The sequence below is a fragment of the Kitasatospora sp. NPDC048298 genome (genome assembly GCF_043201465.1).
GTDB lineage: Bacteria > Actinomycetota > Actinomycetes > Streptomycetales > Streptomycetaceae > Kitasatospora.
This window is the reverse complement of sequence record NZ_JBICYZ010000054.1, coordinates 1-56,334: the sequence shown is the minus strand read 5'-3', so window position 1 is coordinate 56,334 and position 56,334 is coordinate 1. Positions and strand designations below refer to the sequence as shown.

Here is a 56,334-nt window from a genome sequence, read left to right as displayed (position 1 = left end):
TCAGCGAGACCGGGATCATCTTCAGGTTGGCCCACCCGAAGGGGATGCCGATGATCGACAGGAACAGCGGGATGCTCGTGATCAGGTGCCCGAGAGCCAGCCACCAGCCGGCGAACACCAGCCAGATGACGTTCCCCACGCAGGACGCCGGCCCCGCGTCGGGCCGCTCCACCGCCGTCCGCCCGAACGGCCACAGGATGAACCCGGCCAGCCGGAACGACGCGATGCCGAACGGGATCGTGATGATGAGTACGCAGCAGATGATTCCGGCGAGCACGTAGGCAAGAGCCATCCAAATGCCGCAGAAAATCAGCCAGATGACATTGAGGATGAACCTTATTGCACTCATGCTGGATACCTTCTCACGGCTGATGGCGTTGCACTACGACCGTGCCATGCCCGTCGGCGAGCGTGTCCACGCCCTTAGGGGCCGTTCCTCAGGGATCGGTCCGGGTCGCAGCCTCGGGCACGAGTGACTCGCCGGTATTCCTTGACCGGGGTCAAGGGTTCGGAAGTTCGAACTCTGACGTTCCGGCCAGTGTTCTCGCGGGCCGCAGGGCATCTTCGTCCGGTCAGGGTCGGCTGTGCTGTTTCAGGAAGTCGGTCGGGGCGCGTTCGTACGGCGGGCTCCGTATTCCAGACGCCGCGGGCGCCGGGGCGGGCTCCCGGCAGGGCGGAGGCGGTGCCTGGGCTCCCTGGGGGCGGTCGGCTTCTGCGACAATCGACCGGCCGGTGACCAGGACGAAGGGAGGCCCGCGTGGGTACGGACGGGGCGCGGTCGCGGATTCCGCAGCTGCGGCTGGACGAGCTGCTGGAGGAACTCCAGGCCCGGATCGACGCGGCCCGGGGCACCCGGGACCGGGTGCACAGCCTCCTGGAGGCGGTCCTGTCGGTCGGGCGCGAGCTGGACCTGACGCAGGTGCTGCGCAGGATCGTCGAAGCCGCGGCCCTGCTGGTGGACGCCCGGTACGCGGCGCTCGGCGTGATCGGGCCGGACGGCGAGACGCTCTCCGACTTCCTGACCGTGGGGCTGTCGCCGGAGGAGATCGCGAAGATCGGCCCGTACCCGACGGGCCGGGGGCTCCTGGGCGAGCTGATCCGCAACCCCGAGCCGCTGCGCCTGGAGGAGCTGTCGGAGCACCCGGCGTCGTACGGCTGCCCGGCGCACCACCCGGTGATGCGGACCTTCCTCGGTGTCCCGGTCCGGGTGCGCGACGAGGTGTTCGGCAACCTCTACCTGACCGACAGGCGGAGCGGTGAGGAGTTCGACGCCGACGACGAGTCCGTGATCGCCACCCTGGCCGTCGCGGCCGGCGTGGCGATCGACAACGCCCGCCTGTACGAGGAGGCCCAGCGCCAGCAGCGTTGGCTGAGCGCGAGTGCGGAGATCACCCGGAGCCTGCTGTCGGGCAGTTCCCGCTCCGAGGTGACGGAGCTGATCGCGCGGCGGGCCCAGGAGATCACCGGCGCCCGGCTGGCGGACGTGTCGGTACCCGTCCCCGGCACCGACACGGTCCGGGTGGAGCTGGCCCTCGGCGGCGACACGGCTGCCAGGCAGGGCCTGGTGGTGCCGCTGGACGGGACGCTGTCGGGGGAGGCGAGCGCACAGGGCTCTCCGGCGACCACGGTCGACCTGGCGGGTGATCCGCGGCTGTCCGGCGGCCCCCGGCGGTTCGAGGGACTCGGACCGGCGGTGGCGGTCCCCCTGGGCCGGACCGAGGGACCGGGCGAGGGCGTGCTGCTGCTGGCCAGGGAGGCCGGTGAGCCGGCGTTCACCGAGCGGGAGATCGGCCCGCTGCTCGGCTTCGCCGACCAGGCGGCACTGGCGCTGGAGCTGGCGGAGCGGCGTCGGGACGCCGAGCAGCTGGTGCTGCTGGAGGACCGCGACCGGATCGCCCGCGACCTGCACGACCTCGCCATCCAGCGGCTCTTCGCGACCGGGATGACGCTGCAGAGCGCGGCCCGGTTCATCGAACACCCGGGGGCGTCGGACCGGGTGCTCCGTGCGGTCGGCGACCTGGACGACACCATCAAGATCATCCGATCGACGATCTTCGGGCTCCGCGCGCGCGAGGAGCGCGGCGGACAGGGCCTGCGGGCCAGGGCCGTGCGGACGGTCGAACGGGCGCAGGCGGTCCTGGGCTTCCCACCCCGGCTGAGCATGGAGGGCCTGCTGGACACCGACGTCCCGGCGGAGGTCGCGGAACACGTCGTGGCCGTCCTGGGGGAGGCGCTGAGCAACGCCGCCCGGCACGCGAAGGCGAACCGCGTGGAGGTCGCGCTGCACGCCACCGGGCAGCGGGTCGTGCTGACGGTGCAGGACAACGGTGTCGGCGTCCCCGAGCAGGGGCGGCGCAGCGGCCTGCGCAATCTCGCCGAGCGGGCGCACGGCCTCGGGGGCGCGTTCGAGGTGATCAGCCCGACCGAGGGAGGCACCCGGCTGACCTGGTCAGCCCCGGTGGTGTGAGGACCGGCCGGTCACGCCTTGCGGGGCCGGCCGCGCTCGCGGGGTCCCGCGGTGGCGGTCACGCCTCGCAGGGAGGTGAACCGGGCAGGGAACGCCCGGTCACCAGTTCCGGGCGGATGCGGATGGTCACGTGGCCGGCCGCCGGTTCCGCGGGTGTGGGCACGACGGCGGGAACGGGGCGGCCCTCCGGGACGTCGGAGGTGACGGCCGCCCGCCCGAGGACGGTGACGCTCCAGCCGCTGCCGTCGGCCTCGCTGAGTTCGCTCACCTCGAAGGCGACCACCGCGTCGGCGACCGCCCGGGCGATCTCGGAGTCGGCGTCGGCGCGGAACAGGACGCTGCCGTCCGCCCCGATCCGGTGACGGACCGGCATGACGGCCGGCAGCGCACCAACGGTGTAGACCAGTCGGCCGACGGCTGTCCCGCTGAGAAGCCTCAGGCACTGCAGCTCGTCCAGTGGTGTGAATTCGGCGGTCATGGCATCCATGCTCGGCGGGGGCACGTCCTTCCGCGAGGGGCTGATGGTCCCCCCGAAGGCCTCCGGGTGGACCCCGGACACCGGGTGCTTTCGGCCCGGGCGCGGGTGCCGCTCAGGCAGTCCGGCGGATCAGACGGTCCGGCGGGTCAGACGGTCCGGCGGGCCGACTGCGGGTCCTGGCCGGTCAGCACCTGGTTGGCGATGATCGCGGCCTGGACCCGGCGCTCCACACCGAGCTTGGCGAGCAGCCGGGAGATGTGGTTCTTGACGGTCTTCTCGGCGAGGTAGAGCCGCTGGCCGATCTGCCGGTTGGTCAGGCCCTCGCCGACCAGGGCGAGGATCTCCCGCTCGCGGTCGGTGAGCTGTGGGAAGTCGGACGGCTGCTGGGCCACGGCCTCACCGCGCAGCCGGGCCATCAGCCGGGTGGCGGCACCGGGATCGAGCATGGACTGCCCGGAGGCGACCGTGCGGACCGCGGAGACGAGGTCGGTGCCGCTGATCTGCTTGAGGACGTACCCGGCCGCGCCGGCCATGATCGAGTCGAGCAGGGCCTCCTCGTCGTCGAAGGACGTGAGGATCAGGCAGGCCAACTCCGGCATCCGGGAGCGCAGTTCGCGGCAGACGGTCACACCGTCGCCGTCGGGCAGGCGCATGTCCAGGATCGCGACGTCGGGGCGCAGGGCGGGAACACGGGTGAGTGCCTGCGTCATCGTGGAGGCCTCGCCGACCACCGTGAAGCCGGGCTCCGCGTCCAGCAGGTCGTGCACACCCCGCCGGACCACCTCGTGGTCGTCGAGGAGGAACACCTTCACCGGCTCGCCCGCGTCGGCCACCGTGTCGTCCGCCATCACCGCTCCGTGTTCAGCCCGCCCCCAGGGACAGGTCGTACAGATCTCACCGCAGTGTGCGGGACATCGGGGCGCGCCGGTAGGGCCGGACGGCCCTACCGTACGACCCAAGGCGCTGCCGACGGCGGCGGGACCGGGACCCAAGTCGCTGCCGACGGGACCTTCAGCCCTCGGCCCGGCGGGCCGGCGCGCGGCAGTCTGAAGCCCACCCGGAAAGGAACTCCGATGACCCGTCTGCAGAGCCGTCCCGCCACCGACGTCCTGGTGACGACCCGTGGTGAAGTCTCCCTGGCCGCACCCGAATACGCCCGGACCAAGCTGCTCGCCGTACTCGAACGTCTCGACGAGCCGGTCCTCTCCGCCCGGGTGAGGCTCACCCAGGAGCCCAACCACGCCGTGGCCAAGCCGTCGACCGCCCAGGCCACGCTCGACCTGAACGGCCGGCCCGTGCGCGCCCACGTCGCCGCCGCCACCATCCAGGAAGCCGTCGACCTGCTCCAGGACCGCCTGAACGCCAGGATCGCCCGCGTCCGGGCCCACCGGCACCAGCACCGCCACCACGCCGGTCCGTCCGCCGCCGCCGGGCGCGAACACCGGCCGCAGCGCCGGGTGTTGGGTGCCGAGGAGCGCCGCATCGTGCGGCACAAGAGCTACAGCCTCGCGCGTCAGACCACGTGGGCGGCCGTGTTCGAACTGGAGGCGATGGACTACGACTTCCACCTGTACACCGACGCGGTGACGGGCTGCGACAGCATCGTCCACCACGACGGCGAGACGGGGGAGTACCGGATCGCCTCGGCCGGAGCGGCGCCCGAGACCGAGCCGGGCATCTCGGTGAGCACCCACGAGGCGCCCGAACTCACCGTCGCCGCCGCCGTCTCGCGGCTCGACCTCAGCGGCCTGCCCTTCGTCTTCTTCACCAACAGCGAGACCGGGCGCGGCAACGTGCTGTACCACCGGTACGACGGCCACTACGGCGTCATCACTCCCGCGCGGTAGCCGGCGCGAGCCGACCCGGCGGGGCCGTTCCCCGGCCGCCCCGGGTCGGTCCCGCCCCGGGTCGGCCCCGGCCCGATCGCCAACGGCCCGCTACCGAAGCCACGGTGGCGGGCCGTTGCCGTGCGCCCGTGCGCCCGTGCGCCCGCGTGGCGTGCGGCGGCGGTCGCCGGCCGGAAGCCGCAAGCGGGAAGCCGAAAGCCGAAAGCCGGATGCCGCGCCCACCCGGGGGTGGACGCGGCATCCGGGCGTCGCGGGCTCAGCCGAAGGCGGTCTTCAGCGCCTGGAACGCCGTCTTCGGGTCGGACAGGGCGTGGTAGACGGGCGGAATCGGATTCTCGAGGCCGAGCAGCCGGTAGACGGCGTGCATGGCGCCGCGCACCGAGTACTCGACGGTGAAGACCACGTCCTCGGGGATCTCCACGAACTGGCCGAGGAAGGCGAAGTTCCGGGCGTCGTGCGGGATCACCAGCGGCCGGTCGTGGACACCGCGCCGGACGAACTGGCTGGTGATGTAGGGCATCATCACGGTGGTGACCGTGGTGGTGGCGCGCACCTCGTCGGCGACGTCGTCGAAGCCGAGCTGGCCGAGGAGTTCGTCCAGGATCTCCCGGCCGGTGGACTCGGCCATCGCCTTGCCGGTGTGCTCGCCGGGCGTGTCGATGAACAGGCCGTAGCCCCAGAGGGTGAGGACGTCCTCGGGCTGGCCCTCGAAGTGCGGCGGTCGCGGCACCACGACGGACATCAGCCAGGGCGAGTCCTTGAACGTCATCAGCGCACCGGTGCCGGGGGCGTTGCCGGAGAACTCCTCGATCCGCTTCAGCAGGGCCGGGCTGCGCATGGTCAACGTGAAGGACTGCCAGGCGGCTTCGGCGATGTTGCCGTTGAAGACGGCGGGCCGGCCGAAGTCGGGGGCCTTGCGGGAGAGCGTCTCCCACAGGGCCCAGCCGCCGTCGCGCTTGTCGCGGACCAGCTCGGCCACGGTGTCGTCCGAGCCGTAGGCGGCGTCCGCGGTCATCGAGCCGAGGGTGATGAACGCCAGGTCGGGATCAGCGAGTTCGACGGTCTCCGGGCGGCCGTCCCGGTCGAGGTGGAGGCGCTTGGCGCGGCGGATGCCGCGGTCCTCGGTGAAGTCGACGTCCCGCACCGTGACGCCGTGCTCGAAGCGCACCCCGCGCTCGGTCAGCCACCGGATGAGCGGCCGGACGATCGAGTCGTACTGGTTCAGCCGGGTGCGGCGGACGCCGGAGAGGGTGTGGATGCGCGGGAACTCCTGGACGAAGCGCAGGAAGTAGCGCTTGAGCTCGATGGCGCTGTGCCAGTTCTGGAAGGCGAAGGTGGTACGCCACATCGCCCAGAAGTTGGTGGCGAAGAAGTGTTCGGAGAAGAACTCGTCGATCCGCCGGGGGCCGATCACCGACTCGGGCAGGGCCAGCAGGCGGGCGAGTTCGGCCCGGTCACGGGTGTCCAGGCCGAGCTGCGAGGCGTCCAGGATGCGGTGGTCCCGGTCGATCAGGCGCGCCCTGGCGTCGGTGGGCCACTGTTCGTTGAAGGCGAGGATCTCCTGTCGGACCGTCCGGTCCGGGTCGTCCAGGGTGGGGATGGTCTCCAGGAGGTTCCACAGGCAGGTGTAGGCCTCGTCCTCCAGCATCCGCCCGCCGCGCGTCACGTAGCCCTGTTCGGCGGCTCCCCGGCCGTCCAGTGAGCCGCCGGCCAGGGGGAGTTCCTCCAGGACGTGGATGTTCTCACCCGGGAACTCGCCGTCCCGGATCAGGAAGGCCGCTGCGGCGAGGGAGGCGATGCCGCCGCCGACGAGGTAGGCCTTGGTCTCCCGCGAACTGTCGATCATGGTTTCTCCGGATGTGCGGGTCGGCGCCCCTGGGCGCCCTGCGTCGGGTCGGCAGGCTGCCTCCAGCCTTCCGGCACCGGGGCGGTGGCCGCGAGGGCCGGGTGGTCCCGGCCGCCCGGGACCACTGGTCCCGGGCGGCCGGGCCGTGACCACCGAACGTCTCCGGGTCGGCCGCGCGGTACGCTGACGGGTTCCGGAGGCTCGATCCGATCCGATCCGAACCTGTTCCGTCCTTCCGAAGGAGACACCTCTCGTGGCCAGCCCGACCCAGACGCTGGAGTTCCAGGCGGAGACCCGCCAGCTGTTGCAGCTGGTGATCCACTCGATCTACTCGAACAAGGACATCTTCCTGCGCGAGCTGATCTCCAACGCCTCCGACGCCCTCGACAAACTCCGCCTGGAGTCCCTCACCGACAGCGGCCTCGGGGTCGACACCTCCGACCTGCATATCAGGCTGGACGTCGACCGGGATGCCCGTACCCTGACGGTGCGGGACAACGGCATCGGCATGACCCGTGACGACGTCGTCGACCTGATCGGCACCATCGCCAAGTCCGGCACCGCGAGTCTGCTGGCCAAGATCAAGGAGGCCAAGGACGCGGAGGCGGCGCAGAGCCTGATCGGCCAGTTCGGGGTCGGCTTCTACTCGGCGTTCATGGTCGCGGACAAGGTCGCCCTGCACACCCGCCGGGCCGGCACCGAGCAGGGCACCGTGTGGGAGTCCGACGGTGAGGGCACCTACACGATCGCGGAGGCCGGCGATCTGCCGGTCGGCACGTCGGTCACGCTGCACCTCAAGCCCGCGGACGGCGAGGACGGGCTGGGCGACTACCTGGCCGCGTGGAAGATCCGCCAGATCGTCAAGCAGTACTCGGACTTCATCCGCTGGCCCATCCGGATGGCCGCCGAACCCGCGGGCACCGGCGCCGACTTCGGCACCGAGCCGGGCGCCGAGTCGGGCACCGAGGGCGAAGCCGCGGGTGAGCGCCGGGACGAGCTGGAGACGCTGAACTCGATGAAGGCGCTGTGGGCGCGTCCCCGCAGCGAGGTGACCGAGGCCGAGTACAACGACTTCTACCAGCAGATCAGCCATGACTGGCAGGCCCCGGCCGAGACCGTCCACATGCGCGCCGAGGGCACCTTCGAGTACGAGGCGCTGCTGTTCATCCCCTCGCACGCCCCGTTCGACCTGTTCTCCCGCGACACCAAGCGCGGCGTGCAGCTGTACGTCAAGCGGGTGTTCATCATGGACGACTGCGACGCGCTGATGCCGGACTACCTGCGGTTCGTCAAGGGCGTCGTCGATGCCCACGACCTGTCGCTGAACGTCTCCCGCGAGATCCTGCAGCACGACCGCCAGATCACCGCCGTGCGCCGGCGCCTCGTCAAGAAGGTCCTCGGCGCCCTCAAGGACATGCGGTCCGGCAGGTCCGACGCCTACGCCGCGCTGTGGGAGCAGTTCGGCCGGGTCCTCAAGGAGGGCCTGATCGAGGACCGCGACAACACCGACGCGCTGCTGGAACTGGTCCGCGCCGCCTCGACCGACGACGCGGAGAAGACGACCACGCTGCGTGAGTACGTCGAGCGGATGAAGGACGGCCAGGACACCATCTACTACCTGACCGGCGAGAACCGGGCCATGGTGGAGAACTCCCCGCACATGGAGGCCTTCACCGCCAAGGGCTACGAGGTCCTGATCCTCACCGACCCGGTCGACGAGGTCTGGACCGACCAGATCCCCGCCTTCGACGGCCACCGCTTCCAGTCCATCGCCAAGGGTCAGGTCGACCTCGACGGCGACGACGACGGCGACGCCGGCGACGAGGCGAAGGCCGAGAAGGCCCAGCGCGAGCAGGACTTCGCCGCCCTCCTCGGCTGGCTCCAGAACGCCCTGGCCGACCACGTCAAGCAGGTCCGCCTCTCCACCCGCCTGACCACCTCCGCCGCGTGCCTGGTCGGTGACGCGCACGACCTGACCCCCACCCTGGAGAAGATGTACCGGGCCATGGGTCAGGAACTCCCGCCCGTCAAGCGGATCCTGGAACTCAACCCCACCCACCCCCTCGTCACCGCCCTGCGCCAGGCACACGAGGCGAACGCCGACGACCCCGCGCTCGCGGACACCGCCGAACTCGTCCACGGCAGTGCCCTGCTCGCCGAAGGCGGCGACCTGCCCGACCCGGCCCGTTTCACCCGCCTGCTGACCGACCGCCTCACCCACACCCTGTAACCCCCGCCCGGGGTGCGGCCCGCCCACGCCGACCGGTCTGGCCACGCCGACCGGTCCGGTGGGCCGCACCCCGCGCGTGTGGGCCGCAGGCCCGGCGCGGGCCGGTGCGGTGGCTGGGGTAGCGTTCCTCTGTCCACCAACCGGCCCGCCCCGTCGGGCTCTTGAGCGGAAGCCCCGATGATCGAAGCCAGCTACTCGGCAGCCCCTGCCGTCTTACCCGTGTTCGTCGTCCTCGCCCTGCTGTGCTCGGCCGGAACCGCGTGGTGGGCCCGCCGGAGGGGGGTGCCCGTCGCGCCGGCGGTGCTGTGGGGGTTGAGCCTGGCGGGCGAGGTGGCGGTGACGCTGACGCCGACGGCCGCCGGGTACTCGGGGAGCCCGAGTTGCACGATCGGGCCCGGCAACTGGGTCGAGGCGACGGGCCGGCAGGGGCTGATGAACGTCGCGCTCTACGTCCCACTGGCCTTCTTCGGCGGGCTGCTCTTCCGCAGGCCGGTCACCGTGCTGGCCGGCTGTGTGGTGCTGTCGGCCGTCACCGAGGTCACCCAGACCCTGCTCGGGACCGGACGGGCCTGTGACGGCGCGGACTTCGTCGACAACGCGGCCGGTGCGCTGCTGGGGGCGCTCCTCGCCGCCGGCTGGCTGCTGGCGCGGCGGCGCGGGCTTCCCCGGCCGCGCCGGGACCTCGTCCACGGGCTGGCGCTGGGTGCCGTCGGGCTGGCGGCGGTGGGGCTGGTGGTCCACTTCGGCGTCCGGACGTACCGGGACGCGCCGGGCTTCGCCGCTCGGCCGTCCGACGACATCGTGACGGCGCAGCGGGTGGCGGAGGGCCTCTTCGGCCCGCGCACCCTGGTGAGCACCACCACGACGACCGCCGATCCCGGGGTGCTCCAGCAGATCATGGACGTCACCACCGACCGCGGCAGCTTCCGGATCGAGCAGCCCAGCGGCCGTCTGCTCGCCGCCACCGCGGCGGAGCCGTCCGCGGCGGACGCGCCCGCCCTCACCCCGGAGCAGGTCGTCGCCGCCGGTACGGCCTTCGCCGACACCTGGTTCGCCGACCGGATCGCGGGCCTGACCCCGACCGTCACCCCCGCCGGCGGCCCGAACGGCCCTTCCCGGAAGCTCAGTTACCGCAGCGAGGGGGAGGCCTCCGGGCGGCCGCCGGTGCACGTCGAACTGACCGTGGCCGCCGACGGCCGCATCCTCACCGTCACGTCATAGCCCGCCGCAGGCTCGGTCCGGCCGCAGGCCCCGGTCCGGGCGGAGGCTCAGGCTGGCCGCAGGCTCAGGCCGGGCGCGGGAGGTAGGCCAGGCCGTGGGCGCCCGCCTCGGTGAGCTTGGGGACGGTCAGGCGGGAGACCGGGGTGAGGGTGGCCAGGTCGATGACGTCGACGGTGGAGGAGACGACGCAGGAGACGTAGGCGAGGCCGCCGTCCGGGGAGGAGGTGATGGTGAGCGGGAAGAGACCCACCTCGACGGACCCGATCCGGCGGTGGTCGTCGGCCGCGAACACCGTGAGGCGGCCGGGGAGTTGGCGGCCCAGGGCGGAGTCGAGGTCGGGGATCGTCCGGACCTCGCCGGCCAGCAGCAGGCCGGTCGAGGTGAGGTGGACCGGCAGGGCCGGGGACTCCGTCGTGAGGACCTCCTTGACGGCCGCGGCCGGGACGTCGATGACCCGGATGCCCGGGGCCGCGGCGAGGGACGGCGAGAAGTACGGGCCGGCGGCGTAGACCCGGGTGCCGTCGGGGGAGACGGCCAGGCCCTCGCTGCCGGGGACCTCGACCTTGGCGGTCAGAACGCCCCGTTCGAGGTCCACGACCGAGACGAAGGACGCCTCCTTGTTGGTGGCGAAGCCGGTCCGGCCGTCCGGGGAGACGGCGAACCAGTGCGGGCCGGGGGCGTCGGTGTCGATCCGGCCGAGCGGGCGACGGGTCTCGGTGTCGATGACCACGACGCCGCCGGGGCGGTCCCCGTCGCCCTCCACGCTGACGTAGAGGCGGTGCCGGGCGGCGTCCAACGCCAGTCCGTGCGGCCCGTGTTCGGGGGCGAGGTCGATCACGTCGACGATCCGGCGGGTGTCGGCGTCGATGACGGTCACCTCGGTGCGGCGGCCGCCGTTGGCGTGGTAGTAGCCCGAGTGGTAAGCGCTGGTGCACCAGAGCAGCCGCTGGGTCGGGTCGAAGCACAACTCGTGCGGCTCGGCGAGGACCTGGACCGTGTCGAGGAGCCGGTCGGTGGCGGCGTCGAAGAACGACACGGTCGGTCCGCTCTGGCTGACGACGGCGAGGACGTCGCCGGTGCGGGCGGCACGGGAGAGCTGTGACATGAGGACTCCTCGGGAGGGGTGTTTCGCGGTCGGTTCCACCTTCGTCGGCGGTGGCGGCCGGAACAATGCAAGGATCGGCATCGGATAGTTGCCCGAAACGCAAAGATCCAGTTCAGGAGCGTGACATCGATGGATCTCAACCTGCTGCGGGCCCTGGACGCCCTGCTCCAGGAGAACAGCGTGACCCGCGCGGCCGAGCGCCTCGGCACTTCGCCGGCGGCGGTCAGCCGGATGCTGGCCCGGCTGCGCCGCGCCGTCGAGGACCCGCTGCTGGTGCGCGCCGGGCAGGGGCTCGTCCCGACCCCGCGGGCGCTCGAACTGCGGGAGGAGGTGGGCGCGTTGCTGCGCGGATGCGACAGCGTGCTGCGCCCCGGCGCCGGCTTCGACCCCGTGCACCTCGACCGCACCTTCACGGTGCAGGCCGGTGAGCTGATGCTGGCGCGGACGGCCGGCGGCCTCGTCGAACGGGTCCGGGCGCAAGCGCCGCGGGTGGACGTGGTGTTCCTGCCGGAGGCGCTGGAGGACGGACCGGCGCTGCGGCAGGGGCTGCTGGACGTCGAGTTGGGCGTGCTCGGACACGTGGACCCGGAGGTCCGCACCCGGCAGCTGCTGCGCGTTCCGCTGGTCGGCCTCGCCAGGGCGGGCCACCCGCTGTTCGACGGCCGCCGGATCACCGCCCGCCGCTTCGCCGCCGCCGACCACATCGGCGTCTCCCGGCGCGGCAAGCGCCTCGGCCCGATCGACACCGCGCTGACGGCGCTCGGGCTGCGGCGCCGGGTGGCGGTCGTCGTGCCCAGCCACACCGGGGCGATGCTGCTGGCCCGGGACAGCGACCTGGTCACCCTCGCCCCGGCGGACTGGCTGCCGGAGACCGTCGCCGCGCTGGGTCTGCGGACCTTCCCGATCCCGCTCGAACTCGCCCCGCTGGAGCTGGGGATGGCCTGGCACCCGCGCAACTCCGCCGATCCGGGCCACCGCTGGTTCCGCGAGCACGTGGCGGCCGCGGTACTGGGTGCGGGGCCGGGCGCGGACCCGCACGGCACGGCCTGAGCGGGAGGGCGCACGGCGCGCCCCGGCGCGCCCCGGCGCGGTCCGGCGCGGTCCGGGGCGGTCCGGGGCGGTCCGGGGCGTAAGGTCGGGATACCCTGCGGGGGTAACAAGGGGCGGTGCTGAGGACGGGAGGCGAAGGATGGCGCGGTCGCGGGCGTTCGGTCCGCCGGTGCCGTGGGCGCCGCGCCTGCTGCTGCTCGCCGCGCTGCTGCTCGGCATCGTGACCATGCACACCCTCGGCCATCCGAGCGGCGGGCACGGCGGCTCCGGTGGCTCCGGCGGGCACGAGGGCCCGGGGACGCACGCCTCCGCGATGCACCCGGCGGGCGCCGTCCACCACGGACCGGCCGCCGAGCCCGTCCGCGACGCCGCGTCCGTGGCCGACGCGGCCTCCGCGGCCGACCCCGCCGCCCCCGGCGGCATGGACCCGATGACGGTCTGCCTCGCCGTCCTGGCCGGCTGGACCCTGGTGTTCCTCCTCGCCGGCTCGCTGCCGCGCCACAGCGGTGACGCCGCCGCCGACGTACGGGCCCGGCTGCTGCGGGCCGTACGCGCGCTGCCCCCGCCCGAAGGCGGGCGGATACTCCTCACCCGGCTTTCGGTGCTGCGTCAGTAGGCGCGCGCCCGCCGTTCCGCGCCCGCGCCCGCTCAGGGGCGCCCGTGCGCACATCAACGCGCCCGCTCGCACTCCCGAGCGCCCGCGCGCGGAACGGCCGACGCGACGTCCTGCACACCCACACACCGCACGAGGTGCACTCCGTCATGCGCACACCCACCCGCCGTACCGTCCTCGGCGCCGCGCTCGCCGCCGCCGGGACCGGTCTGCTCACCGCCTGCTCCTCCGACTCGATGAAGGGCATGGACCACGCGTCCATGGGCCACGGCCCCACGAGCGGAGCGACCGCGACCGCCGCCCCGGCCGGCTACCTCGCCCCGAACGGCCCCGAGGTCGCCGCCGCCGAGGCCGCGCGCAACCCGGGCCCGGAGCGCAAGGTCGCGCTCACCGCCACCGAGACCACCCTCGACCTGGGCGGCCGCACCGTCCGCAGCTGGGCGTACGGCGACCGGCTGCCCGGCCAGGAGGTGCGCGCCACCCTCGGCGACACCCTCGCCGTCACCCTGGCCAACCACCTGCCGCAGGCCACCTCGCTGCACTGGCACGGCCTCGCGCTGCGCAACGACATGGACGGCGTCCCGGGCCTGACCCAGGCCGACGTCAGGCCCGGCGCCTCCTTCGAGTACCGCTTCGCGCTCAGCCACCCGGGCACGTACTGGTTCCACCCGCACTCCGGCGTCCAGCAGGACCGCGGCCTGTACGCCCCGCTGATCGTCGAGGACCCGAGGGAGCCGCTCGCGTACGACAGGGAGTGGGTCGTCGTCCTGGACGACTGGGTGGACGGCGTCGACGGCAGCACCCCGGACGCCGTCCTCGCCGAACTCGCCAAGGGCATGGGTGGGATGGAGGGGATGGAGGGCATGGACCACTCGGGCGGCATGGACCACGCGGGCGGCTCCGGGCACGACATGTCCGGGATGCCGGGCACGAACACGGGCGGCGCAGCCGGCACACCCGGCCCGGCCGCCGGCCCGACCCGGATGCTGATGGGTGCCCGGAGCCCGCTGCTGGGCGGCGACGCCGGCGACGTCGCGTATCCGTTCCACCTGGTCAACGGCAGGCTCGCCACCGCGCCCGAGACCTTCACCGCCAAGCCCGGTGACCGGATCCGGATCCGCCTGGTCAACGCCGGCGGCGACACCGCCTACCGGGTCGCCCTCGGCGGCCACGAGCTGACCGTCACCCACACCGACGGCTTCCCGGTCGAACCCGCCACCAGCCAGGCGCTGCTGCTCGGCATGGGCGAGCGCTACGACGTGCTGGTCACCGCCAAGGACGGCGCCTTCCCGCTGACCGTGCTGGCCGAGGGCAAGAACGCCACCGCCCTGGCCGTGCTGCGCACCGGCGGCGGCGCCGCGCCCGACGCCGCCGTCCGCCCGGCCGAGCTGGACGGCCGGCTGGTCACCGCCGGGCAGCTCAGGGCCGCCCCGGGCGTCCGGCTGCCCGCCAAGGCGCCGGACCGGACGGTGAAGCTGGAGCTCACCGGCGGGATGGCGAAGGCCGACTGGGCGTTCGACGGCCGCTCGTACGACCCGGCGCGGCGCCACCCGGTGGCGGCGGGCGAGCGGGTGCGGCTGGAGTTCCGCAACAGCACCACCATGTGGCACCCCGTCCACCTGCACGGCCACAGCTTCGCGCTGCCCGGCGACGGCCCGCGCAAGGACACCGCGATCGTGCTGCCGGGCGCCACCCTGGCCGTCGAGTTCGACGCCGACAACCCGGGCCTGTGGATGGTGCACTGCCACAACGTCTACCACGCGGAGACGGGCATGATGACCGTCCTCGGCTACCGGGCCTGACCCTCAAGCTCTCCCCCCCCCGCGGAAATGGTCCCGGGTTTCACCCCGGGAGTGACCCCGAACCGGCGCAACGGTTCGGGGTCACTCCGTTCGCGGCACCCGACCCACCGCGCCGTGCCACCCCGCCGACCTGCGTGGCCATGACGTTTTCTTAACGCGGGCCGGTAGCGGATTCTTAACGCTCGTCGCATAGCGTGTCGCTCTGCCGTCGCCCGACGGCGTTTTTACGGGGTCTTTAAACAAGAGGTGCAAGGTGGTTTCGTCGGGTTCGACGGAGACGGCGGAGTCGGATGCGCCGTCGGCGCGAATACGCCTCCGCAGCTGGCTGCTGGAGGACGTGACCGCGGAGAAGCCCGCGCAGAACTCCTCGGCGCAGGGCGCCCCCGAGGCGTCGGACGGGGCCGCGGCGGCGGGGGACTCCGCCGCGCCCGCCGCGCAGGGCGGACACGTCGGCCAGCGCTGGTGGCGGGTGATGTGCCTGACCGGCCTGGACTACTTCTCGACGCTCGGCTACCAGCCGGGCATCGCCGCCCTCGCCGCGGGCGTGCTGTCGCCGATCGCCACCATCGTGCTGGTGGTGGTCACCCTGCTGGGCGCGCTGCCGGTCTACCGGCGGGTGGCCAAGGAGAGCCCGCGCGGCGAGGGTTCGATCGCGATGCTGGAGCGGCTGCTGTCGTTCTGGAAGGGCAAGCTGTTCGTTCTCGCGCTGCTCGGCTTCGCGGCCACGGACTTCCTGATCACCATCACGCTGTCCGCCGCCGACGCGAGCGCGCACCTGGTGGAGAACCCCCACCTGACGGGCTTCCTCGGCGGCAAGCAGGTGCTGATCACGCTGGTCCTGGTGGCCCTGCTCGGCGCGGTCTTCCTCAAGGGCTTCGGCGAGGCGATCGGCCTGGCGGTGTTCCTGGTCGGGACGTACCTGGTGCTGAACGTGGTCGTGGTGGCCGTCGGCCTCTGGAAGATCATCGAGGCGCCGCACGTGGTCACCGACTGGACGGACGCGTTGACCGCCCAGCACGGCAACCCGATCGTCATGGTCGGCGTCGCCCTGGTGACCTTCCCGAAGCTGGCGCTCGGCCTGTCCGGCTTCGAGACGGGCGTCGCCGTGATGCCGCACATCAAGGGCGACCCGACCGACACCGAGGCCGACCCGGTCGGCCGGATCCGCGGCACCCGCAAGCTGCTGACCACCGCCGCCGTGATCATGAGCTGCTTCCTGATCACCACCAGCTTCATCACCACGCTGCTCATCCCGGCCGACCAGTTCAAGCCCGGCGGCGACGCCAACGGCCGCGCCCTGGCGTACCTGGCGCACGAGTACCTGGGCGGCGCCTTCGGCAGCGTCTACGACCTCTCCACCATCGCGATCCTCTGGTTCGCCGGCGCCTCCGCGATGGCGGGCATGCTCAACCTGCTGCCCCGCTACCTGCCGCGCTACGGCATGGCCCCGCACTGGGCCCGCGCGGTGCGGCCGATGGTGATCGTGCTGACCCTGATCGGCTTCCTGGTCACCTGGATCTTCGACGCGGACGTGGACGCCCAGGGCGGCGCGTACGCGACCGGCGTGCTGGTGCTGATCAGCTCCGCCGCCATCGCGGTGACCATCGCCGCGTACCGCAAGCGCGAGCGCGGCTGGACCATCGCCTTCGCGGTCATCGCGGCGATCTTCCTCTACACCACCGTGCTGAACGTGCTGGAGCGGCCGGACGGTCTGAAGATCGGCGCCTGCTTCATCGCCGGGATCATCCTGGTCTCGCTGCTCTCCCGGCTGCGCCGCGCCTTCGAGCTGCGCGTCACCAGCGTGGCCATGGACGATGTGGCGGAACGTTTCATCAGGGACTACGCGCACCGACCGCTGCGCCTGATCGCCAACGAGCCGAGCCACCGCGACATCGCCGAGTACCGCGACAAGATCCGCCAGATCCGCGCCGACAACGACATCCCCGGCGAGGACGACCTGGTCTTCGTCGAGGTGACCGTCCGCGACGCCTCCGACTTCGAGGCCGAGCTGACCGTGCGCGGCGAGGTGCTGCACGGCCGCTACCGGGTGCTCACCCTGGAGAGCTCCAGCATCCCGAACGCGCTCGCCGCCCTGGCGCTGAACATCCGGGACCGCACCGGGCAGCAGCCGCACCTCTACTTCGAGTGGACCGAGGGCAGCCCCTTCGCCCAGTTCCTGCGGTTCTTCCTGTTCGGACAGGGCGAGGTCGCGCCGGTCACCCGCGAGGTGCTGCGCGAGGCCGAGCCGGACCGCTCGCGCCGCCCGCGCGTCCACGTCGGCTGACGTCCGTCCGGAGGCCGGTCGCACGCCGGCCCGTCCGCTCCGAGTGAGCGGGCGGGCCGTCGGCGTTCCCCCGGGGGGCAACAGGGCGCCGCCCGCGCCGGGGCGGGCGCGGGCGGCGGGTCGGTGGGGTCGGGTGGTCGGTGGGGTCGGGTAGGGGTCGACGGATTCAGGAGGGGGTCAGGAAGGGAGGTCGAGGACCATGCCGGGCTGGATGAGGTCCGGGTCCTCGCCGATGGTGTCGCGGTTGAGTTCGAAGAGCGCGGGCCAGCCGCCGGGGACGTCCAGGTTCTCGGCGAGTTCGCCGAGGGTGTCGTACCGGCGGACGGTCCAGGTGCCGTCCTCCGACACGGTCGAGGTCCGGGCGGCCGCCGGGGGTGGCTTGACGGCCTCGTGGCCCTGGCCGCGGGGGGCGCGGGGGACACGGGCGCCGCAGACGGGCCAGGGGGAGAGGCCGCGGCGGTCGGCGAGGTGCTGGGCGACGGCGATCTGCTGCTCGCGGGTGGCGAGGTCGGCACGCGGTGCGTAGGCGAGGCCGCCGTTCTCCCGCCACGTGGGCTGGTCGAACTGGAGGCCGCCGTAGTAGCCGTTGCCGGTGTTGATGCGCCAGTTGCCGTTGCTCTCGCAGGACGCCACGCGGTCCCAGTCGTACGAGCCGCCGCCCGACCTCCCGGGGTCGGACCCGGTGTCGCGGCCCGGTGGCGCGGCGTGGGCCGCTGGGGCGGCGAGGGCCACGGAGAGGGCGCAGAGCGCGGTCGGGACGATACGGCGTAGACGGGCGGTGGGAGGCATGCGCGACTCACAGACTCGGGGACAAGGACCCGCACCGTCCGCGGACGGCGCACTCCCACCCATGCACGCCGGACGGGGTGTTCCGGCGCCGACACGTCCGACAGGTCACCCGCACGGCCGCCCTGGACCACCCCGGCGGCCCGCGGCTGATCGGCCGTCACCCTCGCGGTCCGCCACCGACCCACAGTGGCCCGGACGTTCTCGAAGAAGGGTGCGGACGATGACGATCGATCAGGGCGCCGTGCGGGCGGGGTCGGGCGTGATCGGCGGCTCGGGGCTGTACGCGCCGCTGGACCACGTCACCGAGCCGCGGGTCACCCACGCGGAGGCGCCGGAGGTCTTCGCGGGGAACGTCGACCGGCTGCGCGCGGTGCTGTTCAAGGCGCTGGAGAGCCCGCCCGCCGAGCGGGACCGCGTCTGCTCGCACGCCCTGGACGGAGTCTCCACCGGCCTGCCGGGCGTCCGCCGAGGACTCCCCGACGGCGTCCCCCGGCCGGCGGCCACCGTTCAGGTGCTGATGGCGACTGTTCAGGTGCCGACGGCCACCGGCAGCTCGGCGAGGCGCCACTCCAGCATGCCGTCGTTGAGCCGGACCGCCCGCAGGCCGCGGGCGGTGAGCAGGCGGACGGCGTCGTAGGCCAGCACGCAGTACTCGCCGCGGCAGTAGACGACGACCTCGGTGTCCGCGGGCAGCTCGTCCAGCCGCTCGGCCAGCTCGTCGACCGGGATGGAGAGCGCGCCGGGGATGTGCCCGGCCAGGTACTCCTCGGCCGGGCGGACGTCCAGCACGACCACCTCGCCGGTCTCGGCGCGGGCGCGCAGCTCCTCGGTGTCGACCTCCCGCGCGCCGTCCTCGCCCAGGTAGGCGTCCAGCGCGGGCGGCACCGCGGCCTGGTGGCGCTCGGCGACCCTGCGCAGCAGGGCGAGCAGCTCGCCGACGTCCGGGCCGGAGAGCCGGTAGTGGATCCGGACGCCCTCGCGGCGGGTGGCGACGAAACCGGCCTGCTTGAGCGCCTGGAGGTGGGCGGAGGCGGTGGTCAGGTTCAGCCCGGCCGCCTTGGCCAGCGCGTCCACGGTGCGCTCGCCCTGGGCGAGCAGGTCGAGCAGCTCCAGGCGCTTTCCGCTGGCCAGGGCCTTGCCGCTGGCCGCGAACGCGTCGTACAGCTGCGCCTTCGCCTCGCTCTTGGCCATCGCTTCCTCCGCCTCCGCCGGTCCGTCCGGATGCTCCGTGATTCTTGTCCAAGGTTCCATGGAATATTGTACTGGAGACCCTTTCTCCATAAATCCATGGAATATTGTTGATGCTGTCGGTCGCTGCGACCGAGCACAGGACGCACGAGACGCGCATGACGCGCCGCAGACGCACCCGTCATCGACGGACTCATGCAGGAGAACCGATGAGCACCACGACCCCCGAAGCGCCCGCCCGGGTGGCCGCCCGACCGGTCCGGCTGGGCCTGCGGGAGAACCGGCTCCAGTTCTCCCTGCTGGTCGTGGTCACCGCCACCGTCGGCGGCCTGGTCGGGCTGGAGCGCACCACCGTGCCGCTGATCGGCTCCGAGGTGTTCCACCTCACCAGCGACCTCGCGGTCTTCTCCTTCATCATCGCGTTCGGCGTCACCAAGGCCCTCACCAACCTCGCCGCCGGCGCCCTGACCGCCCGCTTCCGCCGCAAGCAGCTGCTCGTCGCGGGCTGGCTCATCGGCGTCCCCGTCCCGTTCGCCCTTGCCTGGGCACCCTCCTGGGGCTGGATCGTGGCCGCCAACGTGCTGCTCGGCATCAATCAGGGCCTCACCTGGTCGATGACCGTCAACATGAAGATCGACCTGGTCGGCCCGGCCCGGCGCGGACTCGCCACCGGCCTCAACGAGGCGGCCGGCTACGCCTCGCTCGGCGCGACGGCCCTGGTCACCGGCTACCTCGCCACCTCGTACGGGCTGCGGCCGACGCCCGAGCTGGTCGGCGCCGTCTTCGTCGTCGCCGGCCTCGCGCTCTCCCTGGCCGTCCGCGACACGGCGGCGCACGTCGCGCTGGAACTCGCCCAGCACCCCACGCCCGACGGTGACGGACCGCGCCCCGGCCTCTGGCAGACCTTCGCGCACACCTCCTGGCGGGACCGCTCGCTGCGCGGCGCAAGCCAGGCCGGCCTGGTCAACAACCTCAACGACGGCCTCACCTGGGGCGTCTTCCCGCTGCTGTTCACCGACCACGGGCTCGGCCTGGCCGCGGTCGGCCTGATCAAGGGGCTCTACCCGCTGCTCTGGGGCTTCGGCCAGATCCCCACCGGCCACCTGGCCGACCGGATCGGCCGCAAGCCGCTGATCGTCGCCGGCATGCTGGTGCAGGCCGCCGGCCTCGCCCTGGCCCTGGTGCTGCTCGACCGTCCGCTGCTGGCCGGCATCGTCTCGGCGGTGCTGCTCGGGCTCGGCACCGCCATGGTCTACCCGGCGCTGATCGCCGCCGTCTCCGACCACGCCCACCCGAGCCGCCGGGCCAACGCGCTCGGCACCTACCGGTTCTGGCGCGACATCGGCTACGCGGCCGGCGCCCTGCTCGCCGGAGTGCTCGCCGACGCGCTCGGCCTGAGCGCCACCATCGTGGCGGCGGCCGTCCTCACGGCGGCCTCCGGGCTGCTCGCCGCCCGGCTGATCCGCGAGCGGGCCGCACACTGATGCGCAATCCCGGGGTCAACTTCCGTTTGCCAAAAGCGAATTCGATCGCGAAATCGAGGACGTCGGGCCTCTTGTCAAAGGTTAGGGAAGTTTCCTAACTTGATGTCATGTCCGAGACCGAGACTCCACGGCACTCCCGGCGTGACCTCCTCCGAGTCGGAGCGGCGGGCGGAGCGACCCTCGCGACCGGCGGCCTCCTGCTGCCCGGTACCGCCCTCGCCGCCCCGCGCCCGACCGCCCTCGCGACCCCGACCGTCCCCGCCACCCCGACCGTCCCCGCGCCCCGCGGCGAGCGGATCGCCGGGTCCGCGCTGCGGCCCTTCGGCCGACACCTCGCCTTCGGGGCCGACCCCTCCCAGCAGGTCGTCGTCTCCTGGCAGGTGCCGGACGCGGTGACCGCCCCCTTCGTCCGGCTCGGCGTCCAGCCCGGCGACCTCGGCGCCCCGATCGCCGCCGAGGTCCGCACCCTGGTCAGCAAGCTCTCCTGGCAGCACCCGGTCGAGGACCAGCCCCTGGTCAAGCCCACCACCGTCACCCAGTACTACCTGCACGCGCGGTTGGACCAGCTGATCCCGGACACCACCTACTACTACGTCGTGGGCCACCAGGGCCACGACCCGGCCGGCCAGGGCACCCGCCTCGGCGACGTGGCGAGCTTCCGCACCGCGCCCGCTCCCGGCCGCGGCGCCGGGTTCACCTTCACCGCCTTCGGCGACCAGGGCATCGGGTACAACGCGGCCGCCACCGGCAACCTGATCGCCGGCCTCGACCCCGCCTTCCACCTCCACATGGGCGACCTCTCGTACGCCAACGCCGGTGGCAGCGGCAAGACCGGCGACGCGTACGACGCCCGGCTGTGGGACTCCTTCTTCGTGCAGAACGACCCCGTCGCCTCCCGGACCCCGTGGATGCCGGCGATCGGCAACCACGAGATGGAGCCGTGGTACGGGGCCGACGGCTACGGGGGCATGCGCGCCCGGTTCACGACTCCCGACAACGCCTGGAACCAGTCCACGGGCATCTACTCCTGGCGGTACCAGAACGTCGGCCTGATCAGCCTCGACGGCAACGACGTCTGCTACAACACCCCGGCCAACCTCGACTACACCAAGGGCAAGCAGAAGAAGTGGCTGGAGAGCCGGCTCGCCGCGCTCCGCGCCGACACCGGCATCGACTTCGTCGTCGTCTACCTGCACCAGTGCACCTACTCCACCTGCCACGACAACGGAGCCGAACTCGGCGCGCAGCAGGACTGGGCCCCCTTGTTCGACAAGTACCAGGTGGACCTGGTGCTCAGCGGCCACAACCACGTCTACGAGCGGACCGACCCCATCCGGGCCGGCAAGGCCACCCGCAAGGTCGCCTCCGGCGACACCGTCGACCCGGTGAAGGACGGCACCACCTACGTCGTCGCGGGTGGCGGTGGCGGCGGGCTCTACTCCTTCCCGGCGGCCGACACCTACCTCGGGCACGAGACCGCCAACGACAAGTCCGTCCCGATGGTGGTCTCCGACCGCAGCGGGCACAACCAGACCGTCAAGGTCACCTGGTCCAGGGTCCGCTACACCGGCTACTGCCTGGTCGCGGTCGACGTGACCCCCGCCGTCGCGGGCAGGCCCGCCCGGATGGAGGTGCGCTCCCTCATGGAGGACGGCACGGCGGTGGACCGGGTCACCGTGCAGCGGAACTGACCGCCGACCCGGACCGGTTGAGTACTCCTACTCAGGCGGCCGGCGGTGCTACCCGGCGAGCATGGAGGCGTCGCCTCGCCGAAGTCCACGAAGGAACCGCCATGCTCAGCCGGATCGCCGGCACCCTGGTGCCCGTCCTCGGCCGCCTGTCCGTCACCTCCGAGGTGCCGGGCCCGATCGCCCCGGGCAGCATCGTCGTCGCCAACCACAGCTCGCTCGCCGACCCGGGCGTCGTGCTGGCCGCCCTGCGCCGGCTGGGCACCGAACCGGTCGTGATGGCGACCGCCGGGCTGTGGCGGGTGCCGGTGCTCGGCGCGGTGCTGCGGGCCGGCGGGCACATCCCCGTCCACCGCGGGACGGCCCGGGCGGCCACCGCCCTCGACCCGGCCGCCGCGGCGCTCGCGGCCGGCCGGGTCGTCCTGATCTACGGCGAGGGTGGCCTGCCGCGGCGCCGGGACTCCGGCGACACGGCACCGGGCGCCTTCCGCACCGGCCTGGCCCGGCTCGCGGCGGCCGGCGGCGCCCCGGTCGTACCGCTCGGCCAGTGCGGCGCCCGCCGCCTCAGCTCCGGCGGCACCGCCAAACAGCTCGCCGGGTTCGTCACCGCCCCCCTGCGCCGCCCCGCCCTGCACGTCCACCTCGGCACCCCGCTCCACCTGCCCGCCGACATCGCCGACGCCACGGCCGCCGCCCACCGCGCCGTCACCGCCGCCTGGCACACCGCCCAGCAGCGGTGCGGCCGGCGCTGATCCCGGCGCCGGGGCGCCAACTACGCTGGCGGGCATGGACTGGCTCGATCGGGTGGCACGGCTGAGGCGCTGGACGAACAACGGTGTGCGGGCGCCGCACAAGCCGCTGCTGCTGCTCTACGCCCTCGGCAGCCACCAGCAGGACGCGGACGGTGAACTCCGGTACAGCGCCGTCGAGGAGGAGCTGAAGCGGCTGCTGGCGGAGTACGGGCCGTCGCATCCGACGACTCCCGCGTACCCGTTCCACCACCTGGTCAGCGACGGAGTGTGGGAGGTCCGGACCGACCAGGGGGCGGGAAGCCCCGGCAGCGGAGTCGGGATCCTCCGGTCGAGCGGGGCCACCGGCAGGCTCGCGCCCGCCCTTCGGGTGGCACTCGCGCAGGAGCCGGCGCTGCTCGGACGGATGGCCAGGGTGTTGCTGGACGCGCACTTCCCGACCTCCCTGCACGCCGATCTCTGCGAGGCGGTCGGCCTCGACCTGGAGCAGGCCGAGGCCGGGACGGTGCGAGGGGCCGAGGCGGCGGCCAGGCGGCAACGGAACCGGCGGATGCGCGAACTGATACTCACCGCTTACGAGTTCCAGTGCGCGTTCTGCGGTTACGACGGTGCCCTCGGGGCGAGCGCGGTGGGACTGGAGGCCGCGCACGTCCGGTGGTGGTCGCACGACGGGCCGGACGAGGCCGACAACGGGCTGTGCCTGTGCTCGCTGCACCACAAGCTGTTCGACAAGGGGGTGTTGGGGCTGGGTGAGGGCCATCGCATCCTCGTCTCCGAACGCTTCGTCGGTCGCAGCGAGGCCAGCCGGCGGCAGGTGCTCGCGCTGTCCGGGCGTCCCGTCATCGGCCCGCAGCCGGGCCGCCCGCCGGTCGCGGACCGGCACCGGGAGTGGCACGCGCGGCAGGTGTTCCACGGTGCGCCGCGCCAACCGGCGGAAGGGCTTGTCGGTGCGGGGTGAGACGGTGGGGAACCCGGGTGCGCCACCCGGGGGACAGGCGACCGGGGAGGCGAATGTGAGCGGGGAACCGTCCATCGACTGGCAGCCGCAGTACCGGGGGGACCTCACGCGCCCCGAAGTCCTGGTGTGCTTCGAGCAGGTCATCAACGAACCGGACGGGGCGAAGCTGACCGCCCTGAGGGAGATGGTCCTGGCGGTCGACCCGCTGCCGGGGGACCTGCACGCGCTGGCGTCCGTCTACCTGCTGACCGGGCAATTCGCCGAGGCGGTACCGCTGTTGGAGGTCGTGGCCGACATGGGGCCGGAGGATCCGGCCGTGCGGTGCGACCTCGCCAGTGCCTACGTCCTGATCGGCAGCGTGGACCGGGCGGCGCGGGAGCTGGAGCGCATCCTCGCGGTCCACCCCGGATGTGTGCCGGCCGAGAGCCAACTCGCCGAGGCCCGGGCATGGTTGGAGTGGCACGAGGCCGGCGTGGGATTCCTGCGGCAGCAGGTCGGCCTGCTCTCCGGACTGGCCGCCGACGCCACCGCCGGCCCGACGGAGCACCTCGCCCTGGCCAGGGTGCTGTACCAGCTGGCCGCCGTCCCGCGCAGCGGCGTGGACTGGCCGGACGTGGTGAGCGTCCTGGAGCGGGCCCACCACCTCGACCGCGGTCATGAGCAGGTGCTGGAACTCCTGGTGGCGGCGGCGCACAACGCGGGCGTCGAGGGGCCGTGGCGGTCGGCGCTGTTGGAGCTGGAGCGGGTCGCGCCGGGGTCCGAACACCTCGACCACTGGCGCTCGGCGCCGCCCGCGGTCGAGCCGAACCCTGACCGGCTCCTCGCCGTGGCCACCGACCCCGAGGAGGTGCACGGCGCCGTCCGGGAGCTTCGGGCGCTGTACCGGAGGAGTCCCAACAACCTGGACGCGCTGCGCTGCGTGGTGCAGGCGGAGGTCGGCCTCGGGAACGTGGCCGAGGCGCTGTGGCTGGCCGAGAGCCTGGCCGCCGTCGAGGGGCTCGACTTCTACGGGCACGGCGCCCTGGCGATGGTCTACGGGTTGATTGGGGACGACCGGATGCGGCACCACATCGTCATGGCAATGGAGTTGGCTCCGGAGGAGGAGGAACGGGCCTATTTCCAGGATCAGTTGGACGGCCTGAATGAGGGCTGACGCCGATTGCGAGCAGTGCTGGGAGGGCGTCAGGCGGCTGCGGCCCGGTCCGTCGCGGCGGCGGTCGGCGGGGCGAGCCAGACCAGTCGTGCGGTGATGTCCGGCCGGCGGGAGAAGTGGCGGACGGCTCGCTCGGGGGAGGGGAGGGTCAGTCGCGTCCGCCCGTCGACGCCGATGACGTGCGTCGACCCGGCGGCGTCGGCGAATCCCCAGGCCGCGACCCACCCGTCGGCGTCCGCGAGACCGAGGCTGCACACCTGGACGACGGCGAACAGCCGGGGCGCGGTGTCGAGCACGAGGTCGCAGAGCTCCTGGTCGAAGGACGCGTCGGCCGACGGCAGAGGCGTGACCGGGCTGGAGTTTTGCAGGGGCGCAGCAGCCATGGAATTCTCCTACGTGAAGGGGAGTTGGACGCGGCGCTGCCATCACCACGGGCAGCGATCGGCCCTGACGCAGGATCAAAAATAGCCAGTCGGTAGTATGTAGTCCACCGCTCCTTGGGGATTCATTGCGCCTCCACCCCAACGAGTGAACGGCGCCGGCCACGACCGGCGAGGGAAGGAAGCAGCGGATGCCGCCCAGCAAGATTCCGCCGAGCATCCGGCAGCGGCGACTCGGCGCGGAGCTGCGCCGGCTGCGCGAGCAGGCGGGCCTGTCGGTCACGCGCGCCGGGGAACTACACGGCACGACGCAGTCCCGCATCAGCAATATCGAGTCCGGCGGGTATCCGGTGAGCGCCGATCGAGTTCGGGCCCTGGCGCGTCTCTACGGCTGCGCGGACGAGGCCCTGATCGAGGCGCTGACCCGCATGACCGGCGGCCGCGCGCGGGGCTGGTGGGAGGAGTACCGCGAGATCCTTCCGGCCGGCGCGCTCGACCTGGCAGAAGTCGAGCATCATGCGCGATCGATGCGGATCGCCTCGGTGGTTCACATCCCTGGTCTTCTCCAGACTCCTGAGCATGCTCGCGCGCTCTTTCGGGATGTAGTTCCACCCCTGTCGCCGCCCGAGGTGGAGCACCTTGTTTCTCATCGCATCAAGCGACAATCGGTGCTTTACGGCGAGCAGCCGATGCCGCTGTCGGCGATAGTCCATGAGACCGCCTTGCGCATGGGCTTCGGTGGTCCGGAGGTCGCCCGTGATCAGCTGGATTATCTGCTGACCATGAGCGCGCATCCTCACATCGACCTGCGGGTGATCCCGTTCGGTACCGGCAGCTACCCCAGCTCCGGCGCCGGAATCGTGTACATCCATGCCGAGGTTGCACGGTTGGACACTGTCCAGGTCGATGGGGATCGATTCGAGTTCATTGACGCCGAGCCGCAGCTGATCAAGTATCGAGCCGTGTTGGATCGGCTGGAGGCGACTGCGCTCGAGCCCGAGGCGTCCCGCGACGTCATCCGCTGTATCGCCCGAAGCATGTGAGACGGGGAGACCGTGATCGTTCAGACCTGGCAGAAGTCCTCATTCAGCGGCGACACCGCCAACTGCATCTACGTCGCGGCGGTGCCTGGTGAGGGCGTCAAGCTTCGCGAGAGTGATGACCCGGATGTCGTCATCACCATGCCGCCCGCTGTGCTCGGCGCCCTCCTGTGCGGCGTCAAGGCTGGAGAGTTCGACCAACTGGGAGGGTAGCCAGCTCCCTCACCCGCGGCCGGGAAGGATCCGGCCCAGGTGGTAGTGCAGCACGGCGGTCGCCTCCTCCGCCGTCCGCTGCTTGAGCAGCACGCTGAGGCCCAGGCCGGCGGAGACGGCCAGCAGCACGACGGCCTCCTGGCGGGGGTCCAGGCCGGGGGCGGCGTCCCCGGCCTGTTGGGCCGCCGTCAGCTGGGCGGCCAGGAAGGCCTCCATCTCGTTCGGCGCGGCCAGGAACGGCTGCCCGCCGAGCCCGGGATCGGTGACGGAGAGCACCGCGTACTCGGTGTAGATCAGGTGGAACGCCCGGCTCTCCTCATCGGTCGGCACCGCCTCCAGCAGCACCGTCTCGATGATGCCGCGCGGGTCACCGGCCGCCCCGCTCTCGCGTGCGCGGCGCTGGACGCGCTCGCCCATGCGGGTCGCCAGGCGGGTCATGGCGGCGAGCAGCAACTGTTCCTTGGTGTCGAAGTAGTACTGGACCAGCCGCACCGAGACACCGGCCTCGACCGCCACCGACCGCATGGTAACGGCGTGCAGTCCGCTGCTCGCCGCCGATCGCAGCAGGGCGTCGATGATGTGCGCCCGCCGTTCCTCGTGATCCACCAGCTTCGGCATCAGGTTCCTTCCGGATATTTTTATGATACAACCATACCATCATCAAAGGGAGGGCGATCATGACCAGGACCACCGTCGGACACTTCGTCACCGAGTCGGCCCGGGCGAAGTTCCTCGCGGCCTACGACCGGGCGATGGAACTCTGGCCGAGCCCGCGCCAGGAGCTGGACGTCGAGACCGCCTACGGCAGCGTCCACGTCCACCGCTACGGCCCGGCGACCGGCGACCCGATCGTGCTGCTGCACGGCCACGCCGGGCACCCGTCCAACTGGTACCCGCAGATCGCCGCCCTCGGCGAACACCACCCCGTCTACGCGATCGACACCCTGGACGACCCCGGCCGCAGCGTCCAGCGCGCCGTCGCGGCCGGATCGCCGGAGAACGCGGCCTGGCTGGGGGAGGTACTGGCCGGACTCGCCTTGGAGCGGGTGCACCTGGTCGGGGCCTCGTACGGCGGCTGGCTGGCGCTCAACCAGGCCGTCCACGCCCCCGAGCGGCTGGCCTCCGTCGCGCCGCTCGACCCGGGCGGGATCGAGAAGGTGCCCGCACGCTTCTACGTCCACCTGGTCGCCGGGTTGTTCGGCATGCTCGCTCCGCGCCCGCTGCGTCCGGCGGTCGGCCGGCTGCTGGCGAACCCCGCGCTGAGCGCGCCGCGTGAGATGACGGCGCCGCTGATGCTCGCGCTGCGGAGCTACAAGCCGAGCGGCCGCCCGCCGGTCCGGACGTTCACGGACGAGGAGTTGGCGTCGATCCGGCTGCCGGTACTCGTCCTGGTGGGCAGGCGCAGTGCGCTGCTGCGGCCGCACCGGGTGGTGGAGCGGGTCACCCGGCTGATCCCCGGAGTGCGGGCCGAGATCCTGGAGCGGGCCGGCCACGGGCTCAACCTGGAGCAGCCCGGAACGGTGAACGAGCGGCTGCTGGGCTTCATCGGCGGGGTCGGGCGGGAGCGGCGGGCCTCGTAGCCGGGTGGCGCCCCGAAGGCCCCCGCCCGGTGGCGGGGGCCCGTCGGAGCGCCCTGTGGCGCCGGTGCGTCAGGAGAACAGGCGGGCGTCGTTGTTCGCCGCGCTGTTGAGCGACCCCGCGTACCCCGCCGGGTAGGAGATCCAGAAGCCGTCGCTGATCTGGCTGACGTACACCGTGTGGCCGGTGTTGTTGACGATCGAGGCGGCGTTGCCGTACATCGTCACCCCGTACCCGGAGCCGTTCGCGTAGCGGGCGAACGTGTAGTTGTGCAGGTCGAGGTTCTGGTTCGGCGAGAAGTTGTCGAACGATCCCCAGCCGACTCCAGGCGAGTTGTAGTACAGGCAGACGCTGCCGCTGGGGCACGCCTCCGCCCCGCCCGGGCCCGCCGCGTGGGCGCTCCCGGTGGCCATGGCCACCGTGCCCGCCGTCAACGCCGCCACCGCCGCGATCTTGGCCGCGCGCTGTCCGAACTTGATGCGCATTCCGTACTCCCGTCCCAGTCGACAGTGCAGGAAGGCCGGGCAGGCCGGGTCCCTTGTGGACCGTCGCCCCCGAGGCCTCGAACAGGCTGGCACGTCCGCCCCACCGGCGCCACGGTTTCGTGCCGTTCCGGTTGTGCATACATGTGAAGGTGCCGGTCCCGGTCCTGCGGCCCGCGCGGCGCCGGCGCGGTTCAGCGGGACAGGGCGTCGAAGGACTGCTCGACGGCCTCGCAGGTGGCCGCCAGGTCGTCCGCGGTGACGGCGGCGGAGACGAACCAGCAGGCCAGGCTGTAGGCGTTGACGTGGACGCCCCGTTTGAGCAGTTCGTGCCGGAAGGCCGCGTAACGGGAGCTGTCGGCGTCGAGGAGGTCCCGGTACCGGGTGGTGGGCGTGGCCCGGTCCGTGAACACCACCTGGAACATGGCTCCGACGCCCTGGACCAGACAGGGCACGCGGCGGTCGTGGGCGGCCCGCCGGATGGCCTCCATGATCCGGCGGCCGGTCGCGTCGATGTGCTCGGTGACCTCCGGACGGCCCAGCTCCCGCAGGGTGGCGAGGGCCGCGGTCGCGCACAGCGGGGAGGAGTTGTAGGTGCCGCCGTGCTTGACGCGGCCTTCGGCGAGGGGTTCCATCACCTCGCGGCGGCCGGCGAAGGCGGCGATGGGCAGGCCGCCGCCCAGCGCCTTGGCGTAGGTGGCGAGGTCGGGGACCACCCCGAAGAGGCTCTGCGCGCCTCCCGGGCCGGTGCGGAATCCGGTGCAGATCTCGTCGAAGATCAGGACGATGCCGCGGTCCGTGCACTCCTGCCGCAGCGTCTCCAGGAAGCCGGGGACCGGCATGGTGCAGGCGTTGTTCGCGACGATCGGTTCGCAGATGACGGCGGCCAGTTCGCCGCGGTGGGCGTCGAGCACGGCCCGCAGGGCGTGCGGGTCGTTCCACGGGCAGACCACCACGTCCGAGACGACGCCGTCCGGGATGCCGGGGGAGTGCGGAACGCGGTTCGGCCGGTCGTAGGGTCCGGTCTCGCCCGCGTCGGGACGATTGGAGACCGCGAGGACGTCGCTCCAGCCGTGGTAGTGGCCCTCGAACTTGAGGACCTTGGTGCGCCCGGTGTGGCCACGGGCGGCGCGGACGGCTCCCTGGACCGCCTCGCTGCCGGAGTTGGCGAACCGTACGAGGTCCGCGCAGGGGACCGACCGGCAGATCAGTTCGGCGAGTTCGACCTCGGCGGTGTTGCAGGTTCCGAACATGGTGCCGCCGTGCAGCACGGGCGTCAACGCCTTGGTGAGGACGTCCGGCGCGTGTCCCAGGACGGCGCTGCCGTAGGCGGCGAGGTAGTCGAGGTACTCGTTGCCGTCGACGTCCCGGATCCGCGCGCCGGTGCCGGATGCCATGTAGAGGGGGTACGGGTGCGGGCCGGTCGACGTGAGCCGGGCCGAGGAGCTGATGCCGCCGGCGAGGGACCGCCGCGCCCGCTCGTGCCACGCGCGGCTTCCGTCCGTCGCGCCCGGCGTGTCGATGTCGCCAATCATGTGCTGCTCCTGGTTCGAGGGTGGGTCGGAGGGGCACGTTCGGATGACGGGCGTGCCCGAGGCGGGCCGCGGGGCGGGAGAGGGGACCCGGTGATCGAACGGACGGCGGTCGTGACGGGAGCGGGCAGCGGCATCGGGCGGGCCAGTGCGCTGGGCCTGCTCGCCGACGGCTGGACGGTGGTGCTCGTCGGCCGGCGGTCCGAGCCGCTGGAGAAGACCGCGGCCCTCGCGCCGGCCGATCTGCGCGACCGTGCCGTTCCCGTGCCCGCCGACATCACGGACCCCGCCGCGGTGGACGCGCTCTTCGGCGAGGTGGCGGACCGCTTCGGCCGGCTCGACCTGCTGTTCAACAACGCCGCCGACACCATGCCGTATGTCCCGGTCGAGGAGGTGGACGTGGCGGACTGGCACCGTGTCATGGAGTCGATCGCCACCGGCACCTTCCTGTGCTCCCAGGCCGCGTTCCGGCTGATGATGCGGCAGGAGCCGCGCGGGGGGCGGATCATCAACAACGGCGCCCCGTCCTCCCAGGTGCCCCGCCCGGACTCGATCGCTTTCACCGCGGCCAAACACGCGGTGGCCGGAATGACCCGCTCGCTGTCCCTCGACGGCCGGCGCTACGACATCTCCTGCGGGCAGATCGACATCGGCAACGTGACTCCCGAGGACCGGCCCCAGCCCGCCGTGCGGCAGGCGGACGGGTCACAGCGGGTGGAGCCGACCATGGACGTGCGGCACGTCGTGGACATGGTCCGGGCCATGGCCGCCCTCCCGCTCGGGGTGAACATCCAGTCGGTCCTGGTGATGCCGAGCTCCATGCCGTACGTCGGCCGCGGGTGACGGCTTCCCGTCGTGGCGCGGGACGGGAGGCACTCGCACCCGCACGTCGGCGGCCTGCAGGTCGGCGGCCTGGACCTCGATCACGGGCTGGACCACTCCTCGCGTTCACTCGGGCGACGCACCGCGGATACCACGGCGCAGGTGTGTGTCTGTCCAGCTGTCGAACGCGTCATGTCTGCCCGGGTGGCACCTGGCCGGAAACGGCCGTTCGTTCAGGCGGCGGAGCGCAGCGCGGTGGCCGCCCTCGCCTCGTCGTAGCGCCGCAACACCAGTCGGGCGACGGCCGGGTGGGCGCCCAGTGGGGCGCTGGTCCAGGCGGCGGGAGCGGTGGCGGCGCGGCGGGCGAAGAAGCCGGGGGAGAGCAGGTAGGTGGCGAGGGCGACCTCGGGGTGGCCGGCGGCCTGTAGCTCGGCGACCGCCTGGTGCGGGGTGGGGGCGGCGGCCGAGAGGTGGGCGGGGACGACCGTCCGTCCGAGGCGGGCGGCCAGCAGGGACGCCATCCGGGCGGTGTCGGCGAGGGCGGTGGGGTCGGAGGAGCCGGCGCCGGCCAGCACCACGGGGGCGTGCGGCGGGGCACCGGCCTCGGTGAGCCGGTCCGCGAGGGCCTCGGCGAGCAGCGGGTGCGGGCCGAGCGCGCGGGCGAGATGGGATTCGGGGAGGCCGGCGGTGGCGAGCGCGGCGGGGAGGTCGACCCGCAGGTGGTAGCCGGTGCCGAGGAGGAGCGGCACCAGCACCGGTCGCCGGTCGGCGAATCGGGCGAGCGACTGGGTGAGCGACGGGTGGGCGAGGTCCAGGAAGCAGCAGCGGACGGTCAGTTCGGGCCGCAGCAGGCGAACCGCCTTCACCAGGGCGCGAGTCGACGTGCTCGCCGCCTCGTCGCGACTCCCGTGCGCGACGGCGAGCAGCATCAGCCCGCCGCCAGCCGGTAGCCGCGCTTGGGGACGGTCCTGATCAGTGCCGCGTGCGGCCCGAGTGCCGTCCGCAGCCGGCCGACCGCCGCCTCCACCGCGTGTTCGTCGGCGCTCGCGTCCGGCCAGGCGGCGCGCAGGAGTTCGGCGCGGCTGAGCACCCGGCCGGGTTGTTCGGCGAGTGCCCGTAGGACGGCGGCGCCGAGCGGGCTGAGCCAGTGGCTCTCCCCGTCCACCACGGCGGCGTTTCCCTGGATCGTCAACGTCCCCAACGGTGACGGGACTTCGTGCCGGGATCGGCCCGGCAGGGTGTCCTCCAGCAGTCGGACCAGGGTGCCGAGCCGGCCGCGTTCCGGGTAGCGGGCGGGCAGGCCGAGTTCGGTGAGCGGGCGGGCGCAGAGCGCGCCGACGCAGACCGCCAGGACGTCCCCGCGCAGGGCGTCGAGCAGTGCCTCGCGCAGGCCCTCGCTCTCCGCCGCGGCGAGCAGGGCGGTGATCGCGGGGGCGCTGGTGAAGGTGAGCGCGTGCACGTGGCGCCGTACGGTCTGGTCGAGCAGCCGGTGCACCGCCCCCCGGTCCTCCGGCGGTGCCCAGCGGTACACCGGGACGGAGATCACCTCGGCGCCGCGCTCGCGCAGCGCCGCCGCGAAGGCGTCCAGCCGGACCCCGTGCTCCTGGACGGCGATCCGCCGCCCGGCCAGCGGGCGGGCGAGCAGCCAGGCGAGCAGTCCGTCGGTGGTCTCGGTGGTGGGGGACCAGCCCTCGTCCAGTCCGCTGGCCCGGACCGCCCCGGTCGCCTTGGGGCCACGGCTGAGCACCAGCGCGCCCCGGCACGCCTCGGTGAGGGCGGCGCCACGGCCCCAGCCCTCGGCGGCGCTCATCCAGCCGCGCCAGCCGACGCCGGTGGTGGCCACCACGTAGTCGAGCGGGGCGGCCAGGCAGCGGTCGGTGGCCTCGCGCAGGGCGTGGTCGTCGGCGAGCGGTAGGATCCGCAGCGTCGGTGCCTCGATGACGTGGGCGCCGCGTCGGGTGAGCAGAGCGGTCAGCTCCTCCCTGCGGCGCGCGGCGGTGACGCCGACGGTGTAGCCGGTCAGCGGCCCTGCGCCGGTGAGCGGCCCTGCTGGTGGAACGGTTGCCATGCCGGTCAGCCTCCGCCCGGCCTGTTACGGGAGTATTTCCCGTCCGTCACCCGCGGGTTAGCGAAACTGCCGTTGCGGTTACGCCGGATGTCCGACCGCGCACTTCACGGTACGGGCGACGTGAGCGAGGTGTACCGCGCACGCAACATCGCCGACTCCGTCGCGAAACAGTGGGCCGCGAAGGTCCGTACATGACACCAACCGCTCTCGCGGCCGCCACCGACACGCACTGCCCCTACTGCTCCCTGCAGTGCGGGATGCGGCTTGTGCCGGGCACGGACCGGCCGGCCGAGGTGCTGGAGCGCCCCGACTTCCCGGTGAACCGCGGCGCCCTGTGCGGCAAGGGCCGCTCGGCGCCCGCGCTGCTCGCCCGGGACGTCCGGCTGACCGGCCCGCTGCTGCGCGACCGCCCCGGCGGGCCGCTGCGCGCGGCCGACTGGCCGGAGGCACTGGACCGGGTGGCCACCGGGCTGGCCCGGACGCGGGCGCGGCACGGGCCGGACGCGGTCGGCGTGTTCGGCGGCGGCGGGCTCACCAACGAGAAGGCCTACCTGCTGGGCAAGTTCGCCCGGGTCGTGCTGGGCACCGCCAACATCGACTACAACGGCCGGTTCTGCATGTCCTCGGCCGCCGCCGCGCACCGCCGGGCCTTCGGCCTGGACCGCGGACTGCCCTTCCCGCTCGCCGACATCCCGCACACCGGCTGCCTGATCCTGGTCGGCGGCAACCCGGCCGAGACGATGCCGCCCGCCGTCCGCTACTTCCGCGAACTGCGGGAGAACGGCGGTAAGTTGATCGTCGTGGACCCACGTCGCACCCGCACCGCCGAGCTGGCCGACCTGCACCTGCAGCCCCGCCCCGGCGGGGACCTGGCGCTCGCCCTCGGCCTGCTCCACCTGGTGATCGCCGACGGACTGGTCGACCAGGAGTTCGTCGCGCGGCGCACCTCGGGCTTCGAACAGGCGCGCGCGGCGGCGATGGCCCACTGGCCCGACCGGGTGGAGCGGATCACCGGCGTCCCCGTCCACCAACTACGGGAAGTGGCGGCGATGTTCGGCCGGGCGGCCACCGGCATGGTGCTCACCGCGCGCGGCCCGGAGCAGCAGAGCAAGGGCACCGACACCGTCGGCGCCTGGATCGACCTGTGCCTGGCCACCGGCAAGGCCGGCCGCCCCTACAGCGGCTACGGCTGCCTGACCGGCCAGGGCAACGGCCAGGGCGGACGCGAGCACGGCCAGAAGGCCGACCAACTGCCCGGCTACCGCTCGATCGAGGACCCGGTGGCACGCGAACACGTCGCCGCCGTCTGGGGCGTGGCGCCCGAGAGCCTCCCCGGCCCCGGCCGGTCCGCGTACGAGCTGCTGGACGGCCTCGGCCGCCCCGACGGCGTCCGGGCGCTGCTGCTGGCCGGCTCCAACCCGGCGGTGTCCGCGCCGAACGCCAATCACGTCACCGAACGGCTGCGCGCGCTGGACCTGCTGGTGGTCGCCGACGTGGTGCTCTCCGAGACCGCGCGGCTCGCCGACGTCGTGCTGCCGGTCACCCAGTGGGCCGAGGAGGACGGCACCACCACCAACCTGGAGGGCCGGGTGATCCTGCGCCGCCGCGCCCTCGACCCGCCGCCGGGCGTCCGCAGCGAGCTGTGGGTGCTGGGTGAACTGGCCGCCAGGCTGGGCGTGTCCAAGGGATTCCCCGCCGGGGCCGAGCAGGTCTTCGAGGAACTGCGCCGGGCCTCGGCCGGCGGCGACGCCGACTACGCGGGCATCGGCTACGAGCGGATCGCCGCCGAGGACGGGGTGTTCTGGCCCTGCCCGACACCGGACCACCCGGGCACGCCCCGGCTGTTCCTCGACCGCTTCGCCACCCCCGACGGCCGGGCCCGGTTCGCCGCCGTCACCCACCGCCCGGCCGGCGAGGAGCCGGACGACGACTACCCGCTGTACCTGACCACCGGCCGGGTGCTCGCCCAGTACCAGAGCGGCGCGCAGACCCGCCGGGTCGCCGAGCTGAACGCGGCCGCACCCGGACCGTACGTCGAACTGCACCCGAGGCTCGCCGGGCGGCTCGGGATCGCCGACGGCGAGCCGGTGGCCGTCACCAGCCGGCGCGGCCGGGCCGTCGCCCCGGCCAGGGTCACCGACACGATCCGGCCGGACACCGTCTTCATGCCGTTCCACTGGGCGGGCGCCGGGCGGGCCAACAGCCTCACCAACCCGGCGCTCGACCCGGTCTCCGGGATGCCGGAGTTCAAGCTGTGCGCGGTCCGGGTGGAGCCGGTGGGGGTGGGGCTCGTCGGGTCGGAGCCCCTCGGGTCGGAGCCCCTCGGGTCCGAGGTCGCGAAGCCGGAGCCGGATCGGTGAGGGGCCGCGGGATGACCCCGAGGATCGCCGTGGTCGGCGGCGGCATGGCGGCCGCCCGCTTCGCCGAGCGGTACGGCGCCCTCGGCGGGCCGGGCGAGGTCACGGTGTACGGGGCCGAACCGCGCGCCCCGTACAACCGGGTGCTGCTCACCGAGGTGCTGGCCGGGCGCTACGACGCCGAGTCGATCGCGCTGCCGCTCGGCGGGGCCGAGGTCAGGCCGGGGTGCGAGGTGGTCGCGCTGGACCCCGCGGCGAGGAAGCTGTGGCTGGCCGGCGGGGCCGCCGAACCCTGGGACGAGCTGGTGCTGGCCACCGGCGCCGGCCCGGTGCTGCCGCCGGTACGCGGACTGCGCGGGCCCGACGGCTCCGGCCTGGTCGAGGGCGTGCACACGCTGCGTACCCTGGACGACTGCGTCCGGCTGGCCGAGCACGCCGTCGGCGCGCGACACGCGGTGGTGATCGGCGGCGGGGTGCTCGGCGTGAGCGCCGCCGGGGCGCTCGCCGCGCTCGGCACGCGGGTCGAAATCATCCACCAGGCCTCATATCTGATCGAGCGTCAGCTGGATGCGGGAGCGTCCGGCGTGCTGCGGGAGCGGCTGCGGGCGGTCGGCGTCGACTGTCACACCGGCCACCGCGTCCGGGCCGTGCACGGCAGCGCCCGGGTCGAGGCCGTCGAACTGGCCGACGGCCGCCGGATCGACTGCGACCTCGTGGTGCTCGCCTGCGGCGCCCGCCCGCACACCGAACTCGCACGGACCGCCGGACTGCCCGCCGCCACCGGCGTACTGGTCGACGACGGGCTGACCGTGGCCCCGAACGTGCACGCGATCGGCGACTGCGCCGAACACCGCGGCACCGTCCACGGCCTGGCCGGCCCCGCCTGGGAACAGGCCGACGTGCTCGCCCGTCGGCTCTCCGGCGCCGAACCGGACGCCCGCTACCCCGGCACCGGCCCGCGCGCCCGGCTCAGCACCGGCGGTCTGGACTACGCGGCCTTCGGCACCGTGGACGAGACCCGCGAGCCCGGCCTCCACGCGCTGCTGCTCACCGACGCCACCCGCGGCAGCTACAAGAAGCTCGTCCTGCGCGGCGACCGCCTGGTCGGCGCCATCCTGCTCGGCGACCTGGCCGCCGTGGACGCGGTGGCCGGCGCCTTCGCCGACGGCGGTGCGATCGCCGGCCACCCCCTGCACCTGCTCACCGGAGGAACCGCCATGACTGGAGACGTGCGTTGACCACTGACCATCGCAGCACCCGAGGCCCCGGCGCCGTCCGCGACCTCGTCCTGGTCGGCCACGGCATGGTCGGCCAGCGCTTCCTGGAGGCCTGGACGGAGCAGCCCGCCGCCCACGGATGGCGGGTCACCGTGCTGGCCGAGGAGGCCCGGCCCGCCTACGACCGCGTTCACCTCAGCTCGCTGTTCGCCGGGAGCACCGCCGAGGACCTCACGCTCTGCCCGACCGGCTTCCCGGCCGAGCACGGCATCGACCTGCGCCTGGGCGACCCGGCCACCGCGATCGACCGCTCCCGGCGTCTGGTGCGTACCGCCTCGGGTGCCGAACTCCACTACGACGTCCTGGTGTTGGCCACCGGATCGGTGCCCTTCGTGCCGCCGGTGCCGGGCACGGACGCCCCCGGCTGCCACGTCTACCGGACCATCGAGGACGTGGACGCCATCCGGGGCGACGCGGCGACGGCGCGGACCGGCGTGGTGGTCGGCGGCGGGCTGCTCGGCCTGGAAGCGGCCGGCGCGCTACGGGCCGGCGGACTGGACACCCACGTGGTGGAGTTCGCGCCCCGACTGATGGCCGTCCAGGTGGACGACGGCGGAGGCGCGGCGCTGCGCCGCAAGATCGAGGAACTGGGCGTCACCGTCCACACCGGCGCCGGGGCCGGCGGTGTGCTCACCGGCCCGGACGGCCGGGTCCGCGGCCTCGCGCTCTCCGACGGGCGCGAACTCCCCGCCGAGCTGGTGGTGTTCTCGGCCGGGGTGCGCGCCCGCGACCAGCTCGCCCGGGACTGCGGCCTGCCGGTCGGCGGACGCGGCGGCGTCGTGGTGGACGCCCACTGCCGCACCGAGGACCCGGCGATCCTCGCCATCGGCGAATGCGCCCAGGCCGTCGACGGCCGGGTCTACGGGCTGGTCGCCCCCGGCTACCAGATGGCCGAGACGGCGGCGCGCACGGTGGCGGGGCTTGCCGGGGCTGACGTTCCCGGGCCCGGCGGTTCTGTGTCCGACGGTTCTGTGCCCGGTGGTTCTGTGTCCGGTGGTTCTGTGCCCGACGGTGCGGGTTTCACCGGTGCCGACACCTCCACCAAGCTCAAGCTGCTCGGCGTCGACGTCGCCAGCTTCGGCGACCCGCACGGCACCGCCGAGGGCGCCCTCGACGTGCTCTACAGCGACAGCCGCGGCGGCGTCTACCGCAAGCTCGTCATCGGCACCGACGGCGCACTGCTCGGCGGCGTCCTGGTCGGCGACACCGAGGGGTACGACACCCTGCGCCCACTCGCCGTCGCCGGGCGCCCGCTCACGGTGGCGCCCGAACAGCTGGTGCTGCCCGCCGGATTCGCGGGGGCCGGGGGAGCGGTCGAGCTGCCCGACGACGCGGTGCTCTGCTCCTGCCACAACGTCACCCAGGGCGCCGTCCGGGCCGCCGTCCGCGACCAGGGCTGCGACAGCGTCGCCGCCGTCAAGAAGTGCACCCGGGCCGGCACCGGCTGCGGCAGCTGCCTCAAGCGGCTCGGCACCGTGGTGGGCGAGGAACTGGAAGCCGCCGGGGTCTCCACCTTCAAGGGCCTGTGCGAGCACTTCGCCCACACCCGGGCCGAGTTGTACGAGATCACCCGGGTGACCGGGGCGACGAGCTTCACCGAACTGCGCGACCGGTACGGCAGCGGCGAGGGCTGCGAGATCTGCAAGCCGACCGTCGCCTCCATCCTGGCCAGCCTCGGCAACGGCCACATCCTGGACGGCGAGCAGGGCGCGCTCCAGGACTCCAACGACCACTTCCTCGCCAACCTCCAGCGCAACGGCTCGTACTCGGTCGTCCCCCGGGTGCCCGGCGGCGAGATCACCCCCGAGGGCCTGATCGCGATCGGCGAGATCGCCCGTGACCACGGCCTCTACACCAAGATCACCGGCGGCCAGCGGATCGACCTCTTCGGTGCCACGGTCGACGAACTCCCTGAAATATGGCGCAAGTTGGTGGACGCAGGCTTTGAGTCCGGACACGCCTACGGCAAGGCGCTGCGCACCGTGAAGTCCTGCGTCGGCCAGACCTGGTGCCGCTACGGCGTCCAGGACTCCACCACCCTCGCCATCGAACTGGATTTCCGCTACCGGGGGTTGCGCTCCCCGCACAAGCTCAAGGCGGCTGTCTCCGGCTGCGCCCGGGAGTGCGCGGAGGCCCAGAGCAAGGACTTCGGCATCATCGCCACCTCCGCCGGCTGGAACCTCTACGTCGGCGGCAACGGCGGCACCACCCCGCGCCACGCCGACCTGCTCGCCGCCGACCTCGACCGCGAGACGCTGATCCGCACCATCGACCGCTACCTGATGTTCTACATCCGCACCGCCGACCGGCTGGAGCGCACCTCGGTCTGGCTGGAGCGCCTGGAGGGCGGCCTCGACCACCTGCGGGCCGTCGTCCTCGACGACTCGCTCGGCATCGCCGCCGAACTGGACGAACTGATGAGTCGTCACATCGGCACCTACCGCGACGAATGGGCCGCGACCCTCGCCGACCCCGAGCGGCTTCGGCGCTTCTCCTCCTTCGTCAACGCCCCCGGCACCCCCGACCCCGCCGTGACCTTCGTCCCCGAACGCGGTCAGATCCGCCCGGCCCGCCCCGGCGAGGCCGGCCACACCCTCACCGCCCTCAGCTCCCCGGTGCTCGTCGCCGGGCCCCGACCGGAGGTGCTCACCCGTTGACCGCGACCCCGACCGTCGCCGTCGCCGTTGGCGTCGGCGCGACCGTGACTGCGACCGTGCAGATCCACGACGGCACCCACTGGCAGCCGGTCTGCGCCCTCACCGACCTCCAACCCGGCCGAGGCGTCGCCGTGTTGCTCCCAGAAGCCGGGCAGGTCGCGCTGTTCCGCGACAGTTCCGACGGGCTGTACGCCGTCGACAACCTCGACCCGTTCAGCGGCGCCCCCGTCCTCGCCCGGGGCCTGCTCGGCAGTCGCGGTGACCGGCCGACGCTCACCTCGCCGATGTACAAGCAGGTCTACGACCTCACCGACGGCCGCTGCCTGGACGAGGACACCACCCCCGACGGCACGCCCGCCGTACTGCGGCGCTGGCCGGTGCGGGTCGCGGGCCCCGGAGGCGCGGCCTTCGGAGACGCGGACCTGGATGGTGCGGCTCTGGACGGTGCGGTCCGGGACGGTGCGGCCCTGGACAGTGCAGCATGAGCCTCGCCGTCCAGCCCAGGACGCCCGCCCCGCTGGTCGGTTGGGACCCGGAGGACGAGGAGTTCTGGGCGCGCAGCGGTGCCCGGATCGCCCGGCGGAACCTGGCGTTCTCCGTACTCTCCGAACACATCGGCTTCTCGGTGTGGAGCCTCTGGTCGGTGCTGGTGCTGTTCCTCGGCCCCGAGTACCACATCGACACGGCCGGGAAGTTCACCCTCACCGCCCTGCCGACCGCCCTCGGCGCCCTGCTGCGGCTGCCGTACACCTTCGCCGTCGCCCGCTTCGGCGGACGCACCTGGACGGTGATCAGCGCGCTGCTGCTGCTCGTGCCCACCACGCTCGCCGCCCTGGTGCTGCACCCGGGCGTCCCGTACGGCACCCTGCTGGCCGTCGCCTGCGCGGCCGGCGTCGGCGGGGGCAACTTCGCCTCCTCGATGGCCAACATCAACGCCTTCTACCCGCACCGGCTGAAGGGCTGGGCACTCGGCGTCAACGCGGGCGGCGGCAACCTCGGCGTGCCCGCGGTGCAGCTGCTCGGGCTGCTGGTGCTGGCCACCGCCGGCGCCACCCACCCCCGGCTGCTGCCACTGCTCTACCTGCCGCTGATCCTCATGGCGGCGGCGGGCGCGTGGTGGCGGATGGACAACCTGCCTGCCAGTCAGGCCGGTTCGGGAGAGGGGCGGGCACTTCGCGAAGTCGCCCGCGACCCGTACGGCTGGGCCGTCTCCACCCTCTACGTCGGCACCTTCGGCTCCTTCATCGGCTTCGGCTTCGCCTTCGGCCAGGTACTCCAGGTGGAGTTCCACGAGCGCTTCGACACCCCGGTCAAGGCAGCCGCCCTCACCTTCCTCGGGCCGCTGCTCGGCTCGCTGCTGCGACCGGTCGGCGGCCGGCTCGCCGACCGGTACGGCGGCGCGCGGGTGACGCTCGGCACCTTCGCCGCCATGGCCGCCGGCACGACGGTGGTGCTCGTCGCCACCCGCGAGCACTCGCTGCCGCTGTTCCTGGCCGGCTTCGTCGCCCTGTTCATGCTCAGCGGCATCGGCAACGGCTCGACGTACAAGATGATCCCGGCCCACTTCCAGGCCGTGGCCCGCTCGGCGATCGCGGCCGGGGCCGACCCGGCCGCCACCGAGGCCGACGCCCGGCGCCGGTCCGCGGCACTGATCGGGCTCGCGGGAGCGATCGGGGCGTTCGGCGGGGTGCTGGTGAACCTGGCGTTCCGGCAGTCCTTCCTGGTCGGCGGCAACGGGGACGCGGCGTACGCGGGATTCCTGGTGGCGTACGCGGGCTGCTCCGCGCTGACCTGGGCGATCTGGCTCCGGCGGCGGTGACGGCGTTCCGGGCGGCGGGGGCTGGGCCGTTGGTATGACGGTCAGGACGGCCCGGCGCGCGGGTGGTTCTCCGGGCGGTTAGCGTCGGCCGCAACACGTCCTCGGACCCCGGAGGCTGCAGTGCAGCGGTGGATCATCATGACGGTACTCACCTCGGCTCTCACCGGCGTCACCTGCCTCACCGGCGCCGCCGTGCCCGCCTGGGCCGACGACGACCCGGTCGCCACCACCGTCACCCTCGGTGAGGCCAGGATCGACCCCAAGGCCGCCGGCCGGGTCCGGGTGGAGATCGGGTACGTCTGCGCGAACGCGGAGGAAGCCCGCTCGCTCACCGTCTCGGTGGAACAGAAGGACCCGGAGGACACCACCGTCACCGCCTTCGGCTCCAGCCGGACGGAGGAAGCGGACATCGTCTGCGACGGGACGCCGCAGACCCGGGTGGTCATCGTCCAGTCCAAGACCTACAACTGGCTCCCGGGCGTCGACGCCATCCTGACCGCCACCGTCTCCGACCTCGGCGCCACCCCGCCCGCCGCCGCCGACGCCAAGCGGGTCACGCTGGTCACCGCTGAGTGATGCGGTCCCGCGTCCGGGCCGTCGCCCTGGCGCTGCTGCTCGCAGCCGGTCCCGTCCTGACCGGCTGCGTCAGCGCGCTGGTGGGGCCGGCGCCGGAGGAGACCAGCAGCCCCGCCGTCGTGTCGCCGTCCGTGGCGAACTCTCCGGTGGCCTCGCCCAGCCCGTTCGTTGCTGCTGGGACGGTGGCGGCGCGCGACTTCTCCTTCGAGCCGGCCGACTTCACCGCCAGCCCGGGTGCGACGGTGACCGTGACCAACACCGGCACCACCGCCCACACCCTCACCGCCCAGGACGGCACCTTCGACACCGGCCCCATCGCCCCGGGCGCCACGGCTATGGTGACGGCGCCCAGCCAGCCCGGCGCGTACGCGTACCTGTGCTCCTTCCACCACTTCATGCGCGGCATTCTGACCGTGTCCTGAGGGGCGATTGCCCTACGCTCGTGCCCTGCACCTGGGGAGGGCACGAGGGATGGCCGACAGCACGTGGAACGCGATCAACGGCACCGTGAACGGGCCGGTCGTGCAGGCCGAGACCGTCAATTTCCTCGGGGGCCTGCCCCAGGCGGTGCCGGACGACGCCGACGACTGGGTGAAGCACGTCGCAGGCTCGCGCGTCTGGATGCACATCCGGGAAGGCGGGGGCGTCGAGCCCTACCAGCGCGTCGTGCTGGAGGCCGTCGGCGAACTGGCGCGACTGCGGGACGAGACGGTGCTCGCCGAGGACCCTTGGCAGGACCCCGGGATCGCGGAGCGCTTCGCGCAGCAGGTCGACTGGCTGCTGGGGCGCCTGGACCTCTACCCGGCCGAGGCCGCGCTGCTGGCCGTGCTGCCGTTCCTCTACCGCGTCCGCTCACTGCGCCTGGCGGCGGCACGGGTCTCCGTCGGCCCGACCGATCTTGCTCCTGCGGCCGAGCCCGACGCAGACCGCGCGGCGTACGAGCAGTTCATCGAGTCCCACGACCTGCTCGTTGGCCGCACCCGGACACGCCCCGCCTCCGCCGTCCCGCTCGGCTGGTGGCTCTTCCACCGCTGGCTCGACCAGCACGAGGACCTCGCCGATCCCGAGGGTGTGCAGGAGATCCTCGGTCGACTCCCGGTTCTTGCTGACCTCGGCGAGACCTTCGCGCTCAAGCGGGTCTGCGCCCTGCTCCACGGCCTGCGCCGGGGCCCCGACGTCGGCAACCGTGACTACCTGGCAAGCCTCAGCGTGGACGACCACCTGCGGGCCCCGGGCGAGCAGCAGGTCCGGGAGCAATGGTTGGCCCTGCTGCTCGCTTTGGCGTACGGGACTGCCATCGAGATGACCGCCCTGCCGGAGATCGTGACCGAACACCTCGGCATCCCGGACGAGGTCGACCTCGTCGACCTTCGCCGGACCTTGGAAGAGGCCGCGTGGGGTGGCTCGTACGACCTGCCAGTGCTACGCGCAGAGTGCCGGCACGAGGCGGTGGTCGAGGGCCTGCACGAGTACACGGCCCGGGTCGACGAACTCCTCCACGCAGTCCGCCGCGTCCTCCGTGACCAGCCCCTTCCCACCCGCCTCACCTCAGACGAAGCAGCCCCCGCCACCGGTGCGTTCACCGGCTGGGCACGGTTCCGCATGGACGAACGACGGGTGCGCAGCCTTCTGATGGGCGTAGAGCTGTATCGCGACCGGGACTTGGCCGTCCGCGAGCTCTACCAGAACGCCCTCGACGCCTGCCGGTACCGTCGTGCCCGCACGGAGTATCTCGACCGCACGAATCCCATTGCGTCCTTCACCTATGAAGGCCGCATCGAGTTCCGCCAGGGCGTGGACGAGGACGGCCGTGCCTACCTGGAATGCCAGGACAACGGCGTCGGCATGGGCGAGGAGGAATTGCGAGGAGTCTTCTCCAACGCCGGCGCCCGTTTCGCGGAGCAGTTGGACTTCAAGCTCGAACGGGCAGAGTGGCGGAAGGTCGACCCGCCCGTCGAGCTGTATCCCAACAGCCGCTTCGGCATCGGCGTGCTCAGCTACTTCATGCTCGCCGACGAGATCAAGGTATCGACTTGTCGCCTGGACGCCTCGGGCCGGTTGGGCCCGCAGCTGGATGTCTCCATCTACGGCCCGAGCCACCTCTTCCGCATTGCCGAGCAGTCGGAGCGGGGCCGCGAACCGGGCACGACCGTGCGGCTGTACCTGCGGGACGACATCGAGTTGGCCGAGTCGTGGTCGTGCGTGGACGTCCTCGAACGACTCCTGGCTGTCGCGGAGTTCTCCACCTCGGCGGTGCACGGAGCACGGGAGGTGGCCTGGGAGCCTGGAGTCCTGAAGGCCCGGGAGGCGCCTCGGGGCGAGACTTTCGGCTTCAGCGCCTGGGGCCGGATGACGTCCTGGGCCGGGGCTCCGGAGGGCGCGCAGGTGGTGTGGTGCGAGCACGGTGGCGCGCTGCTCGTGGACGGCCTCGTGGTCGAGCCGGAGGTTGTCCGTGGGGTGGTATCGCCGCGCGGGTTCTCCGGAGTCGTCCTGAACCTCACCGGCAGGCTGTCGCCGAGGCGAGTGTCCGTGGATCGCCGCCGTGTCATCAGCGATCTGTCGGAGACGGTTCGGGACCTACTGGAGGCGGCGGTTGACGAGCTCGTGAGCAGCGACTCGGCCGTGTTGAGCATGGCGTGGATCCATCAGGTGACGGAGAGGAACCACCATCTCGCCGATCTGGTGGCCGCCGAAGTCATTCGAAAGGGCCGCCGCTTCGAATTCCTCGGGGTCGAATACGAAACCCGCAGCACGGGCTGCTTCCTGGCGGACGAGGGGATTCTTAAGTGGTTTGAGAACTTCGACCAGTTCGCTGGTGGAACGTTTGTGGGTAATCCGCCCGATCACATCCTCCTCTGGCGGATGATGGCTCACGGGCGGGATCTGGCGTTCCCGGAACTGTCCGAGCTGTGCCCGGAGCTTCTCGTGTCCCGGAATGTGCGCCCGGCGATGCCGTCCGACATCGAGGTATTGGCGCCGGTGATTCATTCCGTTGGTTTCAGGGCGTGGAGCTTGGAACTCTGGGATGAGGAAAGACTTCTGAAGCTCGCCTCGCAACTTGGTGTCACACCAGACTGTGCTCTTTCCCGTGCCGTTGGGCTGGGTGCGATTCCCGGCCGGCCGTCGGTCTCCGATCTTGCTATTGCGGACGGCAACGTCGGCCACACCACCGTGGATTGGGACGAGACTCCAGTGAAGGAAGCGACGGACTCCGGTAGCGAGGACCTGGTTCTCCGCCGGGTGGTCGACGTATGGCGGATGTTCCCCACCACACGGACCTATGCCCAAGTCTTCTCATTGACACGATCGAGCAGACGCTCGCTGCGAGAGGTGATCGACTGTCTCCGAGTCCATGGTGTGGCGATCTCGATCGATGTGCCTGAACGGCTCACCAGGCTGGACGAGGAGCTCTTCTCACTCGACAGCGCGCTGCAATGGGGCGATCTGCGAGTGGACGAACCGGTGCCGTTCGCCCGGCTGATCACGGCCGCTCCCACACTTCAACGGCACCCCAGAGAGATGGCCAGCCATCTGAGGAGTCGCGGGATCGTCCCATCCAGTGATGACCTGCCGCCCGGGCTTGGGATGGACGAAGCGGTGGCCCTCATCCGGCGCGACCATGCCTGGCCCATCGTTTGGTCGTCGGTCACGAGTATCGACCTGATGGGTCTGTTGAACCTGTCGCTGAGGACGGGGCATCCGATGGCTCAGATCGCCGAGTGGTACCGCGAGTGGGGTCTTGATGCCCTTGACCCCGCCCAGCTGATCCGCGACGCCCTCGCCCGGGTCCCCATGGCCGACCCCTCCTGAGCACCGAATCCACCCGTGAACAGGGCTGCTGCATCGCCTCTCCTTGTTCTACAGTTCTGTAGAACAACAACGATCGGGGACGAGCATGGACAGGCCGCTTCGGCTGCCGCAGCAGGATCGGGCGGACTTCGAGACGGAGCTCGGGCGGGCGTTGGCCGCGCCGCAGGTGCGGGCCGCGCTGCGGGAGACGGGGGAGGATGCTCGGGGTGTGGAGCGGCTGCGGCGGGCGGCGCGGGAGAACGCGGAGTTCGTGCTGGCCGCGGCGGCGCCGGAGTACGAGCGGTATGCGGCGTTGCGGGCGGATGCGGACGCGGTGGCGCGGGGGCCGGTGGAGGTGCCGGCGCGGGAGCGGGCGTCGGGGTGGTGGGGGGTGTTGGGGGTGGTCGTGCCGATCATCGCGGGGGCGGCGGCGGTGATCTTCCTGGTGCTGGGCTCGGTGTTGGGGCTGGTCGAGGACCTGGGGGTGCTGGCGCGGGCGCTGGTGGAGGCCGGGTGGGTGTCGGCCGGGGTGGCCGCGGTGAGTCTGCTGGTCGGCGGCCTGGGGTTGCTGGGGGCGGCCCGGTCGAGGGGGGCCGGGGCCGGGGAGGCGTCGGACGGGCCGGGGGAGTTGCCGCTGGCGCGGGAGGCCTGGCGGTCGGCGTTGGCGGAGCGCGGGCTGGTGCCGTACCTGGTGGCGCAGGCGGGTGCGGCGCCGGGTCAGCGGCGCTGATCGAGTCTCGCCGAGCGGGCGGCGTCGACCAGGAGTTGGGCGGCGTCCGGGGGGATGGCCAGGCGGCGGGCGATCCAGGGGGCCGGGCGGCCGGCCCGGGCGAGCATCCAGGCGGAGTACAGGTGGCCGAGCTGGGGCGCGTTCTCGGCGAGCAGCAGGGGGCGGACGGCCTCCATCGGGAAGTCCTCGAGGGCGCGGGCGCTGTACTCGCGGCCGTTGGGGCCGGGCGGGGGTAGCGGGAGCGGGCGGCGGAGGTCGAGCCAGCGGCTGAGCAGCACCGCGCCGACCACGAGCAGGCCGGTGCCGGAGGCACCGATCAGGATGCCGCCGATGACGGGGCGGTCCTCCTCCTCGGCCATGCCGAGGGCGATCTCCTCCAGGACGAGCAGGCTGAGTGCGGTGAGCAGCACCGCGGCTTCTGTGGGGCGCGGGTGGGTCCGGGACGTCGTCATGCGGAACCTCTTCCTCGGCAGGGCGGCCGGGGGTTTCGGGCGGGCGCGGCGATTCACCTTCCGTACAACGGCGGTGGGCGGCCTGGGGCACGCGTCAAGGCTCAGGCGGTGAAATCGCGGATCGGAATTGACGATTCGTCAAGAAGTCGATGTGGGCGGCCTGTTGGTCGGTGGCCGGTTCTCGGAGGCTGGTGCCGCACCTCCTTCCGGTCGGGCGCGCCTGGGTGGCGCGTTCGTCGACGGGGTGAGGGGCCCGACTGCGGGTGGGCTTCGGGTCAGCATAGCCCGGGCATGCCAACTTCGACAGGATTGTCGAAGTTGCGGAGCCCGCGCTCGCGGCGGCGTGTCCGGAGGTGCCTGACCGGCTACTTTGAGTACGGAGCTCCGTTTCCACGACCGGCAGTCCACAGTGGTAGGGGAGGTCGGGACCGATGGGACTCACCAGCCACAAGCTGCTGGCCCTGACGGCGCTGCTCGCGGTGTTCACCGTGCTCGGCACGCTGTGGGTCTGGCCCCGGCTGGCCGTGCGGAGCTGGCCCGCGATGTTCCTGCGGCTCGGCACCATCGCCGTCACCCAACTGGTCCTGCTGGTGACGCTGGGGCTCGCCGTCAACGACTACTTCGTCTTCTACGACAGCTGGTCCGACCTGCTGGGACGCGAACACGGCGCGGGCGTGGTCCAGCAGGCGGGTGGAGGCTCCGGTGCCGGTGCCGGTGCCGGTGCCAGTGCCGGAGCCGGAGCCGGAGCCGGAGCCGGTGCGGCCGGAGTGCAGGTGCTCGGCTCCGCGGAGATCACCGGCGTGGGGACGGTCAGTCGCGATCCGGCTCAAATCGGGCGGATCGACCGGGTGCGGCTTCCGGGAGCGACCACCGGGCTGAGCACCGAGGGCTACGTCTACCTGCCGCCGCAGTACTTCCAACCCGGCGGCGCGGAACGGCACTTCCCGGCCGCGCTGGTGATGACCGGCTTCCCGGGCGACGCCACCAATCTGGTGACCAGGCTCCGCTACCCGGCCGCCGAACTCGACCTGCTGCGCAAGGGGGCGATGGAGCCGACCGTCCTGGTGCTGATGCGGCCCTCGCCGACCATGCCCAGGGACAGCGAGTGCGAGGACATCCCGAACGGGCCGCAGGCGCAGAGCTACTTCACCACCGACGTGCCCGCCGACCTGCGGGCCTCCTACCGGGTGCTGGACGGCACCGGCAGCCTGGGGATCGTCGGCGACTCGACCGGCGGCTACTGCGCGGTCAAACTGGGCATGGAGCATCCGCAGACCTTCTCGGTCGCGGTCTCGCTCTCCGGCTACTTCAAGGCGGCGGAGGACGCCACGACGGGCGACCTCTTCGCCGGCAGTCCGCAGCGCCGCGCCGAGGCCGACCTCGGTTGGCGCCTGGCCCACCTGCCGATGCCTCCCCTCGCGGTGCTGCTCGCGGACAGCAAGACGGACGGCAGCACCTACGCCGACTCCAGCGCCTTCGCGGCGGCGGCCCGCCCGCCGCTCGTGGTCGCCCAGGAGACGGTCGACACCGGCGGCCACAACTTCACCACCTGGGGGCGGCTGCTCCCGCCCGCCCTCACCTGGCTGAGCGGCCACCTGCGTGGCCCCGCGTAGCACCCGTGCCTTGGGTGCTCCCGCATACGTCAGTGTGCCGGAGCCGGCCGGGCTCCGTGGATCGCGGCGGACACCGACTCGTAGATCGGCACGTACATCGGCACGAACTCCTGGATCCTGGTGTTGGTCAGGAACCCGATGACGTGCCAGGCCCACTCGTTGCCGGTGGGGGACAGGACGAGTCGCAGGACCGTGCCCCGGGCCATCATCCGCCGGGAGGTGAAGATCAGCAGGCCGAGCCCGCCGCTGTCGACGAAGGAGCAGCCGCTCATGTCGATCACCAGGTGGAGTGGCTGCTGCTCGGTGTGGGGCTCGGCGAGCCCGTTGAGCAACTGGCGGAGCGCGGGGGCCCCGTAGCAGTCCAGTTCGCCGACCACCCGCACGACGGTCCACGCCTCCAGGGTGCCGACCTCGACGTCCAGGGGGCTGGTCGTCGCAGCAACCGCGTCCGGGGCGGCGTGCGGAACGACCTTCTCGAACACGAATCGCCGCGCCGGATCACCGGGCCCGGGAGGCGTCGGCTCGGTGATCACCACCCCTTTCCTGGCCGAGGTCCACCGTGCCCGGCACTCCGCCTCGACCGCCGGTCCTTCGTACCCGAGGACCCGAAGGACCCGGATGGCGTAGTCCAGTGGCATGAGGCTGACGCCGGACAGGCCGTCGTGCAGGGTGCTGCGCGGAATGGCCCAGCCGGAGCGGGCCGTTCTGCGCTGGAGTTCGCGATGGGACGGATCCCCCGCGGCGATCTTCATCCCCTGCAGCCACTTCGCGAACGCGGCGACCGGCGGCGCCGCCTGCCGTCGAGCGGTCTTCTCGGCCTGGACGGCCACTCTCCTGCTCCTCCCCGGCGCGGTCCTGCGCGCCGGTACGTAGCGTACGAGAACGACCGTGCCCCGTTGCGGTGTTCGCGGGGCGGAAGCTGTCCGGATACGTCCGGAGGGATGGCGGCCGGCGGCCGGTAGCGGGCTGAATATGACCAGCCGGACACGTACCGGCTGCACCGGCCGCGCCCGGCCGCGTCCTGCCGTGAAGGTCGCACCGTGACGGTCACATCTGCCGTACCGGCCAGGCCGGTTGTTCCGAGCACCAGGGAGAAGACATGTCGACGCACACCCCCCGTTCCGGCCGCCGCACCCCGCGCGGGGGCTTCACGGTTCCGTACCGCTGGGCGGCCGGCGCGGTGGACGTCCTGCTGGTGGCGGGGCTGATCCGGTCCGGCCTCGGGGCCGTTCAGGCGGTGGCCATCGGGATCGGGCTCCTGCTCGTGCCCTGGCTGCTCACCAGGGACGTCCGCCGCTGAACGGCTCCTGCGGTCCGGACGGCCCGACCCCGGCCTCCCGTCGCCGAGGCCCCGTCAGCGGGCCAGCAGCGGGAGCGGTGCGCCGGTGCGGGCCGGGAGTTCGAGGCGGGTGAGCAGGGCCGAGGGCGAGACCTCGACCACCCGGCAGCCGGCCCGGTGGCGGCAGTGGCGGGCGACCGAGCCGTGCCGCAGGCGGTCCAGGCGGCGACGGGTGGCGGCGCCGAGCACGAGCAGGTCCTCCGGGCCGGTGACGGCGCCGACCAGGGCGGGGCCGGGCTCGGCGTTGACCACCAGCGGGTGGATGACCAGGTCGGACGGGTAACCGCCGTAGGCCTGCTCGAAGGCGACGTCGAGGCGCCGGCGGGCGGCGTGCTCCAACTCGGGGTGCGGGCGCAGGCCGTCGCGCTCGGTGGTGGCCCAGGCGGCCACCGGCACCAGCACCGCCCGGTGCCGGGCCGCCTCGCCGACGGCGTGGTAGAGGGCGGCCAGACTGCTCAGTGATCCGCTCAGGCCGACGATCACTCGGGTGGTCCCGGTCATGGCCGTTCGCCTCCGTCTCTCCGGCGGCTCTCTCCATCGGGCTCCGCCGGTTCGGCACTCCTTGCTTCGGATGACTCCAGTGAACCCCGGAACGGATCCTTCCGTACCGCTGCTGACACCTCCATGACGCGGGCCGCACACATCTTGACGGCCCTCTGACAGGGCCGCGGGGATCTCCCGGGCGGCGCGCCCCGCCCGGGGCCCCGGCCGGTCCGTCAGCCCAGCCCCGGCACGAATCGGATCAGCAGGTCGATCGCCTTGATGCCGAGGAACGGCAGCACCAGCCCGCCCAGCCCGTACACCCGCAGGTTGCGCCGCAGCAGGTCGGTCGCCGAGGCCGGCTGGTAGCGCACGCCGCGCAGGGCGAGCGGAATCAGGGCGATGATGATCAGCGCGTTGAAGATGATCGCGGAGGCGATCGCCGAGGTGGGGCTGTGCAGTTCCATGATGTTGAGGTGGTGCAGCCCGGGATAGGCGTTCGCGAACATCGCGGGGATGATGGCGAAGAACTTGGCCACGTCGTTGGTGATCGAGAAGGTGGTCAACGCTCCTCGGGTGATGAGGAGTTGCTTGCCCACCCGGACGATCTCGATCAGCTTCGCCGGGTTGGAGTCGAGGTCGACCATGTTGCCGGCCTCCTTGGCGGCCGGGGTGCCGGAGTTCATCGCGACGCCGACGTCCGCCTGGGCGAGCGCGGGGGCGTCGTTGGTGCCGTCGCCGGTCATCGCGACCACGTTCCCGGCGGCCTGTTCGCGGCGCAGGTGGGCGAGCTTGTCCTCCGGGGTGGCCTCGGCGAGGACGTCGTCCACCCCGGCCTCGGCGGCGATGGCGCGGGCGGTCAGCGGGTTGTCCCCGGTGACCATGACCGTACGGATGCCCATCCGCCGCAGTTCGGCGAAGCGTTCGGCGATTCCCTCCTTCACCACGTCCTTGAGTTCGACCACGCCCAACGCCCGTGCGCCGTGCCGGTCGTGGACCGCGACCAGCAGCGGGGTGCCGCCGGACTCGGAGATCCGGTCCACCAGTGGCTCGGCCTCCATCGGAAGCCGCCCGCCGGAGTTCGCCACCCAGCGGGCGACGGCGCCGGCCGCCCCCTTGCGGATCAGGCAGGTGGTGCCGTCCGGCCAGGTGAGGTCGACGCCGCTCATCCGGCTCTGCGCGGTGAACGGAACGGGCTGTTGCTCGCCCAGTTCGCCCGGGGCCCTCGGCGGCAGCCAGTACTGACGATTCGTCAACTCGACCAGCGACCGCCCCTCCGGCGTCTCGTCCGCGACGGAGGCCAACTGGGCGGCCTCGGCGAGCTGTTCGGTGGTCGCGCCGGGCAGCGGGTGCAGGGCGACGGCCCGGCGGTTGCCGTGGGTGATGGTGCCGGTCTTGTCGAGCAGCAGCACGTCCACGTCCCCGGCGGCCTCCACCGCCCGGCCGGAGAGCGCGACCACGTTGCGCTGCACCAGCCGGTCCATGCCGGCGATGCCGATCGCCGAGAGCAGTGCGCCGATGGTGGTCGGGATGAGCGCGACCATCAACGCCACCAGCACGACGGTGGTTTGGGGTGCGTGGGCGTAGATCGCCATCGGTTGGAGCGAGACGACGGCCAGCAGGAAGACGATGGTCAGCGAGGCCAGCAGGATGTTGAGCGCGACCTCGTTCGGCGTCTTCTGCCGGTTGGCGCCCTCGACCAGGGAGATCATCCGGTCGACGAAGCTCTGCCCGGGGCGGGAGGTGACCCGGATGACGAGGTGGTCGGAGAGCACCCTGGTGCCGCCGGTGACACCGGTGCGGTCGCCGCCGGACTCCCGGATCACCGGTGCGGACTCCCCGGTGATCGCGGACTCGTCCACGGTCGCGACGCCCTCGACCACCTCGCCGTCCTGCGGGATCACCTCGCCGGCCGGGACGAGGACGATGTCGTGCAGCAGCAACTGCGCGGCGGGGATGACCTCGTGGTGGTGGTCGCGGGTGCCGACCCGCCAGTGCAGCAGCCGCCGCGCCGTGGTGGAGGACTGGGCGCGGCGCAGAGAGTCGGCCTGCGCCTTGCCGCGGCTCTCCGCGACGGCCTCGGCGAGGTTGGCGAACAGCACGGTCAGCCAGAGCCAGAAGGAGATCACCCAGGAGAAGACGCTCGGGTGGAGGACGGCGCTGATGGTGGTGAGCGCGGAGCCGGTCTCGACCACCAGCATCACCGGGTTGCGCGTCATGGTGCGCGGGTGGAGCTTGCGGACGGCGGCGGGCAGCGCCTCGGCGAGCTGACGGCGGGTGATCAGCCGGCGCCGCCCGCCCGGCGAGGTGGGCCGGTGGCTCGGTGGCGGTGTGGGCGCGGAGGCCGGGGAGGGCTCCGGGCGGCGGAACCAGTCCTGATCGGGCGAGGTGCCCGGGGTGGTGTCCGGGGTGCTGAGGGCCGAACGGCGCATCGTCTCGGGGCCTTCCGGGCCGCCCGGTTGACAGGGGCGGCGGGTTTCGGGGGAGCGGCGGGAACGCCGGACAGCCCACCATCCGTCCGGCGGGGAACATGCCGGTCTTGACACAGGCTTGGCGGCGGAACGGCGGTCCTTGACGGCTCCCTGACAGCCCCGCCGGACCGCTGTCAGGAAGGCGTCAAGGACTGCGACCGTGCCGTACGCCCTGCGTCAAGGACGGGTGCGGTCGGTGTGCGGAGGGTCTCCACTGGAGGGGCACGGCCGTACGGGCCGCCATCCCGAAGGGACCCCGCCATGACCACTGCCACCGCCGTCATCGACATCGACCTCGACGCCGACGAGCCGCTGGAGCGGACGGTCCGCCCGGTGCCGGTCGCCTGGCGCCGGGACCGCCCCGAGCCGCCGGAACCGGCCCCGGCCCCGGCGGTCGACCGTGCCCGAACCCGCCCGGCGCACTGCCGGTTCGCGGTGCACTACGAGGACTGACGCCCGCAGGAGCACCCCGCCGCCCACCCACCACCACCGGAGCAGCCGCCATGACCCAGCTCGTCGCCCCCGTCGTCCCCACCGCTCCCGCCCCCGCCGACGCGCTCGGCGGTCCCTGGCCGGCCTCGGCGCGGCCCGGCCGGGGAGCCGAGCTGCTGGTCGGCGGCGTGGGGCTGGCCGAGGCCGCCGAGCGGTTCGGCACCCCGCTGTACGTGCTGGACGAGGCCGAGGTCCGGGGCCGGGTCCGGGCCTACCGGCGGGCGCTGCCGCACGCCGAGGTGCTGTACGCGGCCAAGGCCTTCCTGTGCAGCGCGATGGCCGACTGGGTGGAGCAGGAGGGGCTGGGACTGGACGTCTGCTCGTCGGGCGAGCTGTGGCTGGCGGTCTCGGCCGGCTTTCCGGCTCAGCGGATCCTGCTGCACGGCAACGCCAAGTCCCCGGAGGAGCTGCGGCTGGCCCGTCGGCTGCGGGTCGGGCGGATCGTGATCGACGGCCCGGCGGAGATCGCGCGGCTGGCGGCGCTGGTGGCCGCCGACACGCCGCAGAAGGTGCTGGTCCGGGTGGTGCCGGGGATCTCCGCCGGGCACTACCCGGCGGTGCGGACGGGTGTCGGCGGGCAGAAGTTCGGCTTCCCGGTCGAGGGCGGTGACGCGGCGGACGCCATCGCCCGGGTGCTCGACCAGCCTGGGCTCGAACTGGCGGGTCTGCACTGCCACTTGGGCTCGCAGATCACCTCGGTGGAGCCCTACCTGCTCGCGGTGGACGCGCTGGTGCGGCTGCTCGCCGAGGTGCGGGAGCGGCACGGCGTGGAACTGCCGGAGCTGGACCTGGGCGGCGGCCACGGCATCCGCTACCTGCCCGGGGACGCCGAACTGGACCTCGCCGAGTTCGCGGTGCGGGTGACCGACCGGCTGGCGGTGCGCTGCGCCGAGGCCGGGCTGGACGTGCCCCGGCTGCTCGTCGAACCCGGCCGCGCCGTCGCCGGACCGGCCGCGGTGGCGGTCTACCGGGTGCTGTCCGTCAAGCACACCGCCGACGGCCGCTGCTTCGTCGCGGTGGACGGCGGCATGAGCGACAACCCGCGCCCGGCCCTGTACGGATCGCCGTACACGGTGCGGCTGGTCGGCCGCCGCTCGGAGGCGGGGGAGGCGAGGGCGGACGTGGTCGGCCGTCACTGCGAGGCTGGCGACGTGCTCGTCCGGGACGCCGCGCTGCCCGCCGACCTGCGCCCGGGCGACCTGCTGGCCATGCCGGCGGCCGGCGCCTACCAGCTGTCCATGGCCTCCGGCTACAACCTGGTCGGCCGCCCGGCCGTGGTCGCGGTGAGGGACGGCCGGGCCCGTCTCCTCATCCGCCGGGAGACGGTCGAGGACTTCCGTCTGCGCGAGGTCGGCCGCTGAAGGGGGGCGGGCCTGCGTGAGAAGTCGGCCGGGCCGACTTCTCGCGCACTTCCATGCACTTCCGCACACTTCCACGCACTCTCACGGATGCCCGAAACTCCGTTGAACCGGTGTGACCTGGAGGGCCGTTGACGAGGATGATCACCTTCTCCGCCGTCCGACAGGAACTCCATGCGTCACCCCTCCCCTCCCGATGCCCGCACCAGGCCCCGGCGGCGACTTCGCCGGCTGACCCACCTGGTGACGGCATGCGTCGCCGCGAGCGCGGCCCTGCTCGCGCCCGCCTCCGCCGAGGCGAGCGGGTCGAGCAACAGCGACGCCTACAACAACCTCGGGTCGACGTCCCGGGCGGACTGGATGCGGAACCTCGCCGGTGACACCTGGCTGGCGTCACTGTCCCTGCCCGGCACCCACGACACGCTCGCCATCCACGGGGGCGACCCCGTCCGGACCCAGCAGGACTTCGGCGACAGCGCCAACACCCTGAGCGCGCAACTGGATCGAGGGATCCGCGCCATCGACATCCGGGTCCGCGTCACCGAGAACAAGTACTTCACCGTCCACCACGGGTCGTTCTACCAGAACGCCAACTTCGACGACGTCCTGAGCAAGGCGAAGGACTTCCTCGGAAAGCACCCGAGCGAGACGATCGTGATGCGGCTGAGGGCCGAGTGCCCGCTCGGTGGCAGCGGCGGCACGTTCGAGTGCGACGACGATCCGAAGACGGTCACCAACGACAGGCGCAGGGAGATCTTCGCGGACTACGTGTCCCGGTACCCCGAGCTGTTCTACGGCCCGTCGGTGGTCAACGGCACCAAGGCCTACGTCCCCCGCCTCTCGCAGGTCCGCGGGAAGATCGTGCTGGGCAGCTTCGACGGCCTCGACAGCGACAGCTATGGGATCGGGACCTTCAACGACCACCAGGAGGACCACTTCGACGTGCCCGACGCCCGCAAGAAGTGGGAGTACGTCAAGGCGAACATCGACCGGGCGGTCGGCGACGGCAGCGGCCAGATGTTCGTGACGTACACGTCGGCGTCCAACGCCCCCCTCCTGAACCCGCACGCGTACGCGGGCGGACACGTGACCTACGTGGGCAAGGCCCCCGTCAACCTTCCGGGCGTCAACTTCCAGTTGATGAACTACCTCAACAACGGCGGGGGCAAGGGCCGCCTCGGCGTCGTCATGATGGACTTCCCCGGCTGGGCGCTGGTGGAGAACATCATCGCCCGCAACCAGGAGCACGTCGTCAAGGGTGCTCACCAGGCCGTCTGGCTGGTCAACGCCGACAAGACCTACGTCGACAGCAAGTACCAGCGGTGCATGGTCCGGGGGCCGGAGTTCGACAGTTCCAACTCCGGCGGCCTGGTCACCCAGCGCGCGTGCCAGTCGACGCCGCCCAGCAGCCACCAGTGGGGCGCCGAGAAGCCGTCGTACGACGGCCAGGGCTACTACTGGATCAAGGCCAACAACGGCAAGTGCCTGACCGTCCCCTACAACAACGGCACCCCGCCGGGGGCCGGGACCCAGTTGTACTGGTGGGGCTGTGAGACCCGCTGGTCCTCGGGCAACCAGCTGTGGAACGTCATCCCGACCCAGATCGAGGTCGGGGGCAACCGCACGACGGCCTACAAGTTCATCAACCAGTGGACGGGCCTGTGCCTGTCGGTGGACCCGGCCACCGCGTCCACCGCGGGCGGCAAGGTGACCCAGGACACCTGCCCGGCCTGACGCGCACTGCCCTCCGGGCCCCGGCTCCCCCGGGGGGGGGGGGGGGGGGGGGGGGGGGGGGGGGGGGGGGGGGGGGGGGGGGGGGCGGGGGCGGGGCCGCGGGGGGGGGGGGGGGCGGGGGGC

At 72.7% G+C, this 56,334-nt stretch carries 49 protein-coding genes (1 of these 49 only partly in view); 32 read left to right on the top strand and 17 right to left on the bottom strand.

What is annotated here, in order from left to right:
• Positions 1-349, bottom strand: partial view of a YccF domain-containing protein gene (locus tag ACGF0D_RS31645; RefSeq protein WP_392880272.1) — the 5' portion only. The gene continues 53 nt to the left of window position 1, outside the view; only the first 349 of its 402 coding nucleotides appear in the window; the start codon lies at positions 347-349; its stop codon lies off the left edge, out of view.
• A 408-nt stretch (positions 350-757) separates the two neighbouring features.
• On the opposite strand from ACGF0D_RS31645, the gene ACGF0D_RS31640 reads away from it, so the two are divergent.
• The gene (locus ACGF0D_RS31640) at positions 758-2,467 is read left to right on the top strand and encodes a GAF domain-containing protein (protein ID WP_392921995.1); all 1,710 of its coding nucleotides are present in this window, start codon (positions 758-760) and stop codon (positions 2,465-2,467) included.
• 58 nt (positions 2,468-2,525) lie between these two features.
• Here ACGF0D_RS31640 and ACGF0D_RS31635 read toward each other — a convergent pair whose 3' ends face one another.
• A complete protein-coding gene (locus tag ACGF0D_RS31635) occupies positions 2,526-2,945 on the bottom strand; it encodes a pyridoxamine 5'-phosphate oxidase family protein (RefSeq protein WP_392921992.1) in 420 nt (139 codons plus the stop codon).
• A 146-nt stretch (positions 2,946-3,091) separates the two neighbouring features.
• Positions 3,092-3,793, bottom strand: a complete 702-nt coding sequence (locus ACGF0D_RS31630) for a response regulator (RefSeq protein ID WP_392880256.1) — start codon at positions 3,791-3,793, stop codon at positions 3,092-3,094.
• Between the two features lie 225 nt (positions 3,794-4,018).
• On the opposite strand from ACGF0D_RS31630, the gene ACGF0D_RS31625 reads away from it, so the two are divergent.
• Entirely contained in the window at positions 4,019-4,792 is a 774-nt protein-coding gene (locus ACGF0D_RS31625) for an HPF/RaiA family ribosome-associated protein (protein WP_392921989.1), read from the top strand.
• A gap of 256 nt (positions 4,793-5,048) precedes the next feature.
• On the opposite strand, the gene ACGF0D_RS31620 is transcribed toward ACGF0D_RS31625, so the two are convergent.
• Positions 5,049-6,638, bottom strand: coding sequence for an oleate hydratase (locus ACGF0D_RS31620; RefSeq protein ID WP_392921987.1), 1,590 nt, complete (start codon positions 6,636-6,638; stop codon positions 5,049-5,051).
• Positions 6,639-6,891: 253 nt separating this feature from the next.
• Here ACGF0D_RS31620 and htpG point away from each other — a divergent pair, with 253 nt between their 5' ends.
• Both htpG and ACGF0D_RS31610 read left to right on the top strand, forming a co-directional pair.
• On the top strand, positions 6,892-8,868 hold the full coding sequence (gene htpG / locus ACGF0D_RS31615; RefSeq protein WP_392921984.1) for a molecular chaperone HtpG: 1,977 nt from the start codon (positions 6,892-6,894) through the stop codon (positions 8,866-8,868).
• Positions 8,869-9,045: 177 nt separating this feature from the next.
• On the top strand, positions 9,046-10,089 hold the full coding sequence (locus ACGF0D_RS31610) for a VanZ family protein (protein ID WP_392921981.1): 1,044 nt from the start codon (positions 9,046-9,048) through the stop codon (positions 10,087-10,089).
• A 64-nt stretch (positions 10,090-10,153) separates the two neighbouring features.
• Here ACGF0D_RS31610 and ACGF0D_RS31605 read toward each other — a convergent pair whose 3' ends face one another.
• Complete coding sequence (locus ACGF0D_RS31605) at positions 10,154-11,194, bottom strand: YncE family protein (protein WP_392921979.1); 1,041 nt, start codon at positions 11,192-11,194, stop codon at positions 10,154-10,156.
• Positions 11,195-11,323: 129 nt separating this feature from the next.
• Between ACGF0D_RS31605 and ACGF0D_RS31600 the strand changes: the two genes are divergently transcribed.
• From ACGF0D_RS31600 to ACGF0D_RS31585, 4 genes are all read left to right on the top strand, one after another.
• Positions 11,324-12,244 (top strand): LysR family transcriptional regulator, encoded by a 921-nt coding sequence (locus ACGF0D_RS31600; protein ID WP_392921976.1) that lies wholly within the window; start codon positions 11,324-11,326, stop codon positions 12,242-12,244.
• A gap of 139 nt (positions 12,245-12,383) precedes the next feature.
• Positions 12,384-12,860, top strand: a complete 477-nt coding sequence (locus ACGF0D_RS31595) for a hypothetical protein (RefSeq protein ID WP_392921974.1) — start codon at positions 12,384-12,386, stop codon at positions 12,858-12,860.
• Between the two features lie 146 nt (positions 12,861-13,006).
• On the top strand, positions 13,007-14,659 hold the full coding sequence (locus ACGF0D_RS31590) for a multicopper oxidase family protein (RefSeq protein WP_392921972.1): 1,653 nt from the start codon (positions 13,007-13,009) through the stop codon (positions 14,657-14,659).
• A 472-nt stretch (positions 14,660-15,131) separates the two neighbouring features.
• Entirely contained in the window at positions 15,132-16,943 is a 1,812-nt protein-coding gene (locus ACGF0D_RS31585; RefSeq protein WP_392922005.1) for an amino acid transporter, read from the top strand.
• Positions 16,944-17,120: 177 nt separating this feature from the next.
• Here ACGF0D_RS31585 and ACGF0D_RS31580 read toward each other — a convergent pair whose 3' ends face one another.
• Positions 17,121-17,732: a transglycosylase family protein gene (locus ACGF0D_RS31580; RefSeq protein ID WP_392921969.1), complete on the bottom strand. Its 612-nt coding sequence runs from the start codon at positions 17,730-17,732 to the stop codon at positions 17,121-17,123.
• Positions 17,733-17,952: 220 nt separating this feature from the next.
• Between ACGF0D_RS31580 and ACGF0D_RS31575 the strand changes: the two genes are divergently transcribed.
• Positions 17,953-18,369, top strand: coding sequence for a hypothetical protein (locus ACGF0D_RS31575; RefSeq protein WP_392921966.1), 417 nt, complete (start codon positions 17,953-17,955; stop codon positions 18,367-18,369).
• Here ACGF0D_RS31575 and ACGF0D_RS31570 read toward each other — a convergent pair.
• Positions 18,261-18,923 carry an ArsR/SmtB family transcription factor gene (locus ACGF0D_RS31570; protein WP_392880295.1) on the bottom strand — a complete coding sequence of 221 codons (663 nt, stop codon included), beginning with the start codon at positions 18,921-18,923 and terminating at the stop codon, positions 18,261-18,263. The two genes, ACGF0D_RS31575 and ACGF0D_RS31570, sit on opposite strands and share 109 nt — an antisense overlap.
• A 206-nt stretch (positions 18,924-19,129) precedes the next feature.
• Between ACGF0D_RS31570 and ACGF0D_RS31565 the strand changes: the two genes are divergently transcribed.
• The 5 genes from ACGF0D_RS31565 (at position 19,130) to ACGF0D_RS31545 (ending at position 24,952) form a co-directional block, all read left to right on the top strand.
• A complete protein-coding gene (locus ACGF0D_RS31565; RefSeq protein ID WP_392921963.1) occupies positions 19,130-20,404 on the top strand; it encodes an MFS transporter in 1,275 nt (424 codons plus the stop codon).
• A 107-nt stretch (positions 20,405-20,511) separates the two neighbouring features.
• Positions 20,512-22,095 (top strand): purple acid phosphatase family protein, encoded by a 1,584-nt coding sequence (locus tag ACGF0D_RS31560; protein WP_392921960.1) that lies wholly within the window; start codon positions 20,512-20,514, stop codon positions 22,093-22,095.
• A gap of 101 nt (positions 22,096-22,196) precedes the next feature.
• Positions 22,197-22,844, top strand: a complete 648-nt coding sequence (locus ACGF0D_RS31555; protein ID WP_392921957.1) for a lysophospholipid acyltransferase family protein — start codon at positions 22,197-22,199, stop codon at positions 22,842-22,844.
• A 34-nt stretch (positions 22,845-22,878) separates the two neighbouring features.
• Positions 22,879-23,799, top strand: coding sequence for a phosphorothioated DNA-binding restriction endonuclease (locus tag ACGF0D_RS31550; protein ID WP_392921955.1), 921 nt, complete (start codon positions 22,879-22,881; stop codon positions 23,797-23,799).
• Between the two features lie 55 nt (positions 23,800-23,854).
• Complete coding sequence (locus ACGF0D_RS31545) at positions 23,855-24,952, top strand: tetratricopeptide repeat protein (RefSeq protein WP_392921952.1); 1,098 nt, start codon at positions 23,855-23,857, stop codon at positions 24,950-24,952.
• A gap of 29 nt (positions 24,953-24,981) precedes the next feature.
• On the opposite strand, the gene ACGF0D_RS31540 is transcribed toward ACGF0D_RS31545, so the two are convergent.
• Positions 24,982-25,335: a hypothetical protein gene (locus ACGF0D_RS31540; RefSeq protein WP_392880213.1), complete on the bottom strand. Its 354-nt coding sequence runs from the start codon at positions 25,333-25,335 to the stop codon at positions 24,982-24,984.
• 188 nt (positions 25,336-25,523) lie between these two features.
• On the opposite strand from ACGF0D_RS31540, the gene ACGF0D_RS31535 reads away from it, so the two are divergent.
• Complete coding sequence (locus tag ACGF0D_RS31535) at positions 25,524-26,375, top strand: helix-turn-helix domain-containing protein (RefSeq protein WP_392880211.1); 852 nt, start codon at positions 25,524-25,526, stop codon at positions 26,373-26,375.
• Between the two features lie 12 nt (positions 26,376-26,387).
• Positions 26,388-26,585, top strand: a complete 198-nt coding sequence (locus ACGF0D_RS31530; protein ID WP_392880208.1) for a DUF397 domain-containing protein — start codon at positions 26,388-26,390, stop codon at positions 26,583-26,585.
• A gap of 9 nt (positions 26,586-26,594) precedes the next feature.
• Here ACGF0D_RS31530 and ACGF0D_RS31525 read toward each other — a convergent pair whose 3' ends face one another.
• Positions 26,595-27,203, bottom strand: a complete 609-nt coding sequence (locus ACGF0D_RS31525; RefSeq protein ID WP_392921949.1) for a TetR/AcrR family transcriptional regulator — start codon at positions 27,201-27,203, stop codon at positions 26,595-26,597.
• 59 nt (positions 27,204-27,262) lie between these two features.
• On the opposite strand from ACGF0D_RS31525, the gene ACGF0D_RS31520 reads away from it, so the two are divergent.
• Positions 27,263-28,165, top strand: coding sequence for an alpha/beta fold hydrolase (locus ACGF0D_RS31520; RefSeq protein ID WP_392921947.1), 903 nt, complete (start codon positions 27,263-27,265; stop codon positions 28,163-28,165).
• 69 nt (positions 28,166-28,234) lie between these two features.
• Here the strand turns inward: ACGF0D_RS31520 and ACGF0D_RS31515 are convergent, their stop codons facing one another.
• Positions 28,235-28,648 (bottom strand): peptidase inhibitor family I36 protein, encoded by a 414-nt coding sequence (locus ACGF0D_RS31515; protein WP_392880200.1) that lies wholly within the window; start codon positions 28,646-28,648, stop codon positions 28,235-28,237.
• A 191-nt stretch (positions 28,649-28,839) separates the two neighbouring features.
• Positions 28,840-30,180: an aspartate aminotransferase family protein gene (locus ACGF0D_RS31510; RefSeq protein WP_392921944.1), complete on the bottom strand. Its 1,341-nt coding sequence runs from the start codon at positions 30,178-30,180 to the stop codon at positions 28,840-28,842.
• A 90-nt stretch (positions 30,181-30,270) separates the two neighbouring features.
• Here ACGF0D_RS31510 and ACGF0D_RS31505 point away from each other — a divergent pair, with 90 nt between their 5' ends.
• Positions 30,271-31,020 carry an SDR family oxidoreductase gene (locus ACGF0D_RS31505; protein WP_392921942.1) on the top strand — a complete coding sequence of 250 codons (750 nt, stop codon included), beginning with the start codon at positions 30,271-30,273 and terminating at the stop codon, positions 31,018-31,020.
• A 212-nt stretch (positions 31,021-31,232) separates the two neighbouring features.
• Here ACGF0D_RS31505 and ACGF0D_RS31500 read toward each other — a convergent pair whose 3' ends face one another.
• Together ACGF0D_RS31500 and ACGF0D_RS31495 are read right to left on the bottom strand one after the other, a co-directional pair.
• On the bottom strand, positions 31,233-31,928 hold the full coding sequence (locus ACGF0D_RS31500) for a sirohydrochlorin chelatase (RefSeq protein ID WP_392921939.1): 696 nt from the start codon (positions 31,926-31,928) through the stop codon (positions 31,233-31,235).
• Positions 31,928-33,067 (bottom strand): uroporphyrinogen-III synthase, encoded by a 1,140-nt coding sequence (locus ACGF0D_RS31495; RefSeq protein WP_392921936.1) that lies wholly within the window; start codon positions 33,065-33,067, stop codon positions 31,928-31,930. Before ACGF0D_RS31495 ends, ACGF0D_RS31500 begins: the two co-directional genes overlap by 1 nt.
• A gap of 191 nt (positions 33,068-33,258) precedes the next feature.
• Here ACGF0D_RS31495 and ACGF0D_RS31490 point away from each other — a divergent pair, with 191 nt between their 5' ends.
• The 9 genes from ACGF0D_RS31490 to ACGF0D_RS31450 all read left to right on the top strand — a co-directional run bounded on the left by ACGF0D_RS31490 (position 33,259) and on the right by ACGF0D_RS31450 (position 46,272).
• Entirely contained in the window at positions 33,259-35,427 is a 2,169-nt protein-coding gene (locus tag ACGF0D_RS31490; RefSeq protein ID WP_392921933.1) for a molybdopterin oxidoreductase family protein, read from the top strand.
• Positions 35,428-35,438: 11 nt separating this feature from the next.
• Positions 35,439-36,662: an NAD(P)/FAD-dependent oxidoreductase gene (locus tag ACGF0D_RS31485; RefSeq protein ID WP_392921930.1), complete on the top strand. Its 1,224-nt coding sequence runs from the start codon at positions 35,439-35,441 to the stop codon at positions 36,660-36,662.
• A 65-nt stretch (positions 36,663-36,727) separates the two neighbouring features.
• On the top strand, positions 36,728-39,358 hold the full coding sequence (nirB, locus tag ACGF0D_RS31480) for a nitrite reductase large subunit NirB (protein ID WP_392922003.1): 2,631 nt from the start codon (positions 36,728-36,730) through the stop codon (positions 39,356-39,358).
• The gene (gene nirD, locus ACGF0D_RS31475; RefSeq protein WP_392921928.1) at positions 39,355-39,843 is read left to right on the top strand and encodes a nitrite reductase small subunit NirD; all 489 of its coding nucleotides are present in this window, start codon (positions 39,355-39,357) and stop codon (positions 39,841-39,843) included. The genes nirB and nirD overlap by 4 nt, the downstream gene beginning before the upstream one ends.
• Positions 39,840-41,177, top strand: coding sequence for a nitrate/nitrite transporter (locus tag ACGF0D_RS31470; protein ID WP_392921926.1), 1,338 nt, complete (start codon positions 39,840-39,842; stop codon positions 41,175-41,177). The genes nirD and ACGF0D_RS31470 overlap by 4 nt, the downstream gene beginning before the upstream one ends.
• 138 nt (positions 41,178-41,315) lie before the next feature.
• Complete coding sequence (locus ACGF0D_RS31465; RefSeq protein WP_392921923.1) at positions 41,316-41,753, top strand: hypothetical protein; 438 nt, start codon at positions 41,316-41,318, stop codon at positions 41,751-41,753.
• A complete protein-coding gene (locus ACGF0D_RS31460; protein ID WP_392921920.1) occupies positions 41,753-42,175 on the top strand; it encodes a cupredoxin domain-containing protein in 423 nt (140 codons plus the stop codon). Before ACGF0D_RS31465 ends, ACGF0D_RS31460 begins: the two co-directional genes overlap by 1 nt.
• A 49-nt stretch (positions 42,176-42,224) precedes the next feature.
• Entirely contained in the window at positions 42,225-45,563 is a 3,339-nt protein-coding gene (locus ACGF0D_RS31455; RefSeq protein WP_392921917.1) for a hypothetical protein, read from the top strand.
• 85 nt (positions 45,564-45,648) lie between these two features.
• Positions 45,649-46,272 (top strand): hypothetical protein, encoded by a 624-nt coding sequence (locus ACGF0D_RS31450; protein WP_392921915.1) that lies wholly within the window; start codon positions 45,649-45,651, stop codon positions 46,270-46,272.
• Here ACGF0D_RS31450 and ACGF0D_RS31445 read toward each other — a convergent pair.
• On the bottom strand, positions 46,260-46,724 hold the full coding sequence (locus ACGF0D_RS31445) for a hypothetical protein (protein ID WP_392921912.1): 465 nt from the start codon (positions 46,722-46,724) through the stop codon (positions 46,260-46,262). The two genes, ACGF0D_RS31450 and ACGF0D_RS31445, sit on opposite strands and share 13 nt — an antisense overlap.
• Positions 46,725-47,155: 431 nt before the next feature.
• Here ACGF0D_RS31445 and ACGF0D_RS31440 point away from each other — a divergent pair, with 431 nt between their 5' ends.
• Positions 47,156-48,337 carry an alpha/beta hydrolase gene (locus ACGF0D_RS31440; protein ID WP_392921909.1) on the top strand — a complete coding sequence of 394 codons (1,182 nt, stop codon included), beginning with the start codon at positions 47,156-47,158 and terminating at the stop codon, positions 48,335-48,337.
• A 29-nt stretch (positions 48,338-48,366) separates the two neighbouring features.
• On the opposite strand, the gene ACGF0D_RS31435 is transcribed toward ACGF0D_RS31440, so the two are convergent.
• On the bottom strand, positions 48,367-49,167 hold the full coding sequence (locus ACGF0D_RS31435) for an STAS domain-containing protein (protein ID WP_392921906.1): 801 nt from the start codon (positions 49,165-49,167) through the stop codon (positions 48,367-48,369).
• 269 nt (positions 49,168-49,436) lie between these two features.
• Here ACGF0D_RS31435 and ACGF0D_RS31430 point away from each other — a divergent pair, with 269 nt between their 5' ends.
• Complete coding sequence (locus tag ACGF0D_RS31430) at positions 49,437-49,637, top strand: hypothetical protein (protein ID WP_392880162.1); 201 nt, start codon at positions 49,437-49,439, stop codon at positions 49,635-49,637.
• Positions 49,638-49,691: 54 nt separating this feature from the next.
• Here the strand turns inward: ACGF0D_RS31430 and ACGF0D_RS31425 are convergent, their stop codons facing one another.
• Positions 49,692-50,177, bottom strand: a complete 486-nt coding sequence (locus ACGF0D_RS31425; protein WP_392921903.1) for a universal stress protein — start codon at positions 50,175-50,177, stop codon at positions 49,692-49,694.
• 215 nt (positions 50,178-50,392) lie between these two features.
• The gene (gene kdpB / locus ACGF0D_RS31420) at positions 50,393-52,588 is read right to left on the bottom strand and encodes a potassium-transporting ATPase subunit KdpB (protein ID WP_392921900.1); all 2,196 of its coding nucleotides are present in this window, start codon (positions 52,586-52,588) and stop codon (positions 50,393-50,395) included.
• Between the two features lie 300 nt (positions 52,589-52,888).
• Between kdpB and ACGF0D_RS31415 the strand changes: the two genes are divergently transcribed.
• The 3 genes from ACGF0D_RS31415 (at position 52,889) to ACGF0D_RS31405 (ending at position 56,211) form a co-directional block, all read left to right on the top strand.
• Entirely contained in the window at positions 52,889-53,080 is a 192-nt protein-coding gene (locus tag ACGF0D_RS31415; RefSeq protein WP_392921897.1) for a hypothetical protein, read from the top strand.
• A gap of 50 nt (positions 53,081-53,130) precedes the next feature.
• The gene (lysA, locus tag ACGF0D_RS31410) at positions 53,131-54,480 is read left to right on the top strand and encodes a diaminopimelate decarboxylase (RefSeq protein ID WP_392921895.1); all 1,350 of its coding nucleotides are present in this window, start codon (positions 53,131-53,133) and stop codon (positions 54,478-54,480) included.
• 171 nt (positions 54,481-54,651) lie between these two features.
• Positions 54,652-56,211 carry a phosphatidylinositol-specific phospholipase C domain-containing protein gene (locus tag ACGF0D_RS31405; RefSeq protein ID WP_392921893.1) on the top strand — a complete coding sequence of 520 codons (1,560 nt, stop codon included), beginning with the start codon at positions 54,652-54,654 and terminating at the stop codon, positions 56,209-56,211.
• Positions 56,212-56,334: the final 123 nt, after the last annotated feature.

Bases quoted from the DNA above. Each gene is read 5' to 3' on its own strand.
- ACGF0D_RS31430 (WP_392880162.1), top strand. From the start codon at position 49,437: ATGTCGACGCACACCCCCCGTTCCGGCCGCCGCACCCCGCGCGGGGGC.
- ACGF0D_RS31555 (WP_392921957.1), top strand. From the start codon at position 22,197: ATGCTCAGCCGGATCGCCGGCACCCTGGTGCCCGTCCTCGGCCGCCTG.
- ACGF0D_RS31415 (WP_392921897.1), top strand. From the start codon at position 52,889: ATGACCACTGCCACCGCCGTCATCGACATCGACCTCGACGCCGACGAG.
- ACGF0D_RS31570 (WP_392880295.1), bottom strand. From the start codon at position 18,923: ATGGCCAAGAGCGAGGCGAAGGCGCAGCTGTACGACGCGTTCGCGGCC.
- ACGF0D_RS31405 (WP_392921893.1), top strand. From the start codon at position 54,652: ATGCGTCACCCCTCCCCTCCCGATGCCCGCACCAGGCCCCGGCGGCGA.
- nirB (WP_392922003.1), top strand. From the start codon at position 36,728: ATGGTCGGCCAGCGCTTCCTGGAGGCCTGGACGGAGCAGCCCGCCGCC.
- ACGF0D_RS31625 (WP_392921989.1), top strand. From the start codon at position 4,019: ATGACCCGTCTGCAGAGCCGTCCCGCCACCGACGTCCTGGTGACGACC.
- ACGF0D_RS31605 (WP_392921979.1), bottom strand. From the start codon at position 11,194: ATGTCACAGCTCTCCCGTGCCGCCCGCACCGGCGACGTCCTCGCCGTC.
- ACGF0D_RS31425 (WP_392921903.1), bottom strand. From the start codon at position 50,177: ATGACCGGGACCACCCGAGTGATCGTCGGCCTGAGCGGATCACTGAGC.
- ACGF0D_RS31560 (WP_392921960.1), top strand. From the start codon at position 20,512: ATGTCCGAGACCGAGACTCCACGGCACTCCCGGCGTGACCTCCTCCGA.
- ACGF0D_RS31610 (WP_392921981.1), top strand. From the start codon at position 9,046: ATGATCGAAGCCAGCTACTCGGCAGCCCCTGCCGTCTTACCCGTGTTC.
- ACGF0D_RS31535 (WP_392880211.1), top strand. From the start codon at position 25,524: ATGCCGCCCAGCAAGATTCCGCCGAGCATCCGGCAGCGGCGACTCGGC.
- ACGF0D_RS31565 (WP_392921963.1), top strand. From the start codon at position 19,130: ATGAGCACCACGACCCCCGAAGCGCCCGCCCGGGTGGCCGCCCGACCG.
- ACGF0D_RS31620 (WP_392921987.1), bottom strand. From the start codon at position 6,638: ATGATCGACAGTTCGCGGGAGACCAAGGCCTACCTCGTCGGCGGCGGC.
- ACGF0D_RS31465 (WP_392921923.1), top strand. From the start codon at position 41,316: ATGACGGTACTCACCTCGGCTCTCACCGGCGTCACCTGCCTCACCGGC.
- ACGF0D_RS31500 (WP_392921939.1), bottom strand. From the start codon at position 31,928: ATGCTGCTCGCCGTCGCGCACGGGAGTCGCGACGAGGCGGCGAGCACG.
- ACGF0D_RS31540 (WP_392880213.1), bottom strand. From the start codon at position 25,335: ATGGCTGCTGCGCCCCTGCAAAACTCCAGCCCGGTCACGCCTCTGCCG.
- ACGF0D_RS31455 (WP_392921917.1), top strand. From the start codon at position 42,225: ATGGCCGACAGCACGTGGAACGCGATCAACGGCACCGTGAACGGGCCG.
- ACGF0D_RS31550 (WP_392921955.1), top strand. From the start codon at position 22,879: ATGGACTGGCTCGATCGGGTGGCACGGCTGAGGCGCTGGACGAACAAC.
- ACGF0D_RS31510 (WP_392921944.1), bottom strand. From the start codon at position 30,180: ATGATTGGCGACATCGACACGCCGGGCGCGACGGACGGAAGCCGCGCG.
- ACGF0D_RS31600 (WP_392921976.1), top strand. From the start codon at position 11,324: ATGGATCTCAACCTGCTGCGGGCCCTGGACGCCCTGCTCCAGGAGAAC.
- ACGF0D_RS31630 (WP_392880256.1), bottom strand. From the start codon at position 3,793: ATGGCGGACGACACGGTGGCCGACGCGGGCGAGCCGGTGAAGGTGTTC.
- ACGF0D_RS31515 (WP_392880200.1), bottom strand. From the start codon at position 28,648: ATGCGCATCAAGTTCGGACAGCGCGCGGCCAAGATCGCGGCGGTGGCG.
- ACGF0D_RS31490 (WP_392921933.1), top strand. From the start codon at position 33,259: ATGACACCAACCGCTCTCGCGGCCGCCACCGACACGCACTGCCCCTAC.
- ACGF0D_RS31485 (WP_392921930.1), top strand. From the start codon at position 35,439: ATGACCCCGAGGATCGCCGTGGTCGGCGGCGGCATGGCGGCCGCCCGC.
- ACGF0D_RS31525 (WP_392921949.1), bottom strand. From the start codon at position 27,203: ATGCCGAAGCTGGTGGATCACGAGGAACGGCGGGCGCACATCATCGAC.
- kdpB (WP_392921900.1), bottom strand. From the start codon at position 52,588: ATGCGCCGTTCGGCCCTCAGCACCCCGGACACCACCCCGGGCACCTCG.
- ACGF0D_RS31585 (WP_392922005.1), top strand. From the start codon at position 15,132: ATGTGCCTGACCGGCCTGGACTACTTCTCGACGCTCGGCTACCAGCCG.
- ACGF0D_RS31595 (WP_392921974.1), top strand. From the start codon at position 12,384: ATGGCGCGGTCGCGGGCGTTCGGTCCGCCGGTGCCGTGGGCGCCGCGC.
- ACGF0D_RS31440 (WP_392921909.1), top strand. From the start codon at position 47,156: ATGGGACTCACCAGCCACAAGCTGCTGGCCCTGACGGCGCTGCTCGCG.
- ACGF0D_RS31495 (WP_392921936.1), bottom strand. From the start codon at position 33,067: ATGGCAACCGTTCCACCAGCAGGGCCGCTCACCGGCGCAGGGCCGCTG.
- ACGF0D_RS31635 (WP_392921992.1), bottom strand. From the start codon at position 2,945: ATGACCGCCGAATTCACACCACTGGACGAGCTGCAGTGCCTGAGGCTT.
- ACGF0D_RS31580 (WP_392921969.1), bottom strand. From the start codon at position 17,732: ATGCCTCCCACCGCCCGTCTACGCCGTATCGTCCCGACCGCGCTCTGC.
- ACGF0D_RS31520 (WP_392921947.1), top strand. From the start codon at position 27,263: ATGACCAGGACCACCGTCGGACACTTCGTCACCGAGTCGGCCCGGGCG.
- ACGF0D_RS31590 (WP_392921972.1), top strand. From the start codon at position 13,007: ATGCGCACACCCACCCGCCGTACCGTCCTCGGCGCCGCGCTCGCCGCC.
- ACGF0D_RS31575 (WP_392921966.1), top strand. From the start codon at position 17,953: ATGACGATCGATCAGGGCGCCGTGCGGGCGGGGTCGGGCGTGATCGGC.
- ACGF0D_RS31460 (WP_392921920.1), top strand. From the start codon at position 41,753: ATGCGGTCCCGCGTCCGGGCCGTCGCCCTGGCGCTGCTGCTCGCAGCC.
- ACGF0D_RS31445 (WP_392921912.1), bottom strand. From the start codon at position 46,724: ATGACGACGTCCCGGACCCACCCGCGCCCCACAGAAGCCGCGGTGCTG.
- lysA (WP_392921895.1), top strand. From the start codon at position 53,131: ATGACCCAGCTCGTCGCCCCCGTCGTCCCCACCGCTCCCGCCCCCGCC.
- ACGF0D_RS31450 (WP_392921915.1), top strand. From the start codon at position 45,649: ATGGACAGGCCGCTTCGGCTGCCGCAGCAGGATCGGGCGGACTTCGAG.
- ACGF0D_RS31470 (WP_392921926.1), top strand. From the start codon at position 39,840: ATGAGCCTCGCCGTCCAGCCCAGGACGCCCGCCCCGCTGGTCGGTTGG.